We start from the raw sequence: 55,764 nt of genomic DNA on the forward strand, positions 1-55,764 counted from the left end.
TGGTGTGGAAGGTCGCCGCCCCCCTCCACGGCCGGGTCGCCGCGGCCGACGGCCGCAGCCGGTGGATCACCGGCGAGCAGGCGCGCGCCGCGGTCCACCGGCTCCGCGCCGGCTGCGACGCCGTCGTCGTCGGCTCGGGGACGGCCCTGGCCGACGACCCCCAGCTCACCGTCCGCGACGCCGACGGCCGCAACGCCGATCGCCAGCCGCTGCGCGTCGTCGTCGACCGCCGCGGCCGGGTGCCGCAGACCGCCCGGGTGTTCGACGCGGCCGCGCCCACGTTCGTCAGCCGGGCCGGCTCTCCGGCGGAGCTGCTGGCCGAGCTCCACGTCCGCGACGTGCGCCGGGTGCTGCTCGAGGGCGGCCCGACGCTGGCCGCCGCGTTCCTCCGTGCGGGGGTCGTGGACGAGATCGTGATCCATCTCGCACCCAAGCTGCTCGGTGCGGGACCCTCGCTGGTCAGCGACCTGGGAATTCACGGGATCGGTGACGCGCTGGACCTGGCGGTCGTCGACGTCACCCGCTTGGGCGGGGACGTGGAGGTCCGGCTGCGCCCGACCCGGCACACTGGGGACGGGCAGTCCGCGGACGGGAGGAGCTGAGGTGTTCACCGGGATCGTCGAAGAGGTGGGCACCGTCGTCGTCCGTGAGGAGCAGTCGGACGCGGCAGTGCTCCGCATCCGGGCCACCCGCGTGCTCGAGGACGTCACGCTCGGCGACTCCATCGCCGTCAACGGCGTGTGCCTGACGGTCACCGGCGTGGACGGGGACGTCTGGAGCACCGACGTCATGGCCGAGACGCTCAGCCGCAGCAGCCTGGGCGCTGCCGGCGCCGGCCAGCCGGTGAACCTCGAGCGCGCCGTCACCCCGCACACCCGCCTGGGCGGCCACATGATGCAGGGCCACGTCGACGGCGTCGGCCGCGTCCTCGCCCGCACTCCGGGGGAGCACTGGGAGGTCGTGCGCGTCGCGCTGCCCTCCGGGCTCGCCCGCTACGTCGTCGAGAAGGGCTCGATCGCCGTCGACGGCGTCTCGCTCACCGTGAGCGCCGTCAGCGCGGCCGACGTCCACGAGCCCTGGTTCGAGGTCAGCCTCATCCCCACCACCCTCCGCGAGACCACGCTGGGCACCCGCGCCCCGGGGGAGCCCGTCAACCTGGAGGTCGACGTGATCGCCAAGTACGTGGAGCGACTGCTGGGAGGCGCGCGATGAGCGGCCCCCTCGGTCGGCTCGACACCATCGAGACGGCGATCGCCGCGATCAAGAGCGGCAAGCCGGTCGTCGTCATCGACGACGAGGACCGCGAGAACGAGGGCGACCTGATCTTCGCCTCCGAGCTCGCCACCCCCGAGCTCGTCGCGTTCATGGTCCGGTACACCTCGGGCTACATCTGCGTGGCAGTCACCGAGGAGGACGCCGACCGGCTCGACCTCCCGCCGATGTTCCGGGTCAACCAGGACCGCCACGGCACCGCCTACACGGTCACCGTCGACGCCCGCGAGGGCGTCACCACCGGCATCTCGGCCGCCGACCGGGCCACCACCATCCGGACGCTGGCCGCCGCCGGGACCACAGCGCAGGACCTGAGCCGGCCGGGCCACATCGTGCCGCTGCGCGCCAAGGACGGTGGCGTGCTGCGCCGTCCCGGCCACACCGAGGCGGCCGTCGACCTCGCGGTCCTCGCCGGCCTGCGGCCGTCGGGCACCCTGTGCGAGATCGTCAGCGAGAAGGACCCGACCGGGATGGCCCGTGGCGAGGAGCTGCGCGTCTTCGCCGACGAGCACGACCTCGTGATGGTCTCCATCGCCGACCTGATCGCCTATCGGAAGCGCTTCGACAAGCTGGTCGAGCGGGTCGCCGAGGCCACCGTCCCGCTGGCCCCCGGTGTGTTCACCGCCGTCGGCTACTCGAGCTCCTACGACGAGCGCGAGCACGTCGCCTTCGTCTACGGCGACATCGGCGACGGCGAGGACGTCCTGGTCCGGGTGCACTCCGAGTGCCTCACCGGTGACGTCTTCGGCTCGCTGCGCTGCGACTGCGGCCCCCAGCTGCAGGCCGCCCTGGCCGCCGTGGCCCAGGAGGGGCGCGGGATCGTGCTCTACATCCGCGGGCACGAGGGCCGGGGGATCGGCCTGCTGCACAAGCTGCAGGCCTACCAGTTGCAGGACCTCGGCGTGGACACTGTGGACGCCAACCTCGACCTCGGCCTGCCCGCCGACGCCCGCGACTACGGCACCGGCGCACAGATCCTGGTCGACCTCGGCGTGCACACGATGCGGCTGCTGACCAACAACCCGGCCAAGCGGGCCGGGCTGGAGGGCTACGGCCTGAGCGTGCTCGGCCGGGTGCCGCTGCCCAGCACGGTCACCGCCGAGAACCTGGCCTACCTGCGCACCAAGCGCGACCGGATGGGGCACCTGCTCGACATCATCGAGCCCGAGACCGAAGCCGGTCCCGCGGACACCCCCGCCGAGCCCGCTGCGTCGGCCGATCCGATCCCGGCGAACGTGCCCCTGCGGGTCGACGAGCAGCCCTCGTGAGCGGGGCTGGAGCGCCCGTCGTCGAGCCGGTCGACGCCGCGGGCCTGACCCTCGGCATCGTGGCGACCACCTGGCACGCCGAGATCACCGACCAGCTGCTCGCCCGCGCCGTCGAGGCGGCCAGGGCCAGCGGCATCGCCGACCCCACCGTGGTCCGGGCGCCTGGCGCGGTGGAGCTCCCCGTGGTCGCCCAGGCGCTGACCGAGCGGCACGACGCCGTCGTGGCACTGGGCGTGGTCGTCCGCGGGGGGACGCCGCACTTCGAGTACGTGTGCGACGCCGTGACCGCGGGCCTCACCCGCGTCGCCCTCGACGCCGGCAAGCCGGTCGGCAACGGTGTGCTCACCTGCGACACCGAGGAACAGGCACGGGACAGGGCGGGGCTGCCCGGCTCCGCCGAGGACAAGGGCTGGGAGGCCGCGATCGCCGCGCTCGCCACCGCGCTGACGCTGCGCGGGCTGCGCGCGCCGTCGCGCGCGACCGGGTTCGGTGCGTCGGCCACCGGCGTCATGCGGGACGGGATGCTGTGAAGACCTTCGACGAGCTGTTCGCCGAGCTGTCGGCCAAGGTGGCGGCCGCCGACCCGGCGTCCGGGACCGTCCAGGCGGTCCGTGACGGCGTGCACGCCGCGGGCAAGAAGGTCGTCGAGGAGGCGTCCGAGTCCTGGATGGCCGCCGAGCACGAGACGAACGAGCGGACGGCGGAGGAGATCAGCCAGCTCCTCTACCGGGTGCAGGTCCTCATGCTGACCAGGGGCCTCACGCTCGAGGACGTCTACGCTCACCTCTGATCCCGCCCGTCCGCTGAAAGGTCCTCCCTCGTGCTGCGCATCGCCGTGCCCAACAAGGGCGTCCTGAGCGAGCCCGCGGCCGAGATGCTCGCCGAGAGCGGCTACCGCCAGCGGCGCAGCACCAAGGACCTCGCGGTCTACGACCCGGACAACGACACCGAGTTCTTCTACCTCCGCCCGCGCGACATCGCCGTCTACGTCGCGGCCGGCACCCTGGACGTGGGCATCACCGGCCGCGACATGCTGCTGGAGACCGCCCCGGCCGACGGCGAGGGCGCCGCGGCGGTGGAGGTCATGCCCCTGGGCTTCGGCCGGTCCTCCTTCCGCTTCGCCGCCCCGGTGGAGTCCGGCATCGAGGCGATCGACCAGCTCGCCGGCAAGCGGATCGCCACCGCGTACCCGGTGCTGCTCCAGCGCTACCTGGAGGAGTCGGGGATCAAGGCCGACGTCGTCAAGCTCGACGGCGCGGTGGAGACCGCCTGCCGCCTCGGTGTGGCCGAGGCCGTCTGCGACGTCGTGGAGACCGGGACGACGCTGCGTGCCGCCGGCCTGCAGATCATCGGCGAGCCGGTGCTCGCCAGCGAGGCGATCCTCGTCCGCCGCGAGGGCGCCGAGGAGATCCCGGCGGTGGCCCAGCTGCGCCGCCGCCTGCGCGGGGTCCTGGTGGCCCGGCAGTACGTGATGCTCGACTACGACTGCCCCAACGACATCCTCGAGCGGGCCACCGCCGTCACCCCGGGCATCGAGGGTCCGACGGTCAGCCCGCTGCAGACGCCCGGCTGGTCGGCGGTCCGGGCGATGGTCGCCAAGGCGGAGACCAACCGGGTCATGGACGAGCTGTGGGAGCTGGGCGCCCGCGCCATCCTGGTCACGAGCATCCACGCCTCGCGCATATAGGAGCCCGCCGTGCGCAGATCCCTCCTGCTCGCGCTGACCTCCTTCGCCGTGCTGACGGCCTGTGGCACGGGCTCCGGTGACGTCGCAGCGGGCGGTGACCCGTCCGGCTCCACCGCTCCCGGCGACATCGCGCAGGCCGACGACGACCTGCAGGTGACCCTGGACCCGGGCGACGGCTCGCCGGTCCAGCAGTGGACGCTCAGCTGCCGGGAGACCCCCGAGGGCAGCCACCCCGACGCGGGCGCGGCCTGCGAGCACCTGCGCGGCATGCAGGACCCGTTCGCCCCGCTGGATGCGGACGTGGTCTGCACCGAGCAGTTCGGCGGGCCGGAGACGGCCCGGGTGGTCGGCCGCTGGGAGGGCGAGCCGGTCGACCTGGAGCTGTCACGTTCCGACGGCTGCCGGATCGCCCAGTGGGACGCCCTCGGCCCGTTGCTGGCCGTCGACCTCGACTGAGGTCAGCGGGGGCGGGCGGTCCGCTCCACCAGGTCGATGGCCGTCGAGAGCCCCAGGGCCAGCGCGCGGCCGCTGGTGGCACCCGTGGCGAGCAGCCCGGCCACCGCGGGCCCGAGCGGGCGCTCGCCCACCAGGCCGTAGAGCACCGCCGCGTACTCGGCGCTGACCCGCCCGCACGCGGCGTGCCGCAGCAGGGCCCGGGAGAGCTCGGTCGTCCGGCCGGCGGCCAGGGCGTAGACGCCGGCGGCGAAGCGCTCTGCCGCCGGGTGGCCCAGGAGCACCAGCCCGGCGATGGTGCCGGCCATGACGTCGTCGCCGGCCGGGGTGAGGCCGGGGCCGAGGCCGATCAGGCGGGTGGCCGTCCGCAGTGCGGCGTCGAGGTCGGCGCGGCGCACGGCGCCGCGGAGGGCGGCGAGCGGGCCACCGGGCCCGACGGGCAGGCCGGGGAGGGTGAAGGCGCTGTGCGGCACGCCCTCGCCGTAGAGCGCGTTGCGCAGCTGGCGCACGCCCTCCGGGAGCAGCGCCGGGCGCAGGCTCGGCAGCTTGGGCCGCGGGTTCCACCAGGCGGCGGCGCTGACGGCGAGGTCGCCGACGACGATCCGGCCGCCCCCGACCTCGGCCGGAGCACCCGCCGGGAGGGCGACCAGCGGCCGGCCGTTGCTGGGCCGGAACAGGACGCAGCCCAGCGGCAGCCGCGCGGCGTCGCTGGTCATCACGCCGACGACGTCCCCGCCGCGGTCGTTGGGGACGTGCACGTACACGGCGGCCGGGAGGCTGATGAGGACGCGTGCCGGCCGGACCGGCCCGCGCAGCAGCTCGGCGATACCGGTGCTCGCCGACGCCGGCACCGCGGTGGCCGCGCGTGCGGGCCGGGCGGTGCGGGCGGTGGCCTGAGCCGACTCGCGGGGGAGGGGGATCGTGGGGAATCCGGCGCGCGCCGCGCGGCCGCGCGTCTGCGCGTCCGACTGCGAGTGGCGATCCGGAGCGGTGGTCTCGTCGATCGTGCGCATGGCGGACCCTTCGGCGTGGGGCGACGGGAGGCGCCCAGTACCCCCCGCCCGGCCCGGACCACGTCCGTCCGTCGAGGGAGGGTCGGTGGTCACCGGGATCCGGCGACGGCCTACCATCCAGGCGAACGGGGTGGACCGGGTCTCGAACCTATTCGGCGCGTCGCACGCCGTCTTATGGCGGAACTCGCCAAGAATGGGCCCTGGCGTCCAGGGACTCCTGACAGGCACGAGCGGTATGGCAACCTGGACCGCGACAAGAGGGGGATGTGTCGTGACCCAGGGTGATGCTTCGCTGGTGGCGCCAACGCACCGTAACGGGTCGATCCCTTTCCGGCGTAACTGGGCCGTCGACGAGTCGCGGGTCGAGGTGACGCGCGACGACCGCACCAGCTGGCAGGAGCGGATGGGCCTCACCGTCGAGGAGGCGCTGCAGCTCCCTGGCCTGGCCGGCACGTCGGTGGCCGCCGGTGGCGCGGGGCTCGGCCGGGTGGTCCGGCACATGGTCGTCGACGACCCGGCGGACCCGCTCGCCGCGGCCGGCCCGGACGTGCTCGTCGTCCTCGGTGCCCGGCTGCCTCCTGCCGACCCGGCCAACTGCCGCGCGCTCGTGGAGCGGCTGGACTCGATGGGCACGGCCGCGCTGGCGTTCCGCAGGACCGAGGGCCCCGCCCCGGTGCCGGGCGAGGTGCTGGCCGAGGCCGAGCGCCGCGGGCTGCCGGTGCTCGCGCTGCCGGCGACCGTCCGGCTCGACGAGATCGTCTCCGAGGTGCTCGGGGCCGTCGTCACCAAGCAGGGCCAGGCGCTCGCGCTGTCCTCGCGCATGGACGACGAGTTCATGGAGGTCGCCCTCACCGGGGGCGGACTCGCCGAGGTCACCCAGCGGCTGGCCGTGATGCTCGAGGGCACCGCCGTCCTCGGCCTGGGACCCGACCGCGAGGTGGTCACCAGCGCCGGCCCCCGCGGCGACGTCGAGGAGATCAGCGACTGGCTGTGGCTGCTCGACGCCGCCGCCGACGACGCCCTCGCCGAGCTGACGCCGTCCCGGCGGCTCTCCGGCGTCCGCGCCGACCAGACGGTCGTCACCCCGGCGGACGTGCTCGCCGACGCCGACCTCTCACCGGCCGACGGCATCCTGCTCGTCCCCGGCCACCACGAGCTCCCCGGCGGCGTGGGCGAATACGCCGTCGCGCCGATCATGGCCGGTGACCAGCGGCACGGCTGGCTGGTGGCCGTCCACCGCAGCGGCGCGATGATGCTCGGCGCCGGCGGTGTCCTGGAGCGCGCCGCGGTCATCGCCGCCCTGTCGGTCATCCGGCTGCAGGCGGTCCACTCCGTCGAGCTGCGCTTCCAGGGCGACCTGGTCCGCCGGCTGGTCGGCGGCTCCGTCGGGCACACCGAGCGGACGCTGGCCTACACGCGCTCGTTCGGCTGGCGGCTCGACGGGCCGGTCGCGGTGCTCGTCACCGCCACCGAGACCGTCGCGGACGCCGCGGCCGACCCGACCAAGGCGCTCGACGTCCTGGAACGGCTGCCGACGGCTGGCGCGCCGCCCTGGAGCCGGAGGTCGCCGGCGCGGCGGTCGCGGGTCTGGCGACGGAGATCGTCACCCTGCTGCCGCTCGACGGCCGGACCATGGAGGAGCTGTCGGGGCTCGTCTCCGCCGTCACCTCGCGGGTGAACGGCCGGCTCCGCCGGGTCGGCCGGGTGCTCGGCACCGGTATCGGCCGGCCGGCGGACTCGCTGTCGGCCCTGGCGGAGGCCCACCGGCAGGCGCAGCGGGCACTGGGCGTCGGCCAGGAGATCCACGGCGGCTCGGCGGTGACGCACTTCGACCAGCTCGGGGTGTTCCGGCTGCTGTCGCTGATCCCCGACAGCACCGAGCTGCGGACCTACGTCGACGAGGTGCTCGGCCCGCTGGCCGACGCGACGGACCCCGATTCGGCCGACCTGCGGGAGACGCTCCGGGTGCTGCTGGAGACCAACCTGAACGTCGCGGAGTCCGCGCGCCGGCTGCACTTCCACTACAACACGATGCGCTACCGGATCGGGAAGCTGGAGCGGCTCCTCGGCCCGTTCACCACCGATCCGACCCTGCGGCTGAACCTCCTGCTGGCCCTGCACGCCGCGCGCATGCGCGGGCTGGACCAGCCGCACCGGCCGCCGATCGAGAGCGGGCTCGCCCTGCCGGCCGACGACGGCCTCGACTCGCTGCTCTGACGCCGCGACGAACCATCTGGGGACCGCGGCCGTGCCAGGGGACGTGGACGCGCTCGTCCTCCGCATGGAGCAGCTGCTGCGATCGCTGGAGGCCGCCGGCGACCCGGCGCGCTTCTTCCTCGGCACCTACCTGCGCACCACCCGGGCGGTCGGCGCCGCGCTGACGGCCGGGCGGTTCGAGGATCCCGCGTGGGTCGTGCGGTGGGACGTCGACTTCGCGGGCTTCTACCTCGACGCGCTCGAGCTGCACGGCAAACGCCCGGAGGCGGTCCCGGCGCCGTGGCGCCGCGCCCTCGGCGCCGACCCCGGGCTGCCCCCGGAGGCGCACGTGCTGCTCGGCATGAACGCGCACATCAACTTCGACCTGCCGCAGTCGCTGATCGCCGTCATCCCGCCGGAGGACTTCGCGTCGTCGTCCCTGCTCGACCGCCGCCGGCGCGACCACGAGCGGATCGACGACGTCCTGGCCGCCCGGGTGGGGGAGGAGGATCTCGCGCTGCAGCGCGCAGGAGGCCGCCGCACCCCGCTGGACCGGCTCCTCGCGCCGGTCAACCGGCAGGCCAGCCGGCTGTTCCTGCGCGAGGCGCGCCGGAAGGTCTGGGCGAACACCGCGGCGCTGCACGCCGCGCGGCTGCAGGGCGAGGCGGCCTACGTCGTCCGGCTGTCCGACCTGGAGGCGGTCAGCGCGGAGCGGGTCGCCGACCTGCTCCGGCCGGGGCCCGTGCTGGTGCGGCTGGCGATGCACGGCTTCGGCGTCACGCTCGACTAGCAGTACGACCAGCCGGGCGGAAAGTGCCTGGACCGGACGCGGCAGGGGCTCGTAGCCTGCCGTCGGCCGTCGAACCGAGGAGGTGGGACCCGTGACCGCAGAACCGATGCGGGCGCTCCCCGTCCCCGTCCCGGCCGGGCGATCGACGTAGGTGTCGCTCGGGAGCGCCTCCCCTCCGAGGTCTCCCGAGAGGCACGCCCGTGCACCCACCGCAGTCCACCGCCGCGCCGTACCCGTTCGACGTGATCATCGCCGGGTGCGGGCCGACCGGCGCCGTGCTGGCCGCCGAGCTCCGGCTCCACGACGTCCGCGTCCTCCTCCTCGAGAAGGACACCGAGCCCCCGTCCGCCGCCCGCATCGTGGGGCTGCACGTCCGCACCCTCGAGCTGATGGCGATGCGCGGGCTGCTGGACCGTCTGCTCGAGCACGGCAGGCGTCGTCCGGCCGCCGGGTTCTACGCCGCCATCCCGGCGCCCCCGCCGGAGGGGCTCGATCCCCGGTACGGCTTCCTGCTGGGCATCCCGCAACCCGTCGTCGTCCGTCTGCTGGAGGAGCACGCGGTCGCCCTGGGCGCCCGGACACGGCGCGGCCGGGCGGTGGTCGCCGTGGAGCAGGACGCCGACGGCGTGACCGTGCAGCTGACCGGCGGCGGACGGCTGCGTGCGCGCTACCTCGTCGGCTGCGACGGCGGCCGCAGCACCGTGCGGAAGCTGCTCGGCGTCGGCTTCCCCGGCGAGCCCGCCCGCACCGAGACGCTGATGGGCGAGATGGAGGTGGGTGTGCCGCAGGAGGAGGTCGCCGCCGGGGTGGCTGCCGTCCGCGAACCGCACCGGCCGTTCTGGCTCCGGCCCGCCGGCGGGGGCACCTACAGCGTCGTGGTCCCCGCCGCGGGGGTCGGCGACCGCGCGGGACCGCCGACCCTCGAGGACTTCCGGCACCGGTTGCGCGCCGTCGCGGGGACCGATTTCGGCGTGCACTCGCCGCGGTGGCTGTCCCGCTTCGGGGACGCCACCCGCCTGGCCGACCGCTACCGCGTGGGGCGGGTGCTGCTGGCCGGCGACGCGGCGCACATCCACCCACCCCTCGGCGGTCAGGGGCTGAACCTGGGTGTCCAGGACGCGGTCAACCTCGGCTGGAAGCTGGCGGCGCAGGTCCGCGGGTGGGCACCGGAGGCGCTGCTCGACACCTACGAGGCAGAACGCCGCCCCGTCGCCGCGGACGTGCTCGACAACACCCGGGCCCAGGCGCAGCTGCTCGCCCCGGAGCCGGGCCCGCAGGCCGTCCGCCGGCTGCTCACCGAGCTCGTGGACATCGAGGAGGTGAACCGCCGCCTGAGCGAGAAGATCACCGGGACCGGTATCCGCTACGAGCTCGGCGACGGTCCCGACCTGGTCGGCCGCCGCATGCCCGACATCCGCGTCTCGGGGGGCGACCTCTACGGGCTGCTGCGCCGCGGCCGCGGGCTGCTCCTGGACCGCACCGGACGCCTGACCGCCGCAGCCTGGTCGGACCGGGTGGACCAGCTCACCGATCAGACGGCCGAGATCGACCTGCCGTGCGTCCTGCTGCGCCCCGACGGCCACGTCGCCTGGGCCGGCGACGACCAGCGGGACCTCGACGGCCGGCTCGCCCGCTGGTTCGGCGCCCCGACCTGACGGGGCGCGGGCGGATCAGTCGTGGAAGACCTCGATGTGGGCGCCCATCTCCACCAGCCGCTCGTAGAGGTGCTCGTAGCCCCGGGCGATGATGTCGACGTTCCGCAGCACCGACGTGCCCTTCGCCGCGAGCATGGCCAGCAGGATGACCACCGCGGGGCGCAGCGCCGGCGGGCAGACGACCTCGGCGCTCGACCAGCGGGTCGGGCCGTTCACCAGGACGCGGTGCGGGTCCATGAGCCGCACGTCGGCACCGAGCCGGGTCAGGTCCGAGAGGTGGATGGCGCGGTTGTCGTACACCCAGTCGTGGATCAGCGTCGAGCCGCTCGCCTGCGCCGCGATCACGGCGAAGAACGGCAGGTTGTCGATGTTGAGCCCCGGGAACGGCATCGGGTGGATCTTGTCGATCGGCGCGTGGAGGACCGACGGCCGGATCGTGATGTCGGACAGCCGGGTGTGGCCGTTGTCGGCCAGGTACTCGGGGGAGAGGTCGTACTGCAGGCCCATCTCGGCCAGGACCGCCAGCTCGATCTCCAGGAAGTCGATCGGCGTCCGCTGGACCGTCAGCTCCGAGCCGGTGACGATCCCGGCGGTCAGCAGGCTCATCGCCTCGACCGGGTCCTCGCTGATCGTGTAGTCGACGTCGGCGTCGAGCACGGGCTTCCCGTGGACGACGAGCGTCGTCGTCCCGAGGCCCTCGATGCCGACGCCGAGCAGCTGCAGGTACAGGCACAGGTCCTGGACCATGTAGTTCGAGCTGGCGTTGCGGATGACCGTGGTGCCGTCGGTGCGCGCCGCGGCCAGCAGCGCGTTCTCGGTGACGGTGTCCCCGCGCTCGGTCAGCACGATCGCCCTCGCGGGGGCGCCGGAGTGCCGCACCGTCGCGTGGTACTCGCCGGCCCGTGCCTCGACCTCCAGCCCGAAGGGGCGCAGGGCGATCATGTGCGGCTGGACGGTGCGGGTGCCCAGGTCGCAGCCGCCGGCGTAGGGCAGCTCGAAGGTGTCCGCCCGGTGCAGCAGCGGGCCCAGGAACATGATGATGCTCCGGGTGCGCCGCGCGGCGTCGGCGTCGATGGCGGCCAGGTCCAGCTCGTCGGGGACGACGAGGGTGAGGTCGTGGCCCGAGGCGTCCCAGACGGCCGAGACGCCGATGGAGCGCAGCACGTCGAGGATGCGCTCGACCTCGACGATGCGGGCCACGTTGCGCAGCGTCGTCCGGCCGCGGTTGAGCAGGGAGGCGCAGAGCAGGGCGACGGCGGCATTCTTGGACGACTTCACCGCGACGCTGCCGCGCAGCGGGTGACCGCCGGCGACCCGCAGGTGGGTGGGCCCGGTCGGACCGAGGCTGATCAGCTCGCTCTCCAGCGCCGCCGACAGCCGACCGAGCAGCTCCAGGGTGAGGTTCTGGTTGCCCTGCTCGATCCGGGCGACCGCGCTCTGGCTCGTGCCCAGGCGCTCGGCGAGCTGCTGCTGGGTGAGGCCGTGGTGGCGGCGGGCGTCGCGGACCAGCGATCCGATGCGCCGCATGGCGGTGTCGGTCGTGGGATCGGTGAGCGTCACGGTCACAGACGTTATCTCTTGTGTGAGATAAGGCTGGGTCGCGACCCGCCGCGCCACCCGATCGGGCCAGACTGCTCGCCATGGACGTACTGGTGACCGGCGGGACGGGACGGCTCGGGCAGCGGCTGGCCGGACCGCTCCAGCAGGCGGGCCACGCGGTGAGGCTGATGTCGCGCCGGGGCACCGGACCGGGCGGGGTCCGCGGTGACCTCGCCACGGGCCAGGACCTCGACCTGGCGCTGGCCGGGGCCGAGGTCGTCGTGCACGCGGCGAGCGACCCGCAGGGCGACCCCTGGCAGGTCGACGTCGCCGGCACCCGCCGGCTCGTGCAGGCCGTCGACCGCGACCTGCTCCGGCACCTGGTGTACGTGTCCATCGTGGGCGTGGACCGCATCCCGTACGGCTACTACCGCGCGAAGTTCGCCGCCGAGCAGGTGCTCCTGGCCTCCGGGCTGCCCGTCACGCTGCTGCGGGTCACCCAGTTCCACGACTTCGTCGACTTCCTGCTCGACACCGCCCGTCGCGGCCCCGTGCTGCCCGTGCCCATGGGGTGGCGCGTGCAGCCGGTCGACGTGGGTGAGGTGGCGCAGCACATCGCCGACGTCGTGGGGCGCCCGCCGTCCGGCGGTGTGGTCGAGTACGGCGGTCCCGAGGACCTCTCCGCCGCCGACCTCGCCCGGGCCTGGGCCGCGGCACGCGCGCCCGGCGCGCACGTCGTGGCGACCCCGGTGCCCGGGAAGCTGGGGGCGGCGTTCCGCGACGGTGCGGCGGTGCCGAGCGGCGGCGAGCGGGGCACCCGGACCTACGGGCAGCACCTGCACGGCTGACGCCGCGACCGCGCCGTCCCTGCCAGTTCGCGCAACGGGACGGACGGGGGCACGCGGCGTCCGAAAACCGCCGGAGAACCGTCGTACCCAGGACCTACTGTCCCTCCGTGAGCATCCAGAGCCCCGTCCGTGCCGTGCCCGCGGCCACACCCGACGGCCGCACGATCGCCGCGGTCGTCGTCACCGTGCTGGCGTGGGCCTCGGCCTTCGTCGCGATCCGCGGGGTGGGGGAGGACCTCTCACCCGGAGCGCTCGCGCTCGGCCGTCTGCTGGTCGGCACGGCGGTGCTGGGTCTGCTGCTCCTCGGCCGCGGCTGGGTCCGCCCGCAGGGGCGCGAGTGGGTGCTGCTCGCCGTCTGCGGCATCGGCTGGTTCGGCATCTACAACGTCGCTCTCAACGCGGCCGAGCAGCACCTCGACGCCGGGACGACCGCGATGCTGGTCAACATCGGCCCGATCCTCATCGCCGTCTTCGCGGGCCTGCTGCTCGGTGAGGGGTTCCCCCGCTGGCTGGTCGCCGGCATCACGGTCGCCTTCGCCGGGGTGGTGCTCATCGGCCTGGCCACGCGCAGCGCGGAGACCGACCTGGTGGGTGTGGTGCTGTGCGTGGTGGCCGCGGTCACCTATGCCGCCGGCGTCGTCGCGCAGAAGCCGCTGCTGCGCCGGCTGCCCGGGCTGCAGGTGACCTTCATGGCCTGCGCGACCGGTGCCGTCTGCACGCTGCCCTGGGCGGGCGCCCTGGTCGACGACCTCGGGTCGGCGCCGGCCGGCTCCGTCCTCGGCATGGTCTACCTCGGCGCGGTTCCCACGGCCCTGGCGTTCAGCACGTGGGCCTACGCGCTCCGCCGGATGGACGCCGGGAAGCTCGGCGTCACCACCTACCTCGTCCCGCCTCTGGTGATCGTGCTGGGCTGGCTGCTGCTCGACGAGGTGCCGCCGGCGCTCGCGCTGGTCGGCGGAGCGGTCTGCCTCGCCGGCGTCGCCCTGTCGCGCCGCCGCGACCGGGTCCGCCCGCCGGTGCCGGTGGCCCACGAGGCCGGACCGACCGTCTGAGTCAGAGGTAGGCCCGGGGGTCGACGGCCGGCGGCAGCTCGCCGGGCACGATGCGGCGTCCGGAGACGTCGTGGGCGATCAACCGCAGCCAGCTGCCGTGCTCGCCGGGCGCCCACGGCTGCACCCCGGTCGCACGGGTGCGCTCGACCAGTTCCGCGCGGTGCTCGTCGCCGACCTCCTCGGCCTGCCCCCGCACGAGCACGCTCCAGCCACTGCGTGTCTCGCGGTCGATCTCGTCCACCTCGAACGTGACGTTGGCATGCGTGGCGGCGCGCAGGATCGTGCCCGGCCGCGTCCGGATGACCAGGGTCGTGCCGTCGACGGCGTAGTTGACCGGCAGGATCAGCGGATAGTGCTCGGCGTTGACGCCGATCCGCCCGATCTCGTGCGTGGCCAGGAGCCGGTAGCACTCGTCGGTCGGGATGGACTGCATCGTCGCGCCGGGCTGCCCGGGAGAGCTGCTCATGCCCCCATCCTGGCCAGGAGCCGCGATGTGCGCAGCGTCTCGGGCGCGGAACGGGACCGCGGTGCGTCCCGCACGGCGAGGATGGGGTAGGCAGGGACCACGTTCCGAACCGTGCAACGGGCACGGGCCGAGCCGGGAGGTCAGCGTGCAGGAGCAGGACTGGGCGCAGGTGGTCGCCGCCGCCACGCGGGCGCCGTCGATCCACAACACGCAGCCGTGGCGGTTCGTGGCGACGCCGGACCGGCTGGACGTCTTCCTGGACCCCGAGCGCGCCCTGCCGGTGCTCGACCCCACTCGCCGCCAGCAGGTGATCAGCTGCGGGAGCGCGGTCGAGTTCGCGGTCGTGGCGCTGTCGGCAGCCGGCTACGACGGCGAGGTCGACCTGCTCACCGACGACGCCGACCCCGACCACCTGGCCACCGTCACGGTGACCGGCACCCGCGAGCCGACGGCGGAGGACGGGGAGCTGGCGGGCGCGATCGAGCGGCGGCACACCGTGCGGGCCGCCTTCGAGCCCCGGGCCGTGCCTCCCGAGCTGGTGGACCGGCTGCAGCAGGAGGCCGAGTCCTACGACACCTGGGTCAAGCCCATCACCCGCTCCGAGGAGGAGGTGGCCACCGTCTTCCTCATCTCCCGCGCAGAGGAGATGGAGCAGGGGGACCCGGCCTACCGCGAGGAGCTGGATCGCTGGCTGCGCACCGACCCCGGGGCGGTCGACGGCGTGCCCGTCGAGGCGGTGCCCAGCGGCGACCCGCACGCGCGCCCCTCGAACTGGCTCATCCGCGACTTCGTCGTCGGCCAGCGCGAGCAGCACGACTTCCTCGAGCCGGGTGACCCGGACGCGCCGCCGCCGGACGTGGAGCGGCCCACCGTCGTCCTGCTCGGGACCGGCGGCGACGACCGCTACGCGTGGCTGCAGTCCGGGCGGGCGCTGGGGCGGCTGCTGCTGATCGCGACCGCCGGCGGCGTGGCGGCCTCCCCGCTGACCCAGGCGCTGGACTGGCCGGCCACCCGGAGGCGGCTGCAGTCCCGGCTCTCCCTGGTCGGGCACCCGCAGATGCTGCTCCGGATGGGTTTCCCGCCGGAGAGCGCGTCGACGGCGGTCAGCGGCCGCCGCCCGGTGGAGGACGTGCTCCGGTTCGAGCCGGCGGGCTGAGCGGGCGGGTCAGTCCCGACGGCCGTTGCCGGCCCAGGGGTCGTCGAGCTCGTCGTCCTGGGTCGAGGCCTGCCGGCGGGCGGCTGCCTCCAGAGCCGCGTCGCGCTCGGCGGCGCGCGCCGCCTTGTCGGCCCGGGCCAGCTCGCGCTCCTCGCGGCGGGAGAGCCGCTCCTCCTCGTCTGCGCCTTCGACGGCGCTCGGCGGCCCCATGCGCCAGAGGAGGGCGCCGGCCAGCGCCAGCCCCAGGGGCAGGGGGTAGGCGGCCACCCGTTCCGTACCGCCCTCGCCGAGGTACTGCGTGACACCGGTCGTGAAGAAGATCGTCGCGGCGGTGGCCACCACGCCCAGCAGGGCCAGCACCGTCCCGAGCGCCTCCGAGCGCGGCCGCACGGCGTAGGCCAGCGCGATCAGCCCTAGGCCGCCGCCGACCAGGTACAGGACGGCACCGATCGCGTGCAGGGTCGAGTCGCCGTCGGTGGGGAAGACGCCGACCAGCAGCACTCCGGCCGCGGCGGCTCCGAGCAGGGCGGGCGCCACCTGCGCGGCGCCCCGCACCAGTGCCGGTCGGAGCAGCACCGCGCCCGCCAGGACGAGGGCCGCCTGGACGACGAACGAGGTGTTCATCAGCGTGCGACCGGCGGAGTCGGCGGCTCCCAGTGCGCTGATGGTGTCGTCGACGCGGCTGTAGGCACCCTCGAAGCGGGCCTGCGCCAGCGCCTCCAGGACGAAGAACTGCAGGGTCAGCAGCCAGGCGATCGCGCCCCAGCGCAGGCGGTTCCGGTTCACGGCACCCATCGTCCCAGGCGCTCCCGACCCGTCCGGTCGAGGACGGCGGCGAACTGGGTCGCCGACAGCCACGAGGGGTTGCTCCCCGCCGGCATCCGCAGCACCTCGGCGTCGCGCATGCGGGCGTCGGCGAGCAGCTCCGCCCTCGGGACCGGCTGCGGCAGGAGGGCCAGCCGGACGTGGACGACGGGCCCGTCCGCCCGCTCCTCGACCCCGTCGGCGATCTCGCCCAGGGCGTGCACGCCGGGCCGGTCGGGGCCGCTGAGCCACAGCAGGCAGGGCTGGCCGGGAGCCACGAGCGTCAGCCGGTACGAACGGCGGACGCACCGGTCCAGCAGCCGCGCTTCCGGAGCGGCCCAGCCGGGCGCGATCCGCTCCGGCGGGCGGCTGGTCTTGAGCACCCAGCAGGCGACGTCACCGGCGGTCAGCCGCGCGCCGCGCCTGCTGGGCCGGTCCCGCGTCAGTCGGTCGCGGAGTGGAACTCGGCGCCGGCGGGGTCGGCGTCGTCGGAACCGACGGCCTGCCGCTCCTGCTCGGTGCGGTGCTCGAGCACCTCGTCGCTGGGGTGCGGGTCCTTGGCGTGCTGGGTGCGGTCCCGGGTCACGCTCTCCTCGGGCGTGATGACGTCGTCGAGGTTCGGGGTGTCGTGCGGGCCGGTCATCGGGTCTGCTCCATCCGGGAGGGATCGTCTGCCCCCGACCCATAGCCCCTCCCTGCGGCGGTTAACCCCGGTCAGCGCGGTTCGAGCCGGGCCGCGGGCAGCCAGGTCTCCACCAGAGCGGGGCCGTGCGGGCCGGTGACGGTGTAGGCGACGCGGCCCTGCCAGCCGCCGCCGCGCTGCCGCCACTCGACCAGCAGCCCCGGCCAGATGCCCGGGGTGTCGGGTGGGTCGTGGACCCAGCAGTGCCGGCCCTCGCCGCCGTCCCCGGCCGCGGCGTACGAGGCCGACGGCTCGGACGCGGGGGCGTCGGCGCGGACGCCGGAGGCCGCCGCCCGCTCGCCGAGCGAGCGCCCGCCGCGTCCTGGAGTCATGCCGCCGGCCACGTCGGAAGTCTCGCACGGACATCGAACGCATGTTCGATCACCGGCGTGTCGCCGCATGTCGTCACTGCGTGTCGCCCGCCATCACGGGCCATCCCAGATCGAGGCTTTTCTGTGACGTCCCCGTCACATACCGTCGCGCCGTCGTTCATCCGGCGCACCTAGCGTCGCCGCGTCCTCACTGTCCGTCCGAAAGGACCCCTGTGCTCGTACCACTCGGCGGCACGCGCGTTCTCGCGCGCCGCACTGCTCTCGGCACCCTCGCCGCCTCCGTGGCGGTCGTGGGCCTGCCCGCCCTCGCGCACGCCGACCCGCCGACCGCGCCGTTCATCTCCGAGATCCACTACGACGACGACGGCGCGGATGCCGGCGAGTTCGTCGAGGTGACGCTGCCGGCCGGGACGAGTTCCGCCGGGCTCTCGGTCGTCCTCTACAACGGGAACGGCGGCGGGACCTACACGCCTCTGGTCACGTTCCCGACGGTCACGGCTCCGGCCGACGCCCCGGTCGCGGTGTCGGGGACCGCGGTCGGCATGCAGAACGGCGCACCGGACGGGCTGGCGCTGGTCCAGGACGGCACGGTCCTGCAGTTCCTCTCCTACGAGGGCACGATCACCGCCACCAGCGGTCCCGCCGCCGGTCGGACCAGTGCCGACATCGGCGTCTCGGAGGCCGGCACCGAGCCGGACGGGCTCTCCCTGTCCCTCCGCTTCGACGCAGCCGGCAACGGGGCGTGGTACCCACCGGCACCGAACACCCGCGATCAGGTCAACCCGCTCTTCGAGGCCCCCGACTCCTGCGACGTCGAGCCGACGCACGAGATCGGCGACGTGCAGGGCAGCGGCTCGTCCACGCCCCTGGAGGGCGAGCAGGTGACCGTCCGCGGTGTCGTCGTCGGTGACACCCCCGGGTTGTCCGGGTTCTACCTGCAGGACCCGGACGGTGACGGGGATGCCGCGACGTCCGACGGCATCTTCGTGGAGTCCGGCATCGCCGTGGACCTCGGGGACACCGTCGCGGTCATCGGCGGCGTCCGGGAGAACTTCGGTCAGACGCAGATCACCTCGCGCGAGGACGTCGCGGTGTGCGAGGACGGTGACGCCGGCGACCTGCCCGAGCCGCTCCTCCTCGACCTCCCCGCCACCGCCGCCGAGCGGGAGCCGTTCGAGGGGATGCTCGTCACGCCCGACAGCAACCTCGTCGTCAGCGAGGTCTTCACGCTGACCCGGTTCGGCGAGCTGATGCTCGCCGCCGACCGTGTGCTGGTCCAGCCCACCGAGCTGGCGCGTCCGGGCACCGCTGAGGCGGCCGCGGTCGCGGAGGACAACGCCCTGCGGCAGATCGTCCTGGACGACGCGTCGAACGCCACCCTCTCGGTCACCAACCGTCCGTACCTGTCGCCGGCCACGCCCGTCCGGGTCGGTGACACCCTGACGTTCACCGAGCCGACGGTGCTGGGATTCGGCTACGGCGACTGGCGGCTGCAGCCGGCCGACGGCACCGCCGATGGCACCTTCGCGCCGCAGAACACCCGCCCCGAGGTCGCCGAGCCCGACGAGGTCGGGGGCGACGTCCAGCTCGCTGCCTTCAACGTGCTGAACTACTTCGTCTCGTTCGGCCCGGAGAGCCGGGGCGCGGCGAACCCGGCGGAGCTCGACCAGCAGGCGGCCAAGATCGTCCCGGCCATCCGGGCGCTGGACGCCGATGTCGTCACGCTCATGGAGATCGAGGACACCGACTCGACCGGTCACTCGCCCGGCGATGCCGACGGTGCGCTGGCCGACCTCGTGACGCGGCTCAACACCGCGGAGGGCTCGGACGTCTGGAGCTACGTGCCGCTCCCCGACGAGCTGTACGCAGTCGACCGGGACGTGATCCGCAGCGCGATCATCTACCGCGACGACGCCGTGCAGCCCGTCGGCGAGCCGGTGGGGCTGGCGGACGAGTCCGTCTGGTTCAACGCCCGCGAGCCGCAGGCGCAGACGTTCGTGAAAGACGGCGACGCCTTCACGGTCGTGGCCAACCACTTCAAGTCGAAGGGCAGCCCGCCGGAGGACGAGAACGGTGACCCGATCGAGGGTGACCCGAACAACGACTACGGCCAGGGCAACTGGAACGTCGCCCGAATCGCGCAGGCCGAGTCGCTCGCCGCTTTCGCCGACGAACTGCAGGACTCGACCGGCGACGACGACGTGGTGCTGATGGGCGACTTCAACGCCTACACGCAGGAGGACCCGATCGTCGAGCTGGCCGAAGCCGGCTACGGCGACCTGGGTGAAGAGTTCGACCCGGGCCGCTACAGCTACGTCTTCGACGCGCTGTCCGGCTCCCTCGACCACGCGCTCGCCACGCCGGAGCTCGAGGCCAAGGTGACCGGGCTGGCGCACTGGAACATCAACGCTGTCGAGTCCTCCGCCTACCAGTACGACGGCGACGAGTCGCTCTACGCGCCGGACCCGTACCGGTCCAGCGACCACGACCCGCTGGTGCTGGGCCTCGACCTCGACGAGCCGGCCCCGCCGGTGGCCACCTGCGGCGGTCAGGTCGTGACCGTCACCGGCACGCCCGGGAACGACGTGATCCTCACCGGTCTCGGCCGGGACGTCGTCGCGGCCGGGGACGGCAACGACCTGGTCATCGACCTGTTCGGCAACGACGTCATCTGCGGCAACGGGGGCAACGACACGCTGTTCGGGGGCCTCGGCGACGACACGCTCTACGGCGGCGCCGGCGACGACGTCCTCTCGGGCGACTTCGGCAAGGACACCCTCATCGGTGGCACCGGGCGGGACAGGCTCTACCAGGGCTTCGGCCGCGGCACGGAGCAGCAGGAGGGCGCCGACTCGTGATCTGAGTCCGCCGTGAACCGCACCGGCGCGGGCACCTCCTCACGAGGTGCCCGCGCCGGTCGCGTTCCGGGTCAGCCGCGCCCGGTCACACCCGCGGCGAGGGTGGCGGCGACCTTCTGCAGCAGCGGGTGACCGGCCAGCTCCTCCACCGGCACCGGCAGTGGCAGCGACCAGTTCGGCCGGTCCGTCGTCCCCGGCATGTTCGGCCGGCGGATCTCACCGAGCGCGTCGTCGAGGGTGGCCGAGAGCAGGGTCGACGGCGCCCGGGACAGCAGCTCGTGCGCTCGGGTGACGGCGTCCTCGGGTGACGCGCCGTCCGCCAGGCCCGGCAGGTGCTCCAGCAGCGAGGTCCGGCCCCGCTCCAGCTCCTCGTCGGTGCCCGTGCCGTGCTCGCGCTGCTCCTCGACGTCCTCGCCGGTCCACAGGCCCGCCACCGTCGGCAGGTCGTGCGTGGTGATCGCGGCCATCGCCTCGGCGGGCCACTCGGCGGGGTCGTCGTCCTCGAACCAGAGCAGCCGGTAGGAGAGGACGCCGTGCTCGGCCATGGCCTCCCGGACGCCGTCCTCGACCGTGCCGAGGTCCTCACCCACGACCAGGGCCTGCGCCCGGTGGCTCTCCAGCGCGACGATGTCGAGCAGGTCCTCGGCCGGGTAGCGCACGTAGGCGCCGTCGGCCGCGCTGCCGTCCGACGGCACCCACCACAGCCGGAACAGGCCCATCACGTGATCGATGCGCAGGCCACCGGCGCCGGCCATCGTCGCCCGGATGGACTGGATGAACGGCTCGTAGTCGGCGTCGCGCAACCGCCACGGGATCAGCGGCGGCGACCCCCAGTCCTGGCCCTGGCTGTTGAACGCGTCCGGCGGCGCGCCCACGCTGACGCCCTCGGCGAGCGCGTCCTGCCAGACCCACGCGTCGGCGCCGCCGCCGGCGAACCCGATCGGCAGGTCCTGGATGACGGTCATGTCGCCGGTCGCGGCGGTGAGCTGGAGGTCCAGCGCCCACTGCAGCCAGGCGTGGAAGGCGACGACGGCGCCGTGCTGCTGGACGTACTCGGCCAGCTCCGGGCTCTCCGGGCTGCGCAGCTCCTCGGGCCAGGTGTGCCAGTCGCCGCCGTGCTCCTCGACGATCGCCGCCCAGGTGGCCCAGTCCTGCAGCGTCCGCCCCTGCTCCTCCCGCCACCGGGCGAACGCCTCGCCGCCGCCGTGGGCGAAGAAGATCCGCATGAGGACCTCGCGCTTGCGCGCCCAGATCGCGTCGCGGTCGATGAGCGGGCCGTCGGACAGCGCGCGGCCCGCGTCCTCCTCGAGGTCGACGCCGTCGGCGCCCGGGACCTCGTCGACCCGGAGGTACAGCGGGTTGCGGAAGCGGCGCGTGGCCGGCAGGTAGGGGCTCGCCTCTTGGCCGGGCGTCGGTGCGACGGCGTGCAGCGGGTTGACCAGCAGGAAGCCGGCGCCCTGCTCGGCCGCCATCCGGCGGAGCGCCCGCAGGTCGGCCAGGTCGCCGATGCCCCAGCTGTCCCGGCTGCGCGTGGCGTACAGCTGCACCGCCCACCCCCAGCGGCGGTCCGCCGGCACCCAGCAGCGGCCGGGGGAGACGATGAGCCGGCGACGGCGCCCGTCCGGGGCGTGCAGCCAGTGGTAGCCGAGCGGGAAGTCCTCGGGCAGCTCGCCGTCCACGTGCCGCACCTCGCCGTCCTCGCAGACGACGTCGGCCTCGTCGACCTCCAGCACGTCGCCGGGCCGGGCGACGATGGGGGCGCGCTCCTCGAGGTCGGCCGGCGGCCGGCCGATGACCTCCCGCAGCCGGTCGATGGTCGCCTGCGCGACCTCGTGCTCCTCGTCCAGCGCGTCCAGCCAGCTGGCGTCGATGCCCCACTCGTCGGTGGTCGGTGTCGGTGTCACTTCGTGATCCTCGCCGGGCCGGGGGAACGCCGCAGTCTCAGGGGCGCGGCCGAGCCCGCTTCGTGGCCGATGCCACTGCCGGGTTCTCGGGCCAGGGATGACGGGGATAGCGGCCACGCATCTCGCTGCGCACCGCGGGATAGCCGGTGACCCAGAAGCCGGCGAGGTCCGCGGTGGTGGCCACGACCCGCTGGGCGGGGGAGAGGAGCTGGAGTCGGAGCGGCCGGCCCGCGACCTGCGGCGCCTGCGACCAGCCGAACACCTCCTGCACCCGCACCGAGGCGGTCGGCACGTCCGGGTCGCTGTAGTCGATCCGGATCTGCGAGCCGGTGGGGACGACGACCCGCTCGGGGACGACGTCGTCGAGCCGGCCGGCGACCTGCCACGGGATCGACGCCCGCAGGGCCGCGACGACGTCCAGGCGGGTGAGGTCGGCACGGCTGCGGGCGCCGGACACGTCGATCGCGGCGAGCAGCGCCTCGTCGTCCACGGCCGGCCACGGGGCGCCGAACCCGGAGTGCGCGGCGGCCATCCGGGCGCGCAGCTGCCGTGCCGCAGGCGTCCAGTTCAGCAGCCCGAGCCCTTCCTGGCGCAGACCTTCGGCGACCGCCGCGGCCAGATCCGCGGGAGCGGGATCGGGCAGCGGGCGCTCTGCCAGCACGATGGCCCCCAGCCGCTCCACGCGGGCGGCGTGCACGTCGCCGTCGCGCCAGGTCACCTCGTCGCGCTCGGTGTGCAGGGCCGCGCCCGCCTCCAGGGCGGTCGCCTCGTCGATCGGAGCCGCCACCCGCACGCGCGCGTCCCGGCGCCCGGCAGCGCGGTCGGCGACGGCGATCGCGAGCCAGGGGGCGCCGCTCAACCCGGTCCCCGCGGGCAGCTCGGCACCGGTACCGACGGCCATGAGGTAGGTGCCGGTCGTGCCCTCCCGGCGCCGGGCGAGCCGTTCGGGGTGCGCCAGGCCGACCACCAGGCCGGCTGCGGTGTCGTCCGGCAGGCGCGGTGGGGCGGCGTCGTCGACGGTGCGCTCCAGCCGGGCCACCTCGTCGCGCCACCGCGCGGTGGCACCGGGATCGGCGCCGGAGCGCAGGTTCCGCCAGGCGGCCCCGAGGTCGTCGCCGCGGAAGGAGGTGTCACCGGAGAGGAGCGCGACGACCTCGGCCGCCCGGCGCCGCCCGACCAGCGGCGAGCCGTCGAGCAGGGCGCGGGCGAGGCGGGGATGCACGCCGACCGCGGTCAGGGCACGGCCCCGGGGGGTGGCGCGCCCCAGGTCGTCCACCGCACCCAGCCCGTGCAGCGTCTGCTCAGCGATGGACAGGGCCGCCGACGGGGGAGCGTCGAGGAGAGCGAGGCCACGCCCGCCCGGCGCCCCCCAGCAGGCCAGTTCCAGCGCGAAGGCGGTGAGGTCGGCGGTCGACACCTCTGCCTCGTCGTGCTGGGGGAGGCGGTCCCCCTCGGCGGCGGTCCAGCAGTGGTAGACCACGCCCGGCCCCTCCCGTCCGGCCCGGCCGGCGCGCTGGGTGACGGCCGCGCGCGAGGCCCGGACGGTGACCAGGGTGCCCAGACCCCGGGCGAGGTCGGCCCGCGGCACCCGGGAGAGTCCCGCGTCGACGACGATCCGCACACCCGGCACGGTCAGGCTGCTCTCCGCGAGTGCGGTGGAGAGCACGACCCGGCGGCGGGGGCCGGTCCGCAGTGCGGCGTCCTGCGCGGCGGCCGGCAGCCGGCCGTGCAGCGGCAGGACGTCGGCGTCGACCCCGCTCAGCTGCCCGGCGACGGCGCCGATCTCGGCGGCACCGGGCAGGAAGACCAGCACGTCGCCCGCCCGCTCGGCCAGCGCCCGGCGCACCGTCGCGGCGACGTGCGCGAGCAGCCGCGGATCGACCCGGAGGCCGTGCGGTGGGTCCACCGGGACCGGTGGCGGAGCCCGGACGACGTCGACCTGGTGCAGGGCAGCGGCGGCCTCGACGACCGGGGCCGGCTCCGCGTCCGCCCCCATCAGCGCGGCCAGGCGTTGCGCCTGGGCCGTGGCCGACATGGCCAGGAGCCGCAGGTCGGGGCGCAGGGCGGCGCGGACGTCGAGGAGGAAGGCCAGCGCCAGGTCGGTGTCGAGGTGCCGTTCGTGGCACTCGTCGAGGACGACGACGTCCACGCCGCGCAGCTCCGGGTCGGTCTGCAACCGCCGGACGAGCAGGCCGGTCGTGACCACCTCGATGCGGGTGGCGGCGCTGCGCCGGCTGTCCCCGCGGACGCTGTAGCCGACCCGGCCGCCGACCTCCTCGCGGAGCAGGGCCGCCATGCGGCGTGCGGCCGCGCGGGCCGCGACCCGGCGGGGCTCGGCGACGAGGACCCGGCCGGGGACCCCGCCGGACAGGGCGAGCGGGACCAGCGTGGTCTTGCCGGTACCCGGCGGGGCCACCAGCACGGCGGCGCCCCGGGCCGACAGCGCGGCGGCGAGCTCCTGCAGCGCCGAGCGGACCGGGAGGTCGGTTCCCGGTGTCCCGGTCGGTGGCAGCACGCGACCAGTCTCCCGGAGGCCGGCCGGCCGCCTGCGCCAGAATGGCGAAGTGACCGTTCCCTCGGCGGTGCTGGGCTTCGCCGTCGTCGCGGGCGGGCTCACCGTGACGCCCGGGCTCGACACCGCGCTGGTGCTGCGTGCCGCGCTCACCCGCAGCCGGCGCGAGGCAGCCGCCACGGCAGCCGGGATCGTCGCCGGGCTGTTCGTCTGGGGCGCGGCCGCAGCGGTCGGCGTCTCCGCGCTCCTCACCGACATCCGAGCTCGCCTACGACGTCCTGCGCTGGGCGGGGGCCGCGTACCTGGTCTGGTTCGGCCTCCGGCTGCTCGCCCGCGCCGCGCGGTCGGTACCGGCCGCGGACGGGCGACCCGCCGGCGATGGCGGATCGACGTGGAGGGCCGTGCGCCTCGGGCTCACGACGAACCTGCTCAACCCCAAGGTCGGCGTGTTCTACGCGGCGCTGCTGCCGCAGTTCCTCCCGTACGGCAGCGACGCCCTCCTGGTCGGCCTGCTGCTCGCCACCGTCCACGCGGTGCTGTCGGTGGTCTGATTCGGGGTGCTGATCGGTCTCGCGTCGGCGTCCAGCCGGTGGCTCCGGCGCCGCTGGACGGTCCGCGCCATCGACGGGATCACCGGGACGGCGCTCGTCGGGTTCGGGCTGGAGCTGGCCGCCTCCGCCCGCTGACGGTCCGGGAGCCGAGGAGGCGGGTGGTGTCGTCGACACGCGCGGACACGCCGGGGCGGGCTCCCACGAACGCCTTCTCGACGCGGATCCGGCCCTCCGCGGTCCGCGTGGCCCGGAGCTCCCCTCCCCGGTAGGCATGGCGCATGCCGGTGATCGGATTCCACAACTCCCACGAGCAGGTCCACCCCGCGGCGCTCCTCACGGCCGTCCAGCACGCGGAGGACGTGGGCTTCACCGCGGCCATGTGCTCCGACCACCTGACGCCGTGGAACCCGCGGCAGGGCGAGTCGGGGTTCGCGTGGTCGTGGCTGGGCGCCGCGATGGCCACCACCGGCCTGCCCTTCGGCGCGGTCAACGCCCCGGGCCAGCGCTACCACCCGGTCATCGTCGCCCAGGCGGTCGCCACGCTCGGGGCGATGTTCCCCGGCCGGTTCTGGGTGGCGCTGGGCAGCGGCGAGGCGATGAACGAGCACGTGACCGGGGACAAGTGGCCGCCCAAGCAGGCCCGCGACGCGCGGCTGCGCGAGTGCGTCGACGTCATCCGGGCGCTGCTGGCCGGCGAGGAGGTCACCCACGACGGCCTGGTCCGGGTGGAGCGGGCGAAGATCTACACGCTCCCGGAGGTGCAGCCGGCCTTGATCGCGCCGGCGGTGAGCGTGGCCACCGCCCGCAACGGCGCCGACTGGGCCGACGGGCTGGTCACCATCAACCAGCCGCACGACAAGCTCCGCGAGATGATCGCCGCCTACCGGGACGCCGGGGGACAGGGCAAGCTCGTGCTGCAGGTGCACGTCTCCTGGGACCCCGACCCCGACCGGGCGCTCGGCATCGCGCACGACCAGTGGCGCAGCAACGTCTTCCCGCCGCCGCTGTGCTGGGACCTCGACAGCCCCGAGGCGTTCGAGCAGGCCAGCGCGCACGTCGCCCCCGAGCACGTGACCGACGCCGTCCGGGTGTCCGCGGACCTCGGGCAGCACACCGCCTGGCTGCAGGAGTACCTGGACCTCGGCTTCGACGAGATCTACCTGCACCACGTCGGCAAGGAGCAGCGGCCCTTCCTGGACGCGTTCGGCGAGCACGTGCTGCCCCAGCTCGGCGTGACGGCTGCGGCACCGGTCGCGGCGATCGACCCACCGGGCCCGGCGGAGAATCTCCGGCCCCGCGTCGACCCGGTTCCCGCGCCGTGAAGATCACCGACACGGCGGACCTGTGGTGGAAGAACGCCGTCGTCTACTGCCTCGACGTCGAGACGTTCATGGACTGGAACGGCGACGGGATCGGCGACTTCGCCGGCCTCGCGCAGCGGATCGACCACCTCGCCGACCTCGGCGTCACCTGCCTGTGGCTGATGCCCTTCTACCCGACCGCCGAGCGCGACGACGGCTACGACATCACCGACTTCTACGGCGTCGACCCGCGGCTGGGCACCCACGGCGACCTGGTGGAGGTCATCCGGACGGCGAAGGACCGCGGCATGCGGGTCATCGCCGACCTCGTGGTCAACCACACCTCGCGCAAGCACCCCTGGTTCCGGTCGGCCGAGCAGTCGAAGGACTCACCGTTCCGCGACTTCTACGTCTGGCGCTCCGACCCGCCCCCGGACACCTCCGACCAGGTCGTCTTCCCCGACCAGGAGGACAGCATCTGGACGCTGTCGGAGAAGACGGGGGAGTGGTATCTGCACCGCTTCTACAAGGAGCAGCCCGACCTCGACGTCACCAACCCGCGGGTGCGCGACGAGGTCGCCAAGATCATGGGCTTCTGGCTGCAGCTGGGCCTCGACGGCTTCCGCGTCGACGCCGTCCCGTTCTTCCTCGAGACCGCCGGCGGCGACGACGGTGCGTTCCCGGAGCCGCACGAGTACCTGCGCGCCCTGCGCTCGCTCGTCGGCCGGCGGTCGGGCAGCGGCGTCCTGCTCGGCGAGGTGAACCTGCCCTACGAGCAGCAGCTCGAGTTCTTCGGCGGCACCGACGGCGACGAGCTCACGATGCAGTTCGACTTCATCGGCATGCAGGCGCTCTACCTGTCCCTCGCCCGCGCCGACGCCGGGCCCCTGACGACGGCGCTCGAGGGCCGGCCGGCGCTGGACCCGGACTCGCAGTGGGCGACCTTCGTGCGCAACCACGACGAGCTCACGCTGGATAAGCTCGGCGACGAGGAGCGGCAGGAGGTGTTCGCCGCCTTCGGGCCCGAGGAGCGGATGCAGGTCTACGGTCGCGGGCTGCGGCGGCGGCTGCCACCGATGCTGGACGGCGACCCGCGGCGGGTGCGCATGGTCTACAGCCTGCTGTTCTCGCTGCCGGGCACGCCGGTCCTCTTCTACGGCGAGGAGATCGGGATGGGGGAGGACCTCGACGCCGAGGGCAGGCTCGCCGTCCGGACGCCGATGCAGTGGACGTCGGGCCGCAACGGTGGCTTCTCGCCCGCCGAGCCGCGCAGGCTCCCGGGTCCCGTCGTCAGCGGCGGCTTCGCCCCCGAGCACGTGAACGTCGCCGACCAGCGCAACGACCCCGACTCGCTGCTGTCGTTCATGAAGCTGCTGATCCGCCGCTACCGCGAGTCGCCGGAGCTGGGCTGGGGCGGTTTCCAGGTCCTCGACCAGCCGCACGCCGAGGTGCTGGCCCACCTGTGCACCTGGGACGACGGCGCGCTGGTGGCCCTGCACAACCTCGGGCCCGAACCGCGGACGGTGCCCATCTCCCTCGAGGGCTGCGACTCCTCGCACCGGCTGGTCGACCTGCTGGAGACCGCGAGCACCACGGTGTCCGACGCGGGCACCGTGCAGATCCCGCTGGGCGGCTACGGCTACCGGTGGCTGCGCGTCGTCGCCCAGGACAGCCGCCGCCTCGTCTGAGCGAGCGGCCTTCGTGGCCACAAAGGCCCTCCCGGGGGCCTGTCGGAGCGTGGATCCGTCGGTGGTCGCTCGTAGCGTCGGGGGGTGCGTCGTCCCGTCGTCCCCGTCCTGCTCGCGGTGCTGCTCGCGCTGACCGGGTGCCAGTTCGAGTGGCAGATCGAGTCCGGGCCGCCCTCGCCCGCGGCGTCCGTGGGCCAGGGCGACGTCCCCGCGGGAACGCTCGACCCGGCCGCCGCGGGGGCGGCGCTGGCCGCCCTCCCGGTCGCGGAGAAGACCTCGCTCGACGGCTACGAGCGCGGGTGCGGCGACGGGGAGGGCTGCGTGTTCGGGCCGGCGTGGTCCGACGTCGACCGCAACGGCTGCGACCAGCGCAACGACGTGCTGCACCGCGACCTGACCCGGATCGAGGTCCGCGAGGGGACGCAGGAGTGCGTCGTGGTCGCCGGCGTGCTCGACGATCCGTACACCGGTGAGGTCGTGCAGTTCCAGAAGGCGACAGCGGCCGAGGTGCCGATCGACCACGTCGTCCCGCTCGCCGCCGCCTGGGTTCAGGGTGCGGCCGCGTGGACCGACGAGCAGCGCGAGGCCTTCGCCAACGACCTCGCCAACCTGATCGCGACGACGCGCTCGGAGAACTCGTCGAAGGGCGACTCGACCGCCGACGAGTGGGCGCCCAGCGACCCGGCCTACGGCTGCTCCTACGCGACGGTAGTGGTGACGGTGAAGTCCACGTACGCCCTGTCGGTCACGCCCGCGGAGGCCGACGCGCTGGAGCAGCTGCTCGCTACCTGCTGAGGTCGCGCGCCATGAGGACGTCGTCGACGTAGCGCCCGCCCAGGAAGAACTCCTCGCGCAGCACCCCCTCGACGACGAAGCCGCAGGAGGCGTACAGCGCCCGCGCCCGCTCGTTCCCGCCGAGGACGCGCAGCCCGAGCTTGCGGGCGCCGCGCCGCCGGGCCTCGGCGACCGCGGCCTCGACCAGCTTCCTGGCCACTCCCTGGCGGTGGCAGGCGGGGTCGACGGCCAGCCCCTGGACGTGCAGCACGTGCCGGTTGCACTCCAGCGGCGTCGGGTGCCCGAGCCCGGCGTAGCCGACCGGCCGGCCGTCCCGCTCGGCGACGAGCACGTCGTCGGGGGAGCGGCGCTCGAAGAAGTCGGTGTCCTCCGCCCACCGCGGCACGACGGCGTTCTCCACCGACCAGGTGGCCCGGTCGAGGGCGACCAGGCGCGGTCCGTCGGCGGGCACTGCGGGCCGGATGCTGATCACCGGGCCAGTCTGCCCGGGTCGGTCGGCGGACGGCCCGCGTGGTACCCGGCGTGGCATCACGCAGCGTGCTCGGGCCGCCTGGGCGCCGTCCGGGGCGCGGGCGGTGGCTGCGCCTAGCGTGGCGGACGAGGTGATCAGCGATGAGTGAACGCAACGCAAGCACGTCCGTCGGGACCGGCACGGCCGAGATCCCGGTCGTCCGGCCGGCCGCCGAGGTGCCCCCGCCGCCGGCGGCAGAGCCCGGCCCGGCCCCGGAGACGCGTGAGGAGGAGGTCGTCCCGGGCCTGCAGCCGACCGCACCCGTGACGGTCCGGCCCCGGCCGCGGATGCCGCGTCGCGGCCCGCTCACGGTGATGGGCCCGTGGGCCCCCGTCGCCGGCGGCCTGCTCGGTCTGCTGCTCGGGGCGGTCGTCGTCCTGCTGCTCGCCGGGACGGCGGAGAGCTTCGAGGACCGCCTCGCGCTCGCGTTCGTGGTGCTGGGGCTCGGCATGCTGGGCAGCGCCGGTGTCCTGCTCGCCGACGAGGTGCGGATGATGCGCCAGCGCGCCCGCGACGCCACCGTCCGGCCGCAGTGGGTGGAGGCGACGGCGGGGCTGCTCAACGGGGCCACCCCCGCCCGGCTGCTGCTGCTCGCCAGCGGGTTCGTGCTCTTCCTGGCGGCCTACGTCACCCGCTGAACGCCTGGATCGCCAGGTGCACGGCGAGCCCCAGGCCGGCGATCGCGATCACCCGTCGCAGGCCGGCCTGGGGCGCCCGCCGCACCACCGCCGGCCCGATGCGGCCGCCCACCAGGCAGCCGATCGCGAGCGGGATGACCGCCGACCAGGCCACGGACGTGAACAGCACGTAGCCGGCCGCGGCGACGGCGTTGGCCACCCCGAGGATGACGTTCTTCATCGCGTTGCCGCGGGGGAGACCCTCGCCGGTGGCCAGCAGGTAGAGGGCCAGGAGCAGCACCCCCGCTGCCGCCCCGAAGTAGCCGCCGTAGATGGCCACGACGAACGTCCCGACCGGGAGCCACCGGGGGTCGTGGGCGCCGGGCCGGTGGTGCTGCGCACCCCGCGCGGCCAGGTCCCGCGGTGGCCGCTGCACGAGGATGGCCGCCGACGCCCCGGCGATGAGGAACGGGACGATCCGCTCGAACGCCTCCGACGGCGTGAGCAGCAGCAGGACGGCGCCGGCGATCCCCCCGAGGACGGCGGCGACCGCCAGGGGGAGCAGTCGTCGTGCCTGGCCCTTCAGCTCCGGCCGCGAGGCGCTGACCGAACCGACGCTGTTGAGGACGAGCGCCACGGTGTTGGAGACGTTCGCGGTGACCGGGGGGATACCGGTCGCCAGCAGCGCCGGGTAGCTGATCAGCGAGGCCAGGCCGGCGATGCTGCCGGTGAGGCCCGCGCCGATGCCCGCGAGGACGAGGAAGCCGAACTCCCAGACGCTCATCGGCGCACCAGCACCACGATGGCGACGACGCCCAGGACGACGATCGCTGTCCGGAGGACGCTTGCCGGCAGGCGGCGGCCGTAGCGGGAGCTGACCGCGCCCCCGGCGAGCGAGCCGGCGGCCAGCAGACCGGCGGCCGCCCAGTCGATCCGGTCGGTGGCGACGACGACGTAGGCGCCGGCCGCCACGGTGTTCACGGTGAGGGTCAGCACGTTCTTCAGCGCGTTGAGCCGCTGCAGCGACTCGCGCAGCAGGAAGCCGAAGATGCCGATCTGCAGCACTCCCTGGCTGGCGGCGAAGTAGCCGCCGTAGGTGCCCGTCGCGTACGCACCGGCGAAGAGGGCAGCGAGCCGGCCACCGCGCACGGGGGCGCCGTCCCCCTCGGGAACCCTGCGCTGCAGCACCGGCTGCACGGCGACCAGCACGACGGCGATCCCGATGAGCACCGGCACGACGGCCTCGAAGGTCGACGCGGGCAGGTGGAGCAGCAGGAAGGCGCCGGTCAGCGCGCCGAGGACCGACGCGGGCACGAGCCGCAGGAGCAGCCCCCGCTGGCCGCGCAGCTCGCGGCGGTAGCCGATCGAGCCGCTCACGTTGCCGGCGACCAGGCCCAGCGAGTTGCTGATGGTGGCCGGCACGGGGGGCAGGCCGACGGCCAGGAGCACCGGGAAGCTGACCAGCGTCCCCGAGCCGACGACGGCGTTGATGCCACCGGCTGCCACCCCGGCGGCCGCCACCGCGAGCATCTCCCAGCCGGTCATGCGGACATCGCCGTCGAGCCTGTCACGGCGGGCGTGGCAGCCGCCCGCGCTCGGCCGGTCGATCAGCTCACAGTCGCACCACCGGCCACCGTCACGTGCGGTGGCGTGAGCATGGCCTTGAGCGCCCCGAGCAGGCCGAGCACCGGGACGGCGACGGCACACCACATGCCCGGGCCGAAGCGGTCCGCCCGCCAGCCGGCCTCGGAGGCCAGGAGCAGCGCCGCCGCGGTCGCGGCGAGCGCGACGGCCAGGGCCAGCACCCCGAGCAGCCGGTGGGCGCGGGCGGGGACGAGCAGCGCGAACCCGAGCAGGACGAGCAGCCCGCCGCACAGCACGACGGTCAAGGGCTCCCACACGCCCCTGCGGGCGGACTCGGCGAGCCCCGCGTCGAGGGCCGCGCCGCCGCGCTGGACCAGCGTCAGCCCGGTCGAGCCCGCGCCGCGGGACCACGGGAGCAGGAGGCTGACGTTGGCCGCGACCCCGGCGAGCACCAGCGCCGCGGCGCCGAACGGCTCCGACCGGCGGACGACGGTGAGGCTCGGGATCCCGACGTCCCTCGGGACGTCCGGCGCGGCCTGGGTCGGTGCGGTGTCGCCTGCGCGCTCGGCCGGGAAGCCCAGGATCGTCGGCTCGCTGACGGGGGCCTCGACCCGTGGTGCCCGCCTGCGCGGCGCGCGCCGGCCGGAGCCGCTGGGCTGCTGCAGGCGCTGGGTCATCGGGTCCTCCGACGGCGCGACGCGGCGCGGGGAGACGGCCGCAGGAGCGAGACTAGAGCCGCCGCACCCCACCCGGTACGACACCGGACGCAATCGAGCGCGACACGCCGGACCGGTGTCCCCGCCGCCGCCCGCCGGTCGGGTCCCGGGAACGGGGAGCACCCGTTCGAGTCGAGGTGAGGATTCTCCGTCACCGGCCGTGTACGTTTCGCGACCGGCGCCACGGGGGCGCCCACTTCCTCGCCCGGGAGCCTGGACATGCCGTCCGTCCGTCGACCCTTCCGCCGTCCGGCGGTCGTCGCTCTCGCCGTCCTGGTGACCTCGGTCGCGCTGCTGCCGCGGTCCGCCGTCGCCGACGAGGTCCCCGAGTCGGTCGTCGGGGAGCTGGCGCGGACGTGGAGCGACCAGGATCCGGCTGGGGGAGGTGACTCCGGCCCGCTGAGCTGGGTGCGCACCGATGACGGCCGGACCGTGCGGATCCCCACGGAGGACGTCGTACGGCTCGAGGTGGGGTCGCGCGTGCAGGTGACGCTCGGCGGGGAGGTCGCGGACGAGCCGACCGTCTCGCAGGGCGTCGCGCCGGCCCGCGACGTCGTGGCGGCGGCGTCCCTGACCGCCCCCGTCGCCGCTGCGGCCACGGCCACCAACGAGGTCACGGTCGTCCGGGTCGTCCCTCGGGGCGGGCGGGCCGACGGTGCCCAGATCGCCGACGTCGTCGCCCAGGTGAACGGGCCGGTGCACGACTACTGGGCGGAGCAGACCGGCGGCGGGATCGAGCTGTCGGCCACCGGCTGGCCGGACTGGGTCACGGTCCCCGCGGGCTGCGACGACCCGTACGGGATCCTCGACCAGGCAGCGGCAGCGGTGGGCTTCTCGCCCGGACCAGGCCGTCACCTGCTGGTCTACCTGCCGTACTACTTCGCCGAGCTGACGAACTGCGGCCAGGGCCTCGGCGAGCAGGGCGAGGGTCCCGGCGCAGGTGGGATGGCCTACGTCAAGGGCAGCGAGACCGGCCGCATCGCGCACGAGCTCGGCCACAACTTCGGCCTCGGCGACTCGACGATCCTCAAGTGCACGACCTCGCCGTCGGTGCCCTCGGTCGACGAGGGGAACTGCTTCGCCGCCCGCAACCCGGTGACCGACTTCTACGACGTCATGGGTGGCAACCCCACCGAGGTGGGCTCGCTGGGTGCGGTTCACGCCCAGCTCCTGGGGTTCGTCGATCCCGACTCGGAGCGGGTCGTGGTCGCCGGGCGCGATCCGCTCGGGACCTACCGCCTCTCACCGCTCGGCGGTGGGACGGGGGTGCGCACGCTGCAGATCGCCGTGCCCGGCGGTGCGGGCCCCGACGTGTACTGGCTGGAGTACCGGGCGGCGACCGGCCAGGACGCCTGGCTCGGCGACGCCAGGAACTACTACGGCCTCGACGCCGGCGTCCTCCTGCGGCACGCGGGGCCGGACCTGGACCACACCTCGGTCCTGCTGGACGGGACACCTTCGACCGCCGGGGGTGTGGGCGACCTGCAGGTGGCGCTGCCCGTCGGTGCCCCGGTCCACCTGGCGCGGGCCGGGCTCTCGATCACCGTGCAGTCGCTCACCGCGGGGCAGGCCACCGTCCGGGTCGCCGCGGACCCGCCCGGGTCGCTCCCCCGGGACCGGACCGAGGACCTCGTCGCCGACGTGCTCGCCGCCGATCCGGCCGGTGGGCTCCAGCTCTACCCCGGTTCCGGGGGCGGCGGGTTCGCCCCACGGCGCACGGTCGGGTCGGGCTGGACCGGCCGCGACCAGCTGATGACGACGGGGGACTGGAACGGCGACGGCCACGACGACGTGCTGGCCCGGAACCCGGGCAACGGCGACCTGTGGCTCTACACGGGCGACGGCAGGGGCGGATTCTTCTTCGGGCGGGTCGTCGGGATCGGCTGGGGCGGTTTCGACGCCGTCTTCTCGCCCGGCGACTGGAACGGGGACGGCCCGGTCGACCTCCTGGCACGCCGGCGCGGCGACGGCGCGCTGCTGCTCTACCCGGGCAACGGGACGGGCGCCTTCGGCAGCCCCTCGGTCGTCGGCACCGGCTGGGGCGGCATGACCGACCTGTCCGCCGGGGGTGACTGGAACCGCGACGGCCTGCCCGACCTCGTAGCCCGGGACTGGGCCGGTTACCTGCACCTGTACTCCGGCAACGGGACAGGTGGCTTCTCCGGTCAGCGCACCATCGGTGTCGGCTGGCAGGGCTTCGCGCAGATCGTCGGACCCGGCGACTGGGACGGCGACGGGCGATCGGACCTGCTCGCCCAGGCGGGCAACGGGGCCCTGGTGCTCTACCCGGGCGACGGCGAGGGCGGTTTCCTGGCGAGCAGGCCGATCGGCAGCGGTTGGACGGGTTTCCGCCTGTTCGACTGACCGCTCCCGACGTCAGTCCTTGCGGCCCGCCTCGACGACGCGGAGCACCGCGGCGCCCTCCTCGTCCGAGGCCTCCAGGTCGACCTCGACGTCGATGCCCCAGTCGTGGTTGCCCTCGGGGTCGTCGAGGATCTGGCGCACCCGCCAGACGCCCGGCTCGTCCTCGTCGACGATGAGCAGCGCCGGGCCGCGGGCGTCGGCGCCGGTCAGCAGCTCGTCGTGCTCCTCGAAGTACCCCCGCACGACCTGCTCCCACCGGTCGGCGTCCCAGCCGGAGGAGGAGTCGAGCTCCCCGAGGTCGTACCAGCGACGGCGGGCGAACAGCTCGACGCGGCGGAACAGCGCATTGCGGACCATCGCGGTGAACGCCCGCCGGTTGCCGGTGAGCGGGCGGGGCCGCGCCGGGACGGCGACCTCGGCCACCGGCCCGTCGTCCGGATTGGTCAGCGCCTCCCACTCGTCGAGCAGCGAGGAGTCCACCTGGCGCACCAGCTCGCCGAGCCACTCGACCAGGTCGGTGACCTCCTCGGTCCGGGCGGAGGCAGGCACTCCCGACCGCAGCGCCTTGAAGGCGTCGGAGAGGTAGCGCAGCACCGCCCCCTCGGACCGCGTCAGCCCGTAGGTGTTCACGAACTCGCGGAAGGTGGACGCCTGCTCCCAGATCTCGCGCACGACCGACTTGGGCGACAGCTGCGCGTCGGCGGCCCACGGGTTGGTCTGGCGGTAGACGTCGTAGGCGTGGCCCAGCAGCTCCTCGAGCGGCTTGGGGTAGCTGACCTCCTCGAGCAGCTCCATCCGCTCCTCGTACTCGATGCCCTCGGCCTTCATCTGCGCGACGGCCTCGCCCTTGGCCTTGTTCAGCTGCGCCGCGAGGATCTGCCGCGGGTCGTCGAGGGTCGCCTCGATGACGCTCACGACGTCCATGGCGTACGTGTCCGACGCCGGGTCGAGCAGGTCGATGGCGGCCAGCGCGAAGGTCGACAGCGGCTGGTTGAGCGCGAAGTCCTCGGGCAGGTCGAGGGTCAGGTCGTAGCGGCGGCCGTCCGGCTCCGGCTCCGGCAACCGTTCCAGGACGCCGGCCTGCAGCAGCGACCGGGCGATGCCGATGGCCTCGCGGATGAGCCGCAGCTGCCGCTTGCGCGGCTCGTGGTTGTCGGTCAGCAGCCGGCGCATGGCCGCGACCGGGTCGCCCGGCCGGTCGACGACGTCGAGCAGCATCGCCGTCGTCACCCGCATGTGGCTGGTCAGCTTCTCCGGCTCGGACTCGATCAGCCGGTTCATGGTGGCCTCGCTCCAGGGCACCATGCCCTCGGGCGCCTTCTTGCGGACCAGTTTGCGGCGCTTCTTCGGGTCGTCCTCGACCTTCGCGAACATCTTGAGGTTCTCGACCTCGTGCTCGGGCGCCTGGACGACGACGGTGCCCGCCGTGTCGTAGCCGGCCCGCCCGGCCCGCCCGGCGATCTGGTGGAACTCGCGCACCTGCAGCAGCCGCATGCGGGTGCCGTCGTACTTGGACAGGGCCGAGAAGACGACGGTCCGGATGGGCACGTTGATGCCGACGCCGAGGGTGTCGGTGCCGCAGATGACCTTGAGCAGGCCGGCCTGGGCCAGCTGCTCCACCAGCCGCCGGTACTTGGGCAGCATCCCGGCGTGGTGGACGCCGATGCCGTGCCGGACCAGCCTGCTGAGCGTGGTGCCGAACGCCGAGGAGAACCGGAAGCCGCCGATCATCTCGGCGATCGCGGCCTTCTCCTCCTTCGTCGACACGTTGACGCTCATCAGTGCCTGCGCCCGCTCGAGTGCCGACGCCTGGGTGAAGTGCACGACGTAGACCGGCGCCTGCTTCGTGTCGAGCAGCTCCTGGATCGTCTCGTGCATCGGCGTCGTCGCGTAGTAGTGGTGCAGCGGCACCGGGCGCTCGGCATTGGCCACCAGCGCGGTGGGCCGGCCGGTGCGCCGGGTGAGGTCCTCGCGCAGGGACGTGACGTCGCCGAGCGTGGCGCTCATCAGCAGGAACTGCGCCCTCGGCAGCTCCAGCAGCGGCACCTGCCACGCCCAGCCGCGGTCGGGGTCGCCGTAGAAGTGGAACTCGTCCATGACGACGAGCCCGATGTCGGCGTCCGCGCCCTCGCGCAGCGCGATGTTGGCCAGCACCTCGGCGGTGCAGGCGATGATCGGGGCGCCGGGGTTCACGCTCGCGTCGCCGGTCAGCATCCCGACGTTCGCGGCGCCGAAGACCCCGCAGAGGGCGAAGAACTTCTCGCTGACCAGCGCCTTGATCGGCGCGGTGTAGTAGCTGCGCCGCCCACCCGCGAGTGCCGCGTACTGGGCGCCCGTCGCCACCAGCGACTTGCCCGACCCGGTGGGCGTGGCCAGGACGACGTTCGCGCCGCTGACCAGCTCGATCAGCGCCTCCTCCTGGGCGGGGTAGAGCACGGTGCCGCCCGCTTCGGCCCACGCGGCGAAGGTGGCGAACAGCTCGTCGGCGTCGCCGCCCTTCGCTCGGAGGGCGGTCAGGTCGGCGGCGTCGTCGAGCAGGGGAGGGGCGGTGGTCGTCATCAGGGGCACCAGCGTGCCCGATGCCCCGGGGCTTCCCGCGCAGCCGCCCGATCGGGGCGGGTTCGGTCACGAAGTGGTAACGGAACCTGAAGAGGGGCGTAGTGGACGCCGAAGTGGAGAGAAGGTGAACAACAGGTGAACGGAAGGTGGATGGACGATGCGTGATCTGGGATGCCCGGAGTGCCGGTGGGTTCCCGTCGTGGACGCCGACGGCAGGCGGCGGCTGGAGATGCGCTGGCAGCTGTCCGGCCCGGTCACGGCCGTGCGTGCCGCGGAGGTGTCGCGGGCGGCCTGAGCCGCCGGCGCAGGTTCCCCCTCGTCCTCGTCGGGTAGCGCGCGGGACAGTTCCGGGCCGCAGGGGTCCGGGCACCCGTGCACCCACCGGAGGACGCCCATGTCATCGCCCCGCCCCGAGAGCCAGCCCGCGCAGAAGCAGGACGTGCCGGGGGTGCTCGGGAAGATGGATCCCCGGCCGGACCACGGCGAGGAGAGCTACCGCGGGTCCGGGAAGCTGAGCGGCAAGGCCGCGGTGATCACCGGCGGCGACAGCGGCATCGGTCGCGCGGTCGCCATCGCCTTCGCCCGCGAGGGCGCCGACGTCCTGATCTCGTACCTGGACGAGCACGAGGACGCGCAGGACACCGCGAGGTACGTCGAGGAGGCGGGGCGGAAGTGCGTGCTGGTGCCCGGTGACCTCTCCGACCGCGCGCACTGCAGGACGATCATCCCGAAGGCGGTCGAGGAGTTCGGCAAGGTCGACATCCTGGTGAACAACGCCGCCTTCCAGATGAGCCACGACACCCTCGACGAGGTGTCGGACGACGAGTGGGACCACACCGTCGCCACCAACCTCACCGCCATGTTCGTCCTGACCAGGGACGCGATCCCGCACATGCCGGCCGGCGGAGCGATCATCAACTCGTCATCGGTCAACTCCGACATGCCGAGCCCGAACCTGGCGCCCTACGCGATGACCAAGGCCGGCATCGCCAACTTCACGGCGAGCATGGCGCAGATGTACGCCGACAAGGGCATCCGCGCCAACAGCGTCGCCCCGGGCCCGATCTGGACGCCGCTGATCCCGGCCACCATGCCCGAGGAGAAGGTGGAGAGCTTCGGCGAGCAGGTGCCGATGGGTCGTGCCGGGCAGCCGGCCGAGCTCGCGCCGGTCTACGTCCTGCTCGCCAGCGACGAGGCGTCCTACGTCTCGGGCGCGCGCGTGGCCGTCACCGGCGGCAACCCGATCCTCTGAGGGGCTCGAGAGGAGCCATTGTGGCCACGTCGGCCGCTCAGGCGCGCAGCGCTGCCGCGATCCGCCCGACGCCGGCCGGGCGGACGCGGCAGCAGCCGCCGACCAGCCGGGCCCCCGCGGCGGTCCACCCGGGGACGTCCTCCGGCGAGACCCCGGGGGGCCCGGTCCACCGCCGGCCGGCGGCGTCCCACGTCTCGCCGCTGTTCGGGTAGACGACGACCGGGCGGCCGGCGGTCGTGGCGGCGGCGAGCGCCGGCCCGACGGCCGCCGGCGCCGTGCAGTTGACCCCCACCGCGACCACGGCATCGACGTCGGCCGCCATCGCGAAGACGTCCGCGGCCCGCTCGCCGCGGCGGGTCCGGGCGACGCCGTCTCCGTCGACCACGGTGGTCAGCGACAGCCACACCGGGACGCCGAGGGCGTCGGCCTCGGCGAGCAGCGCCTCCGCCTCGGCCGCCGCGGGCACGGTCTCGCAGGCCAGCACGTCGGCGCCGGCGTCGGCGAGCAGGTGCATCCGCGGGCGGTGGAACGCGCGCAGGCCGGGCACTCCCACCTCGGCGACGTAGCCGCCGGTGTACTCCGATCCGTCGGCCAGCATCGCGCCGTAGGGCCCCACCGACCCGGCGACCCAGCCGGTTCCGCCCTGCCCCTCGCGGGCCAGCGCCACCGACGACGCGATCAGCCGCCGGGCCTCGTCCGCGTCCACCCCCGCCGCGCCGAAGCCCTCGACCGTCGCCTGGTAGCTCGCCGTCGTCGCCACCTGGGCGCCGGCAGCCGCGAACGCGGCGTGCGCGGCCACGACGGCCGCCGGGTCGTCGCGGAGCAGCCGGGCCGACCACAGGGCGGACGAGACGTCGTGCCCGCGTGCATCGAGCTCCGTGGACAGCCCGCCGTCGAGGACGAGCGGCCCGGTGGCGAGCGCAGCACGCAGCGAAGGCATGCCCGCGATCATCCCGCGGTACCGCCGCCCCGGCGCGACCCGCGGTGCCGAGCCCGTACCGGCGGGCGGTCCGCCGGAAACCGCGTGCGCGGGGACCGGTGGCCACCTACCGTCTCCCGGTGCGCACGGGGCAGGGAGGGACGACGGGGGCCGCCACCTGGCGCGACCCCGCGTGGCGCGCCGCGGCCCTGGACTGGGCGTCCGCGCACCTGGCCCGGGCGGGGCTCGTGCCGGCCGGCGAGGTGGAGCAGCCGCACGTGCGCGCCTGGTCGACGGCCTTCCGCCTGCCCGTCCGCGGCGGCGGATCGGTGTGGCTCAAGGCGGTGGGGCCCGGCTCCGCGCAGGAACCGGTCCTGGCCGAGGCGCTGGGGCGCTGGGTCCCCGACCGGGTGCTGGTGCCGCTGGCCGTCGACCCCGAGCGCCGCCTCGTCCTGCTGCCCGACGGTGGCCGCACGCTCCGGCAGAGCGGACCCGACCTCTCCTCGTGGGCGCGGATGCTCCAGGCGTACGCCGACCTGCAGGTCCGCCTCGTGCCGCACGCCGAGGCGATGGTCCACGCAGGGGTCCCCGACTGCCGGGCCGAGCGCCTCCCCGACCTGGTCGACGACCTGCTCGCCGACGACGAGGCGCTGCTCGCCGGCCGCCCGGACGGGTTGCGGGCCGCCGACCGGGCGGCCGTGCGCGCCTCGTCCGGCCGCTTCGCCGACGACTGCCGCAGGCTGGACGGCGGCGGCGTCCCGGCCACGCTGCAGCACGACGACCTGCACGACGCGAATGTGTTCGCCGACGGTGGGGCCTACCGCTTCTTCGACTGGGGCGACGCCTCGGTCGCGCACCCCTTCCTGAGCCTGCTCGTGACCCTCCGGATGGCCGCCCGGGCCCTGGACCTGCCCGACGGCGACCCCGCGCTGCGCCGGTTGCGCGACGCCTACCTCGAGCCCTGGTCCTCGTTCGGCACGCCCGCGCAGCTGCTCGAGCAGTGCGGTGCGGCGCTGCGGGTGGCTCCGCTGGCCCGCGCGCTGTCCTGGCGCCGGATCCTGCGCGGCGTGCACCCCGGGGAGCGCGCCGAGTGGGCCGCCAGCGTGCCGGGGTGGACGGCGGAGCACCTGCGCCCGGGGCCGCTCTCGGCGGTACCGGCGTGAGGGTCGGCCACACTGTGCGCATGCCGGTCACGGACGACGCCTCGGGGGACCTCCCCGTCACCGGCTCCCTCGTGGTGCCGGCCGGGTCGCTGAGCTGGCGGTTCTCGCGGTCGTCGGGTCCCGGCGGCCAGGGCGTGAACACCGCCGATTCCCGCGTGGAGCTGTCGGTCGTCCCGCTGGAGCTGCCGGGGCTGAGCGATCCGCAGCGCGCCCGGCTGGCGTCCCGCCTCGCCGCCCGGCTGGTCGACGGCGTGCTCACCGTCACCGCCAGCGAGCACCGGCAGCAGCTGCGCAACCGGCAGGCGGCCCGGGACCGGCTGGCCGCGGTGCTGCGTGCCGCGCTCGCGCCACCCCCGCCCAGCCGCCGGCGCACCAAGCCGACCCGGGGCTCGCAGGAACGTCGCATCGAGGCGAAGAAGCAGCGCGGGCAGCTGAAGAAGCAGCGCCGTTCCTGGGACTAGCCCAGCTCCGCCAGCCGACGGCGCAGGAACCGGCGCTCCGTCTCGTTCCCGCTCCGCGCGATCGCCGTCGTGTACGCCTCGGCCGCCTCCGGGGACCGCCCGAGCCTGCGGAGCAGGTCGGCGCGCACCGCGTGGAACACGTCGAGCCGGTCGAGGTCGAGGGCGTCGACCAGCGACAGCGCCGCCGCGGGGCCCCGCACCTCCGCGACGGCCACCGCCCGGTTGAGCGCGACCACGGGGCTCGGCGCCACGACCAGCAGCTGGTCGTAGAGCGCGAGGACCTGCCGCCAGTCGGTGGGCCCGGGGTCGCTGTGGACGGCGTTGATGGCGGCCTGCAGCTGGTACGGGCCGGGACGGTTGCGGCGCAGGCAGGCGCGCACGAGGTCCTGGCCCTCGGCGATCAGGGACCTGTCCCACAGCCCGCGGTCCTGGTCGGCCAGCAGCACGAGCTCGCCGTCCGGGCCGACGCGCGCGGGGCGCCGGGCGTCGGTGAGCAGCATCAGGGCGAGCAGCCCGGTGACCTCGGGCTCGTCGGGCATCAGCTCGGTCAGGAGGCGCCCGAGCCGGATGGCCTCGGCGCACAGGTCCTCGCGCACCAGACGGTCCCCGGACGAGGCGCTGTGCCCTTCGGTGAAGACCAGGTAGACCACGGCGAGCACCGGCGGCAGCCGGTCGGGCAGCTCCGCCTCGCGCGGCACCCGGTAGGGGATGCGGGCGTCGCGGATCTTCGCCTTCGCCCGGACCAGCCGCTGAGCCATCGTGGCCTCCGGCACGAGGAACGCGGCGGCGATCTCGGCGGTCGTCAGCCCGCCGAGCAGGCGCAGGGTGAGGGCGACCTGCGCGGGCGTGGACAGCGCCGGGTGGCAGCAGGTGAAGACCATCCGCAGCCGGTCGTCGGGCACGGGACCCTCCTCGTCGGCCGTCGGGGTGTCGTCGTGCAGCAGCGCCGCCTGGCGGTACCGGTCGGTGCGGGTGCTCTCCCGGCGGAGCCGGTCGACCGCCCGGTTGCGGGCGGTCGTCACGATCCAGCCGGCCGGGGACGGCGGCACGCCATTGGTGGGCCAGCGCGCGACGGCGGTCAGGAACGCGTCCTGCACCGCCTCCTCGGCGGCGTCGATGTCGCCGAGGAGGCGGGTGAGGACCGCGACCGCCCTGCCGTAGCTCTCACGGAAGGTCCGCTCGATCCCCGGTGCGTCCGGAGGACCCACCCGGTCAGCTCTCGGAGTCGTAGAACGGCCGGACCTCGATGGGGATCGTGGTCGCGGCGACCAGCTTGCGGCCCCATGCGAGCGCGGCGTCCAGGTCCGGCACGTCGATGATCGAGAAGCCCCCGGCGTGCTCCTTGCCCTCGGCGAACGGTCCGTCGACCACGAGGACGTCGTCGTCGGCGGGGCGGAGGGTGGTGGCGGTGTGCGGCGGGCGCAGCCCACCGCCGAACACCCAGACGCCGGCCTCGTGCATCTCGTGGTGGAGGGCGTCGACGTCCTTCATGATCTGCTCGAGCTGTCCCGGCTCCAGGCCGGGGCCGGTGCTCGGCTCGACCACGGTCATCAGGTACTGCGGCATGGCGTTCCTCCTCGGGTCGGCGCCGGCGTCCTGCCGTCGCTCACCCCCTGTACGAACGGCCCGGCCCGATCTCGACAGGGTCAGCCGGGAAATCGCCGCTGAGGTTGCCGGACGAGCACCCAGAGCGGAAGTTCGTCGTCCGTGGTCCGCAGCTCGGCGGTGACCTCGAACCCGAAGCCGCGCAGGAAGCGCACGTTCGCCCAGCCGAACACCGCGGTCGCGGCGAGCGTCCGGTCGGTGTCGCAGCGGACAAGCACCGGGGCGAGGACCGCCGCAGCCAGGCCGCGCCGGCGCGAGCTGGGGCGCACGCCCAGGTGCAGCAGCCACCAGTGCGGCTGCTCGGGGCGGTGGCTCGCGATGAGCGCCGCGGTGTCCCGGACGGCGCTGATGCGGTGCGCCGAGAGGTAGGGCAGCTCGCTCGCCAGAGCCGCCCGGACGTCGGCCGGGAGCGGGGTGGTGCCCTCGGCGCCCGGCGGGGGTTCCCACACGGCGACGGCGTCGACGTCCTCGGTCACCCAGGCGGTCCGCGTGCCGACGCCGCGGTGGCCGGCGTCGAGCTCGTGCAGCCGGGTCAGCCGCTGCATCCGGCCGTCGTCGGGCAGCGCCCAGCGCGTCCAGCGCGAGTCGGCGAGCGCGACGGTCAGGGTGGCCGCGATGCGCGGGACGTCGCGCTGCTCGGCGGGCCGGACGTCGGGCCCCTCGTCGTCCGGGGAGTCGATCCGCCGGATGGTGGGCCCCTGGGTCACCCCGGCATCCCACCACGTCCGCGGACGCGGACGGGGACCGCCCCGGGTGGGGCGGCCCCCGTGCGGTCAGGCCCCGTTCAGAGGCTCGCTGCGAGCTTGCGAGCGGTGAGGAGAACGGGGTCCTTCATCAGGCGTCGAAGCCCGCGCGGTCGACCTTGCGGTGGTACCTGTCGCCCAGCGTGCCGCCGAGGACGGCCCCTAGCAGCGTGACCAGCAGGACGGCGACCAGCGCGATGATGCCGCCGGTCGTCGCCGTGCCCTCGTCGATGGGGATGCGCGGCAGGTCGAGCTCCTGCAGCACGTTGTACTGCGAGCCGAAGACCAGCCCGAGCACCGCGAGCAGGACGACCACGAGCAGCCCGATGACCCAGACGGCGATGCCCTGCCGGGCGCCGTCGAACCGCGCCATCCGGCCGGCCACGTAGCCGCCGGCCAGGTAGGCGAGGAACAGGATCACCAGCAGCACGATGCCGCCGACGATGCTGATCGTGTCCGCCTGCTGGACCGCCTCGTCGGTCGAGGGCACGCCCTGCGTCAGCCCGATCGCGACGCCCGCCGCGCTGAGCAGCGCGACGAGCAGGACCGCCAGGCCGTTCGCCGACAGCCAGCCGAAGAACGCCGCGCCCCACGTGATCCCGCCGTAGCGGGACCGCTGGGCGTCGACCGCGTCGCGGGCCGCGCCCTTGGTGGAATGGGCGCCCTCGGACATCAGGACCGCCGGACGTCGGTGTCGGCGTCGAGCTCGACCTGCTCCTTGCGGACGGTGTCGGTCACCGTCTCCTGCGAGGTCACCGTCTCGGTGTCCAGACGTACGCGCTCGACCGGCACGGCCTCCTTGGCCACGACCGGCCGCTCGGCGTGCAGCACCACCTCGTGCTCCTCCTCCGAGATGGCGGGGCCGTCGAGGGCGGCGCCCGCGTCGGCGTCGGTGATCGGCTCGCGCTCGAGGCGGACCTCCTCGTGCGACACCGGCACCGTCTGCGTCACGTTCTCGGTGACGACGTACTTGCGCAGCCGGGCACGGCCGGCCTCCACCCGCCGGGTGCCGACGTTCAGGTGCTCCTCCGAGCGGGTCATCGCGTCGTCGGTGGTGGGGCCGCTGGTGTCGTGCCCGACGGTGCCCGTGGTGGTCGTCGTGCCGGTGAACTGCTCGCCGGTGCCCGACCCGACGCCGTAGTAGCGGTAGAGCTCGGCCTCCTCGGCGGGGGAGAGGTGGCCGTCGGTGTCGATCTTCGGCGCGTGCGACACCGTGTCCTTGTCGCAGGGCAGGCGGAGGTCGCTGCCGGACAGGTCGGCGTCGGCCAGCGGCACGAAGGACTCCTTCGTGCCGAACATGCCGGTGCGGACGGTGGCCCACTCGGGGCGGCCGGTCTCGTCGTCGAGGTAGACCTCGCCGACCGTGCCGAGCTTGCCGTCCGCGCCGTGGGCGGTGCTGCCGATGACGCTGCTGAGCTGCTGTTCGGTGATCACGTGCGCTCCTCGCGGGTTCAGGGCCGGGGTTGCGGTCTCGCCTCGGGGGTACGTGCTCCGCCGAGGGCCGGTCCAGGCCGTGCCCCTCGATTTACGTTGTAAACGAGACGCCCGCGTGTCGCGCCGGATCAGTCCCGCGGATCACCGCGGCGCGGCGTCCGTCCCTCCCGCAGCACCACCTCGAGGCGCTCGAGCAGGTTCTCGAGCGCCTCCTCGAACTCCGCGGCCGACTCGTCCAGGGAGAGCAGCGGCTCCAACCGGACGACGGTGGGGTACTCGCTCAGGTCGGTGCTCGCCGCCGCCTCCGGCACGCCGTCGGGCTGGTCCTCCGGGCTGATCTTCACGCCCTTCTGCGAGACCTCCAGCAGCAGGTGACCGAGCAGGAAGCTGGAGTACGCCCGGTACGCCGCCACCGCCGACTCCTGGGTGAAGCCGCTGCCGATGAGCGCGTCGAGGAAGGACTCCACCCACCGCAGGCTGCGCAGCGGCGGCCGAACCCACGGAGCAGCGGGCGGGCGGGTGGCGACCAGCGGGAACACCTCGGGGTGGGCGAGGGCGATTCGCCGCACGCCGTGCGCCAGCCGCTGCAGGTAGTCCTGCCAGCCGTGGGAGGCGGCCAGGTGCACGTCCGGATCGCCGTAGAGCTCGTCGATCACCGACTCGACCACGCCGTCGAGGAGGTTCTCCCGACCGGGCACGTAGCGGTACAGCGCCATCGCCTCGACCCCGAGGTGGGCGCCGAGGCGACGCATCGTCAGCGCGTCGAGGCCCTGCTGGTCGATGAACTCGATCGCCGCACCCAGGACGCGCCGGCGGTCGAGCCCGCCGCGGGCGGTGCCGGGCGAGGCGGCGGGGATGACCGCGGCAGCGCCGCCGCGGCCCTCGGGGGTGTCGGGATCGGCGCTCTCGTCGGGCAGCGTGCCCGGCGTCGTGTCCGGCCCGGTCATGACCAGCTCCCTCGTCTCGCGTTCGCCCCCTCGGCCCCATCCTGCGCCGGTGCGCAGCGCACACCGCGCCCCGCCCCCGTGTGAGGGAGCCGGAACGCAGCGTTGACGCCGGTGTCCACGGGGGGAAACGACGGCCACCCACGCTGGGGTCCATGCCCGCCGCCGCCTCGCCGTTCCCGTCGGCGGCCCGCCCGGGCACCGCGCGGACGACGCTCACGCACTGCCCGTACTGCTCCCTGCAGTGCGGGATGCAGGTGACCGCGGGCGACCGCCCGGCCACGCTGGTGCCCGCCGACTTCCCGACCAACCGGGGCGGTCTCTGCTCGAAGGGCTGGTCGTCCACCGAGCTCCTCGACCACCCCGAGCGGCTGCTCCGGCCGCTCGTCCGCAGCACCCCGGGCGACCGCACCAGCCCCCTGGTCGAGAGCACCTGGGACGACGCCCTCGGGCGGCTGGTCGCGGCGATCGAGCGCACGCAGGAGCAGCACGGCCGCGACGCCGTCGGCTGCTTCGGCGGTGGGTCGCTCACCAACGAGCAGGCCTACCAGTTCGGCAAGTTCGCCCGGGTCGCCCTGCGCACGAGCGCCGTCGACTACAACGGCCGCTTCTGCATGTCGTCGGCGGCGGGCGCCGCGAACCGGGCCTTCGGCATCGACCGGGGGCTGCCCTTCCCGCTCTCCGACATCGCCGAGGCCGACGTCGTGGTGCTGGTCGGCAGCAACCCGGCCGACACCATGCCGCCGGCGATGCAGTGGTTCGACGCCGGCCGCGAGCGCGGTGCCGAGCACGTCGTCGTCGACCCCCGGCGGACGGCGACCGCGCGCAACGCCGCCCTGCACCTCCAGCCGTTGCCCGGCACGGACCTGGCGCTGGCGAACGGGCTGCTGCACATCGCTGTGGCCGAGGGGCTGGTCGACGAGGAGTACGTCGCTGCGCGCACCACGGGCTTCGACGACGTCAGGGCCGGCGTCGCCGCCTACTGGCCCGACCGGGTGGAGCGGATCACCGGCGTGCCGGTCGCCGACCAGCGGCGCACGGTCTTCGCGCTGGCCCGGGCGGAGAAGGCGATCGTGCTGACCGCCCGCGGGGCCGAGCAGCACCGCAGCGGCACCGACACCGCGCAGGCGTGGATCAACCTCGCGCTCGCCCTCGGGCTGCCGGGCCGACCGGGCAGTGGGTGGGGGACCGTCACCGGCCAGGGGAACGGGCAGGGCGGCCGCGAGCACGGGCAGAAGGCCGACCAGCTGCCCGGGTACCGGAGGCTCGACGACCCCGCCGCGCGAGCCCACGTCGCCGCCGTCTGGGGCGTGGACCCCGACGACCTGCCGGCGCCCGGGCGGAGCGCCTTCGAGCTGCTCGACGCGCTCGGCACCGAGGGGGGAGTGCGCACACTGCTCGTCCTCGCCTCCAACGTCGCCGTCTCCGCGCCCGATGCGCGCCGGGTGGTGAGCCGGCTCGGCGACCTCGACTTCCTCGCCGTCAGCGACTTCTTCCTCTCCGAGACCGCCGAGCTCGCCGACGTCGTCCTGCCCAGCGCCATGTGGGCCGAGGAGGACGGCACGATGACCAACGTCGAGGGGCGGGTCATCCGGCGGCGGAAGTCGCTCGACCCGCCCGCCGGGGTGCCCGACGACCTCCAGCTGCTGGCCACGCTGGCCGACCGGCTCGGCGCGGGGCGGCACTTCAGCGGCGACCCCGAGACGGTCTTCGAGGAGCTCCGCCGGGCCAGCGCCGGGGGAGCGGCCGACTACGCCGGCATCAGCTACCGGCGGATCGACGACGAGCAGGGCGTCTTCTGGCCGTGCCCGTCGGAGACCCACCCGGGCACCCCGCGGCTGTTCACCGAGCGCTTCGCCACCCCGGACGGCCGGGCCCGGTTCGTGCGGGTCGAGCACGTCGACGCGCACGAGCGGCCGGACGCCGACCATCCCTACGTCCTCACCACCGGACGGGTGCTCGCCCAGTACCAGTCCGGCACGCAGACCCGCCGCACCCGCAGCCTCCAGCTGGTCGCGCCGACACCCCGCGCGGAGCTGCACCCCGACCTCGCCCGCCGGCTCGGGATCGCGCAGGACGACGTGGTCGAGCTGACCACCCGCCGGGGCCGGGCCCGCTTCCACGCGCTGGTCACCGACGCCGTGCGCCCCGACGTCGTCTTCGCGCCCTTCCACTGGGGCGGTGGCTCCAGTGCCAACGCCCTGACCGACGCCGACGCGCTCGACCCCACGTCGAAGATGCCCGCCTTCAAGGTGTGCGCCGTCGCCGTCGCCCGCGTCGGCGGGCCCGAGGAGCTCATCCCGCCGCCGCCCGCCGCGACCCAGCCGCAGCCGCAGCCCCATTCCGTCCCGACCGCCCCCCAGCCGCGCCACCCCACCCGGAAGAGGAGCACCCGCGTGAAGAGCACCCCACGCTTCCTGCAAGGCGTCTTCCCGATCAGCGGCGAGGGCCTGGCCAAGCCAGGTCCGGTCGACCCCGCCCTGCGCTACACGGTCCCGCAGGGCCGGTCCGCCCAGGCCCTGTACTTCCGCGGCGGCAACTCCACGGGGGAGCTGGTCTACGTGCTGCTCGTCCGCGACGGCGAGCCGATGCGCTGGTTCCCGGTCGGCGCCAAGGGCGAGGTGCACGTGCCGCTGCGCGTGGTCGAGGACCTCGTCGGCGGCACCGTCGTCGAGCTGCACGCGGCAGCGCCCGAGGGCGTCACCGGCGAGCTCGTGGTCGACCTCGGGCTGGTGGAGGTCTGATGACCACCGCCCCGACCCGTGGAGTCCTGGGTGGCCGCCCACGAGGCGTGACCGCGCTGCACGTGGACGACGAGCTGGACACCCGCGGCCGGCTGGTCGTCGTTGGCAACGGCATGGCCGGCGCCCGCTTCGTCGAGGAGGTGCTCGAGCGCGGCGGTGGCGACCAGTTCCGCATCACCGTCTTCGGCGACGAGCCGCACGGCAACTACAACCGGATCATGCTCTCGCCGGTGCTGGCCGGCGAGGAGCACGAGGACGACATCGTCCTCAACAGCCACGAGTGGTACGCCGACAACGGCGTCGACCTCCGTGCCGGTGTCCGCGTCACGCGGATCGACACGGCGGCGAAACTGGTGCACGCCGAGGACGGGTCGAGCACGCCCTACGACCACCTCGTGCTCGCGACGGGCAGCTACTCGTTCGTCCCGCCGATGACCGGCGTGCGCACCGACGCCGGTGACCTGCTGCCCGGCGTGTACGGCTTCCGCACCATCGACGAGACGCGGGCGCTCCTGGCCGAGGCGGGCAGCTGCCGCCGCGCCGTCGTCATGGGTGGGGGCCTGCTCGGCCTGGAGGCGGCCCGCGCGCTCCAGGGGCACGGTCTGCAGGTCGACCTCCTGCACGCGATGCCGCACCTGATGAACGCCCAGCTCGACCCCGAGGCGGGCGCCATCCTGAAGAAGAGCGTCGAGCAGCTCGGGATCACCGTGCACCTCGACGTCCTGGCCGCGGAGGTCGTGGGCACCGACCGGGTCGAGGCCGTCGTCCTCAAGGACGGCCGGCGCATCGACACCGACCTGCTCGTGGTCGCCGCCGGCGTGCGCCCGCACACCGACGTCGCCGTCCGCTCCGGGCTGGAGGTGGAGCGGGCGATCGTCGTCGACGACCAGCTGCGCACCGACGACCCCGACGTCTACGCGATCGGGGAGTGCGCCCAGCACCGCGGCGAGGTCTACGGCCTGGTGGCCCCGGCCTGGGAGCACGCGAAGGTCCTCGCCGACGTGCTCACCGGCACCGACCCGGACGCCGAGTACCACGGCAGCCGGACGGCGACGAAGCTCAAGGTCGCCGGCGTCGACGTCGCCGTCATGGGGATCAGCACGCCGGAACGGGACGACGACGAGTTCCTGGTGATCTCCGAGCCGAGGCGCGGTGTGCACCTGTCGGTGGTCATCCGCGACGACACGCTGGTGGGCGCGACCCTGCTCGGCGACACCCGCAAGGTCGCCTTCCTGACCCAGGCGTTCGACCGCGGCGCCCCGCTGCCGGAGGAGCGCATCCGCCTGCTGGTCGACCTCTCCGACGGCGCGGAGGAGGTAGGCGTCGCCGAGATGCCGGCCGACTCGCAGGTCTGCAACTGCAACGGGGTCTCGAAGGGCGACATCTGCGGGGCGGTGTCGGGCGGCTGCTCGAGCGTCGGCGAGGTCATGGACCGCACCCGCGCCGGCAAGGGCTGCGGCTCCTGCAAGTCGCTGGTCAAGCAGATCGTCGAGTGGGCCGCGGACGGCGACCTGGCGGAGGACCCTGCCGCGTCCTGGTACGTGCCCGGCATCCGGATGGCGAAGCCGGAGCTCATGGCCGCCATCCGGGAGCAGGACCTGCGCAGCGTCTCCGCCGTGTTCGCCGCCCTGGCGCCCGGCGGCAAGGAGGACGCGAAGTCGAAGATGGGCCTGACCTCGCTGCTGAAGATGCTCTGGGGGCACGACTTCGTCCCCGAGAAGGACGGCGAGTTCATCAACGACCGCGTGCACGGCAACATCCAGCGCGACGGCACGTTCTCCGTCGTCCCGCAGATGAAGGGCGGGGTGACCACCCCCGCCCAGCTGCGGAGGATCGCCGACGTCGCCGAGAAGTACGAGGTCCCGATGGTCAAGGTGACCGGCGGCCAGCGGATCGACCTGCTCGGCGTCCGCAAGGAGGACCTGCCGGCCATGTGGGACGACCTGGGCATGCCGTCCGGGTACGCCTACGGCAAGAGCTTCCGCACGGTGAAGACCTGCGTCGGCAGCGACTTCTGCCGGTTCGGCCTGGGCGACTCGACCCAGCTGGGCATCGACCTGGAGACCCGGTTCCAGGGCATCGAGAGCCCGGCGAAGATGAAGCTCGCCGTCGTCGGCTGCCCGCGCAACTGCGCCGAGGCCTACGTCAAGGACGTCGGCGTGGTCGCGATCGGCGGCGGGAAGTGGGAGGTCTACGTCGGCGGCGCCGCCGGTGCCTCGGTGCGCAAGGGCGACCTGCTGGCCACCGTCGACTCACCCGAGGCCGTGATCACCCTGGCCGGCCGGTTCATGCAGTACTACCGCGAGAACGCCAACTGGCTCGAGCGGACCTACGACTTCGTGCCGCGCATCGGTCTGGAGAAGATCCGGCACGTCCTCCTCGAGGACGGCGAGGGCATCTGCGCCGACCTCGACGCCGGGATCCAGCGGTCGATCGACGCCTACCGCGATCCCTGGGGCCAGGACGCGAAGGAACCGGCCACACCGGGCCAGTTCCGCTCCTCGCTGCCCCTGATCCCGCTCCCGAAGGTGCCCGTGCGATGAGCCTGACCGACGTCCGCACCACCACCGAGCACGTCCTCGGCCCGGTGGCGGAGATCCCGCCGGGGGAGGGGCGGGCCTTCGTCGCCGACGGCGTCCAGATCGCCGTGTTCCGGCTGCGGGACGGCTCGCTGCACGCGACGCAGGCCGCCTGCCCCCACGCAGGCGGCCCGCTGGCCGACGGGCAGACCGACGTCGACGTGCTGGTCTGCCCGCTGCACCTCTACGCGTACCGGTGGTCCGACGGCGCCGCGACGTCCGGAGCCCCGCCGATCCGGCTGTTCCCGGTGCGCGAGGTGGACGGGATGGTCGTCGTCGAGCTGTAGCGGCTCAGGCGAACTCGTAGGAGACGGCGCCGTCCTCGTCCACCGTCGCCACGACCTCGGCGGTGTCCGAGGCGTCGGCGGCGTTGTCGACGAAGCAGGGGATCGGCGTGCCGACCGCGTCGACGAGCACCGACCGACCGTCGGTGTCGCAGCTGCTGATGACGACCACGCCGGTCAGCTCACCCAGCTGCTCGTCCAGGGACGCCTCGACCGTCCCGACGTCGACGAAGGTGTTGTCGCTCTCGATCTGCACGTTGCCCTCGTCGTCGGTCTGCGTGACGGTGAAGGAGATCGGCTGCCCCTCCAGGGACGCGGTGCAGGTGAACGCGGCTCCCGACTCCGCCTCGACGTCGGCGGGGCAGGCGACGTCCTCGGGCGCGACGCCGGTCTGCTCGGCGGTCAGGCGCTGCACCTGGGTCTCGACGTCGGCGGTGTCCAGGGTCTTCGCGCCGAACAGGAGCAGCGCGCCGACGACGAGCCCGCCGATGACCACCACCGCCCCGACGACCGCGGCGACGACGGCCCCGGTGCGCCGGCGTCGCGGCGTCGGCGCGGGCGCGTAGCCGCCGGGCGGCGGGCCGTACTGCGGCACCGGCGAGCCGGAGGGCGGGGTGGGGTAGGTCTGCGAAGCCATCGGGGTTCTCCTCGTCGGGGGCGGTCGGGGGCGACCATGACGGGAGTCGCTTACGGGCGGCTTGGATGCACTTGCGCCGCACTTGAGGCGGCAGCGCGTCAGCCGGCGAGGTCGGCGTTGACGAACGGGACGGCCTCCACGGTCCCGCCGTCCGCCGTGGTCACCGCCACCCGGCCGACGTCCCCGGGCGAGCGGACGACGACCACCCCGTCCGCCAACGGGTGCTCGCCGATCGCGGCCCCGGAGCCGTCGAGCACCTGCACCGACGTCGCCGTCCGCGGCGCGACGACGACCAGGAACCGGGAGATCTCCGCCCGCATGGAGAGGTCCCTGAAGTCGCAGCGCAGGACGACGACGCGCTCCCCCGGCGGCGGCCCGGCGGGCAGCACACCCGTGCCGCACCACGAGGTCACCGCCGGCCCGCCCGGGTCCGCCTCGTAGCCGTAGGGCGCGGTCACCACGAAGGCGCCGGACGGCTGCGCGACCGCCAGGACGCTCAGCCGGGTGGGGCTGCCCTCGGGCCCGGGCAGGTCCCCGGACCAGAGCTCCGTCACCGGGGTGTCGTCGGCGGGGAGGCCCAGCTGTCCGAGCACCGAGCGGAGCCGCGACCCCACGGCGACCTCCTGGACGGCAGGCGCCGGGGCCGGCCGCAGCCGGGTCAGCCGGACGTCGAGGTCGGGCTCGCCGGGGTCGGCGAGGACGGTCGGGGGGAGGAGGGGGAGGGGGCGGCCGTCCCGGACCACCCGGACGCGGACGGCGCCGATGCCGGTGCCGGGCAGCGGTGGGAGGCCGACGACGGCCAGGCCCTCCGGCGAGGGGACGCGGCGGTGGTCGCGGGTGACCGCGCCGTCGGCGGTCACCACCGGCCGCTCCGACACCTCGACGCGGTCGCCGGGGGCGCCGACCACGACCAGGGCGCCCGTCGCCGGGTCGGACGCCGAGACGGGGAGGGCCGGGTCGGGAGCCGTCCGGACCGAGCGCAGCACCATCCGGTCCGCAGCGCCACCGGCCGGACCGGTGAACCACGCGACGGCCGCCGGGCGTGACGGGGTACCGCCGGCGGCCACCAGCGCCCAGCGCCCGGCGGGGACGTCGCCCGCGAACACGACCCCCCGGTCCGGCGGTGCCCCCGGCCAGGACGCCTCCCGCATCCCCTGGAGGAATCCGTCGTCGCCGGCCAGCGAGCCGATCGTCGGTCCACCGAAGACCGCCGGCGGTGCGCCGGGCCCCCGGGGCAGCAGCGGCGTCAGCGCGAGGAGCAGGACGGCGGTGACCACGGCCGCGGCGGCTGCGCGCCGGCGGCGGCGACGGCTGCGCGCGGCGTCGCGGACCGCCGTGGTGATCGTGTCCAGGGCGGTCGGGGGCAGCGCGCGTCCCGCGGCGAGCCGGGAGAGCCGCTCGCGGAGCTCCGGACGTGGTCCTCCGGGCGACTGCGTCGTCCCCGGAGGTCGGAACGGCGCAGCAGCGAGGTCGCGTGCGCGCCGGTCGTCGTCGTCACGGCCCACCAGATCGGCACGCAGCAGCGCCACCGCCCGATCGCCCTCGCCGGCCGGCAGCGGGTCCGCGACCAGGTGCAGGACGGCCATCGCCCGGTCCCGGCCGGGGAGAGCGCGCAGGGCGGACGCCAGGGCGCCGTCCTCGTCGTCCGGCGGCGTGGTCGCCGACTCGACGACCTGCACCACCCGGCCCGGTGCCCGGGGCCCGGTCCGGACCAGTGCCCGGCGCGCGCTGTCCGGGTCGTCGAGGGCGCCGGGCGTGGCCAGCGCCGCGGCCAGGAGCGCGACCGCCTCGTCGGGGGAGTCGGTGAGGAGCACCGCGACCGGGACCAGCGGGGGCAGCAGTGCAGCCAGGGCGTCCCGCTGGTCCATCCGACGCTCCCTCCGCCGCCGCCACTGTCCTCCTGGAACCCCGGGGCAGCACCCGGGGCCCGGTCAGGGTGCTGGACGACGACCGTGGCAGCCTGCGGGCCCGCATTCTCCGTGCCACCCACCCGTCCGCCCCGAGCACCGTGACCGGCACCGACCCGGGTGGACATGTCGAGCCGAGGCTCTCCGGATCGCCGTGCCGGGTCCCCTGAAGGCCGCAGGAGATCGGGCAGACGGACCGTGCTCTCCGCCGGGAAGGCGGCGAGCGCCAGGCCGGTGGCCGGCAGGCATCCGCCGCGGCGGCTCCCATGCGGCCGGTTCAGCCGGCGGTGGAGTCCGGGCCGGGCCGGGCGGCCGGGAGCGGCGGCACGACCAGCGGACGGCGACGACGGCGCTTGAGGTCGGACAGCACACGGCGCCGGTGGGCGTCCTCGGCCAGCTGACGCGCGGCGATCACCGATGCGGTGTCCGCGGTGGTGCCGTGGTGCTCGAGCAACGCTGGCTCCCCTCGGTGGCCCCCTGGTACGTAAGACGCTCCGAGGGGGCGGAAAGGATGACACCCGGCGGCAACGAATCGGTAACGATTCGTGCCGCTGCTCAGCTGCGGGGGAGACCGAGGTCGGCCAAGGCGGTGGCGACGGCGTCGTCGTGCAGCAGGTCGAGCACCAGCAGCCGGTGCACGAGCACGCCCCGGCGGGTGAGCCGCAGGTCGGCCGCCCGGAGGCGGGGCAGCGTGGCGACCGGCCGCGCGGTGACGGGCGGCGGGTCGAGCAGTCCGGCCGACTGCAGGCCGGTGACGTCCTCGCGGGCGCCCCACGCCGACCATGCGCGCGGCTCGTCCTCGAGGGGGGCCATGGGCAGCGGCACGCGCTCCCGTCGGCCGACCCCGGCCAGCAGGGCGAGCTGCCGCCAGCTCAGCGACTCCACCAGCCGCAGCGCCCGCCCGGCGAGCGCGAGGTCGACGTCCGCGGACACGGCCACCTCCGCGAGCAGGTAGCCCAGGTGACGGACCCGGCGCTCGTCGGTCGAGCGGCGGGCCGCGCCGACCACCGCCTCGGCCAGTTCCTGGGCGGGCGGGCGACCGCCAGGGCGCTCGCCGAACCAGTCGTCTCGCGTCGGCCGGCCGTTGCGGCGCAGCGTCGCGGCGTACTCGACGGCGAAGGCGAGGGCGGCTCCGGCGCGCACCCGCTCCCGGGGGACCGGCACGCCGGCCGCCTCACCGGCGACGTCCCGCAGGCACGCGGCGAACCGGTCGTCGACCTGCACCACCGCGGCAGCCGGCTCGAAGACCACGGTCGCCGCGGCCCGGCACATCGACCCCGCCACGGGGCTGCCGGCCTCGATGAGGGCCCGGCCGGTCAGCCCGTCCTCGGCGTGGGTCTGCTCGGATGCGGTCACCCGGTGATCTTCGTCGGTTCCCCGGCCTGGCTGCACACCGGGAAGGGCGGCCCTCACCACAGCGGGTCAGCCGTGGTGAGCAGAACGGAACACGGGTTCAGCCTCGGGGCGACGCCCGGGAAACGCGCCGCTGCGACGGTCCTCGCATGGCCGCTCCCACCCGCCCTGCCCAGCCGACGCAGCACCCGGTCGCCGAGCCCCGCTCCGGCCGCAGGGGGAACTGGATCGATGACTGGCGGCCGGAGGATCCGCACTTCTGGGAGAGCACCGGGAGGAAGGTCGCCCGCCGCAACCTGTTCTTCTCCATCTTCTCCGAGCACGTCGGGTTCTCCGTCTGGAGCCTGTGGTCGGTGCTGGTGCTCTTCCTGCCCGAGCCGGTGTTCGGCATCGACCCCGCCGGCAAGTTCCTGCTCACCACCCTGCCGACTGCGCTGGGCGCCTTCGTGCGGCTGCCCTACACCTTCGCCGTGGCCCGGTTCGGCGGCCGCAACTGGACGATCGTGAGCGCGGCCCTCCTGCTGGTCCCGACGATCGCGACCGCGGTGGTGCTGGAGCCCGGCGTC

55 protein-coding genes and 1 pseudogene (1 of these 56 only partly in view) are annotated in these 55,764 nt (G+C 74.6%); 31 read left to right on the forward strand and 25 right to left on the reverse strand.

Going from position 1 to position 55,764, the window contains the following annotated elements; all coding sequences use genetic code 11:
- The 7 genes from DCS98_RS21225 to DCS98_RS21255 all read left to right on the forward strand — a co-directional run.
- Nucleotides 1-602 (forward strand): RibD family protein (locus DCS98_RS21225; RefSeq protein WP_164704703.1); only part of this gene is annotated, 602 nt, incomplete at its 5' end.
- A 1-nt stretch (nucleotide 603) separates the two neighbouring features.
- The gene (locus DCS98_RS21230) at nucleotides 604-1,212 is read left to right on the forward strand and encodes a riboflavin synthase (RefSeq protein WP_116453482.1); all 609 of its coding nucleotides are present in this window, start codon (nucleotides 604-606) and stop codon (nucleotides 1,210-1,212) included.
- On the forward strand, nucleotides 1,209-2,540 hold the full coding sequence (locus DCS98_RS21235) for a bifunctional 3,4-dihydroxy-2-butanone-4-phosphate synthase/GTP cyclohydrolase II (RefSeq protein ID WP_116453483.1): 1,332 nt from the start codon (nucleotides 1,209-1,211) through the stop codon (nucleotides 2,538-2,540). The genes DCS98_RS21230 and DCS98_RS21235 overlap by 4 nt, the downstream gene beginning before the upstream one ends.
- Nucleotides 2,537-3,070: a 6,7-dimethyl-8-ribityllumazine synthase gene (gene ribH, locus DCS98_RS21240; protein WP_116453484.1), complete on the forward strand. Its 534-nt coding sequence runs from the start codon at nucleotides 2,537-2,539 to the stop codon at nucleotides 3,068-3,070. The genes DCS98_RS21235 and ribH overlap by 4 nt, the downstream gene beginning before the upstream one ends.
- A complete protein-coding gene (locus DCS98_RS21245) occupies nucleotides 3,067-3,330 on the forward strand; it encodes a phosphoribosyl-ATP diphosphatase (protein WP_116453485.1) in 264 nt (87 codons plus the stop codon). The genes ribH and DCS98_RS21245 overlap by 4 nt, the downstream gene beginning before the upstream one ends.
- A gap of 30 nt (nucleotides 3,331-3,360) precedes the next feature.
- The gene (gene hisG, locus DCS98_RS21250; protein ID WP_116453486.1) at nucleotides 3,361-4,227 is read left to right on the forward strand and encodes an ATP phosphoribosyltransferase; all 867 of its coding nucleotides are present in this window, start codon (nucleotides 3,361-3,363) and stop codon (nucleotides 4,225-4,227) included.
- A gap of 9 nt (nucleotides 4,228-4,236) precedes the next feature.
- Nucleotides 4,237-4,683 (forward strand): SSI family serine proteinase inhibitor, encoded by a 447-nt coding sequence (locus tag DCS98_RS21255; RefSeq protein WP_206340382.1) that lies wholly within the window; start codon nucleotides 4,237-4,239, stop codon nucleotides 4,681-4,683.
- A 2-nt stretch (nucleotides 4,684-4,685) separates the two neighbouring features.
- On the opposite strand, the gene DCS98_RS21260 is transcribed toward DCS98_RS21255, so the two are convergent.
- Nucleotides 4,686-5,693, reverse strand: a complete 1,008-nt coding sequence (locus tag DCS98_RS21260) for an oxamate carbamoyltransferase subunit AllH family protein (protein WP_116453487.1) — start codon at nucleotides 5,691-5,693, stop codon at nucleotides 4,686-4,688.
- 367 nt (nucleotides 5,694-6,060) lie between these two features.
- Here DCS98_RS21260 and DCS98_RS24040 point away from each other — a divergent pair, with 367 nt between their 5' ends.
- From DCS98_RS24040 to DCS98_RS21275, 4 genes are all read left to right on the forward strand, one after another.
- Complete coding sequence (locus tag DCS98_RS24040) at nucleotides 6,061-7,371, forward strand: PucR family transcriptional regulator ligand-binding domain-containing protein (protein ID WP_338070216.1); 1,311 nt, start codon at nucleotides 6,061-6,063, stop codon at nucleotides 7,369-7,371.
- Nucleotides 7,326-7,910: a PucR family transcriptional regulator gene (locus tag DCS98_RS23775; RefSeq protein ID WP_338070217.1), complete on the forward strand. Its 585-nt coding sequence runs from the start codon at nucleotides 7,326-7,328 to the stop codon at nucleotides 7,908-7,910. The genes DCS98_RS24040 and DCS98_RS23775 overlap by 46 nt, the downstream gene beginning before the upstream one ends.
- Nucleotides 7,911-7,941: 31 nt before the next feature.
- The gene (locus DCS98_RS21270; RefSeq protein WP_116453488.1) at nucleotides 7,942-8,679 is read left to right on the forward strand and encodes a DUF5995 family protein; all 738 of its coding nucleotides are present in this window, start codon (nucleotides 7,942-7,944) and stop codon (nucleotides 8,677-8,679) included.
- Nucleotides 8,680-8,879: 200 nt separating this feature from the next.
- A complete protein-coding gene (locus DCS98_RS21275) occupies nucleotides 8,880-10,334 on the forward strand; it encodes an FAD-dependent monooxygenase (protein ID WP_116453489.1) in 1,455 nt (484 codons plus the stop codon).
- A 15-nt stretch (nucleotides 10,335-10,349) separates the two neighbouring features.
- On the opposite strand, the gene DCS98_RS21280 is transcribed toward DCS98_RS21275, so the two are convergent.
- Entirely contained in the window at nucleotides 10,350-11,894 is a 1,545-nt protein-coding gene (locus tag DCS98_RS21280) for a helix-turn-helix domain-containing protein (protein WP_206340383.1), read from the reverse strand.
- Nucleotides 11,895-11,974: 80 nt separating this feature from the next.
- Here DCS98_RS21280 and DCS98_RS21285 point away from each other — a divergent pair, with 80 nt between their 5' ends.
- Nucleotides 11,975-12,721 (forward strand): SDR family oxidoreductase, encoded by a 747-nt coding sequence (locus tag DCS98_RS21285; RefSeq protein ID WP_116453490.1) that lies wholly within the window; start codon nucleotides 11,975-11,977, stop codon nucleotides 12,719-12,721.
- Nucleotides 12,722-12,828: 107 nt separating this feature from the next.
- Complete coding sequence (locus DCS98_RS21290; RefSeq protein WP_241038553.1) at nucleotides 12,829-13,773, forward strand: DMT family transporter; 945 nt, start codon at nucleotides 12,829-12,831, stop codon at nucleotides 13,771-13,773.
- 1 nt (nucleotide 13,774) lies between these two features.
- Here DCS98_RS21290 and DCS98_RS21295 read toward each other — a convergent pair whose 3' ends face one another.
- Nucleotides 13,775-14,239 carry a pyridoxamine 5'-phosphate oxidase family protein gene (locus DCS98_RS21295; protein WP_116453491.1) on the reverse strand — a complete coding sequence of 155 codons (465 nt, stop codon included), beginning with the start codon at nucleotides 14,237-14,239 and terminating at the stop codon, nucleotides 13,775-13,777.
- Nucleotides 14,240-14,384: 145 nt separating this feature from the next.
- Between DCS98_RS21295 and DCS98_RS21300 the strand changes: the two genes are divergently transcribed.
- Nucleotides 14,385-15,395: an Acg family FMN-binding oxidoreductase gene (locus DCS98_RS21300; protein ID WP_116453492.1), complete on the forward strand. Its 1,011-nt coding sequence runs from the start codon at nucleotides 14,385-14,387 to the stop codon at nucleotides 15,393-15,395.
- Nucleotides 15,396-15,404: 9 nt separating this feature from the next.
- Here DCS98_RS21300 and DCS98_RS21305 read toward each other — a convergent pair whose 3' ends face one another.
- From DCS98_RS21305 to DCS98_RS21320, 4 genes are all read right to left on the reverse strand, one after another.
- Nucleotides 15,405-16,190: a DUF998 domain-containing protein gene (locus DCS98_RS21305; protein WP_420837359.1), complete on the reverse strand. Its 786-nt coding sequence runs from the start codon at nucleotides 16,188-16,190 to the stop codon at nucleotides 15,405-15,407.
- On the reverse strand, nucleotides 16,178-16,582 hold the full coding sequence (locus DCS98_RS21310) for a hypothetical protein (protein WP_241038554.1): 405 nt from the start codon (nucleotides 16,580-16,582) through the stop codon (nucleotides 16,178-16,180). Before DCS98_RS21310 ends, DCS98_RS21305 begins: the two co-directional genes overlap by 13 nt.
- A gap of 59 nt (nucleotides 16,583-16,641) precedes the next feature.
- Nucleotides 16,642-16,842 carry a hypothetical protein gene (locus DCS98_RS21315; RefSeq protein ID WP_116453493.1) on the reverse strand — a complete coding sequence of 67 codons (201 nt, stop codon included), beginning with the start codon at nucleotides 16,840-16,842 and terminating at the stop codon, nucleotides 16,642-16,644.
- A gap of 71 nt (nucleotides 16,843-16,913) precedes the next feature.
- On the reverse strand, nucleotides 16,914-17,213 hold the full coding sequence (locus tag DCS98_RS21320) for a hypothetical protein (RefSeq protein ID WP_164704704.1): 300 nt from the start codon (nucleotides 17,211-17,213) through the stop codon (nucleotides 16,914-16,916).
- Between the two features lie 212 nt (nucleotides 17,214-17,425).
- Here DCS98_RS21320 and DCS98_RS21325 point away from each other — a divergent pair, with 212 nt between their 5' ends.
- A complete protein-coding gene (locus DCS98_RS21325; protein WP_277394631.1) occupies nucleotides 17,426-20,071 on the forward strand; it encodes an ExeM/NucH family extracellular endonuclease in 2,646 nt (881 codons plus the stop codon).
- A gap of 71 nt (nucleotides 20,072-20,142) precedes the next feature.
- On the opposite strand, the gene malQ is transcribed toward DCS98_RS21325, so the two are convergent.
- Together malQ and hrpB are read right to left on the reverse strand one after the other, a co-directional pair.
- On the reverse strand, nucleotides 20,143-21,975 hold the full coding sequence (gene malQ, locus DCS98_RS21330; RefSeq protein ID WP_116453496.1) for a 4-alpha-glucanotransferase: 1,833 nt from the start codon (nucleotides 21,973-21,975) through the stop codon (nucleotides 20,143-20,145).
- Between the two features lie 37 nt (nucleotides 21,976-22,012).
- Nucleotides 22,013-24,490, reverse strand: a complete 2,478-nt coding sequence (gene hrpB, locus DCS98_RS21335; protein ID WP_116453497.1) for an ATP-dependent helicase HrpB — start codon at nucleotides 24,488-24,490, stop codon at nucleotides 22,013-22,015.
- A 31-nt stretch (nucleotides 24,491-24,521) separates the two neighbouring features.
- On the opposite strand from hrpB, the pseudogene DCS98_RS24140 reads away from it, so the two are divergent.
- The 6 genes and pseudogenes from DCS98_RS24140 to DCS98_RS21355 all read left to right on the forward strand — a co-directional run.
- Nucleotides 24,522-24,731 (forward strand): annotated as a pseudogene (locus DCS98_RS24140) (LysE family transporter); the annotation flags it as partial.
- The gene (locus tag DCS98_RS23790) at nucleotides 24,628-25,038 is read left to right on the forward strand and encodes a LysE family translocator (RefSeq protein ID WP_277394632.1); all 411 of its coding nucleotides are present in this window, start codon (nucleotides 24,628-24,630) and stop codon (nucleotides 25,036-25,038) included. The pseudogene DCS98_RS24140 and the gene DCS98_RS23790, both read left to right, overlap by 104 nt.
- Nucleotides 25,039-25,044: 6 nt before the next feature.
- Nucleotides 25,045-25,173, forward strand: a complete 129-nt coding sequence (locus DCS98_RS23975; protein WP_277394633.1) for a hypothetical protein — start codon at nucleotides 25,045-25,047, stop codon at nucleotides 25,171-25,173.
- Between the two features lie 143 nt (nucleotides 25,174-25,316).
- Complete coding sequence (locus DCS98_RS21345) at nucleotides 25,317-26,360, forward strand: TIGR03885 family FMN-dependent LLM class oxidoreductase (RefSeq protein ID WP_116453498.1); 1,044 nt, start codon at nucleotides 25,317-25,319, stop codon at nucleotides 26,358-26,360.
- Nucleotides 26,357-28,027 (forward strand): alpha-amylase family protein, encoded by a 1,671-nt coding sequence (locus DCS98_RS21350; RefSeq protein ID WP_116453499.1) that lies wholly within the window; start codon nucleotides 26,357-26,359, stop codon nucleotides 28,025-28,027. The genes DCS98_RS21345 and DCS98_RS21350 overlap by 4 nt, the downstream gene beginning before the upstream one ends.
- Nucleotides 28,028-28,111: 84 nt before the next feature.
- On the forward strand, nucleotides 28,112-28,822 hold the full coding sequence (locus DCS98_RS21355) for an HNH endonuclease family protein (protein ID WP_206340384.1): 711 nt from the start codon (nucleotides 28,112-28,114) through the stop codon (nucleotides 28,820-28,822).
- Here the strand turns inward: DCS98_RS21355 and DCS98_RS21360 are convergent.
- Nucleotides 28,812-29,294 carry a GNAT family N-acetyltransferase gene (locus DCS98_RS21360; RefSeq protein ID WP_206340385.1) on the reverse strand — a complete coding sequence of 161 codons (483 nt, stop codon included), beginning with the start codon at nucleotides 29,292-29,294 and terminating at the stop codon, nucleotides 28,812-28,814. The genes DCS98_RS21355 and DCS98_RS21360 overlap by 11 nt on opposite strands.
- A 140-nt stretch (nucleotides 29,295-29,434) precedes the next feature.
- Between DCS98_RS21360 and DCS98_RS21365 the strand changes: the two genes are divergently transcribed.
- A complete protein-coding gene (locus DCS98_RS21365) occupies nucleotides 29,435-29,971 on the forward strand; it encodes a hypothetical protein (RefSeq protein ID WP_116453500.1) in 537 nt (178 codons plus the stop codon).
- Here the strand turns inward: DCS98_RS21365 and DCS98_RS21370 are convergent.
- The 3 genes from DCS98_RS21370 to DCS98_RS23185 all read right to left on the reverse strand — a co-directional run bounded on the left by DCS98_RS21370 (nucleotide 29,961) and on the right by DCS98_RS23185 (nucleotide 32,211).
- Nucleotides 29,961-30,734, reverse strand: a complete 774-nt coding sequence (locus DCS98_RS21370) for a sulfite exporter TauE/SafE family protein (protein WP_116453501.1) — start codon at nucleotides 30,732-30,734, stop codon at nucleotides 29,961-29,963. The two genes, DCS98_RS21365 and DCS98_RS21370, sit on opposite strands and share 11 nt — an antisense overlap.
- The gene (locus tag DCS98_RS21375; RefSeq protein ID WP_116453539.1) at nucleotides 30,731-31,495 is read right to left on the reverse strand and encodes a sulfite exporter TauE/SafE family protein; all 765 of its coding nucleotides are present in this window, start codon (nucleotides 31,493-31,495) and stop codon (nucleotides 30,731-30,733) included. The genes DCS98_RS21370 and DCS98_RS21375 overlap by 4 nt, the downstream gene beginning before the upstream one ends.
- A 62-nt stretch (nucleotides 31,496-31,557) precedes the next feature.
- Nucleotides 31,558-32,211 (reverse strand): hypothetical protein, encoded by a 654-nt coding sequence (locus tag DCS98_RS23185; RefSeq protein WP_164704705.1) that lies wholly within the window; start codon nucleotides 32,209-32,211, stop codon nucleotides 31,558-31,560.
- A 258-nt stretch (nucleotides 32,212-32,469) separates the two neighbouring features.
- Here DCS98_RS23185 and DCS98_RS21380 point away from each other — a divergent pair, with 258 nt between their 5' ends.
- On the forward strand, nucleotides 32,470-34,614 hold the full coding sequence (locus tag DCS98_RS21380) for an FG-GAP repeat domain-containing protein (protein WP_116453502.1): 2,145 nt from the start codon (nucleotides 32,470-32,472) through the stop codon (nucleotides 34,612-34,614).
- A gap of 12 nt (nucleotides 34,615-34,626) precedes the next feature.
- On the opposite strand, the gene DCS98_RS21385 is transcribed toward DCS98_RS21380, so the two are convergent.
- Nucleotides 34,627-37,173, reverse strand: a complete 2,547-nt coding sequence (locus DCS98_RS21385) for a DEAD/DEAH box helicase (protein ID WP_116453503.1) — start codon at nucleotides 37,171-37,173, stop codon at nucleotides 34,627-34,629.
- 157 nt (nucleotides 37,174-37,330) lie between these two features.
- Between DCS98_RS21385 and DCS98_RS23190 the strand changes: the two genes are divergently transcribed.
- The gene (locus DCS98_RS23190; RefSeq protein ID WP_164704706.1) at nucleotides 37,331-37,468 is read left to right on the forward strand and encodes a hypothetical protein; all 138 of its coding nucleotides are present in this window, start codon (nucleotides 37,331-37,333) and stop codon (nucleotides 37,466-37,468) included.
- A 99-nt stretch (nucleotides 37,469-37,567) separates the two neighbouring features.
- Entirely contained in the window at nucleotides 37,568-38,425 is an 858-nt protein-coding gene (locus DCS98_RS21390) for a glucose 1-dehydrogenase (RefSeq protein WP_116453504.1), read from the forward strand.
- Nucleotides 38,426-38,462: 37 nt separating this feature from the next.
- Here the strand turns inward: DCS98_RS21390 and mmuM are convergent, their stop codons facing one another.
- Nucleotides 38,463-39,365 (reverse strand): homocysteine S-methyltransferase, encoded by a 903-nt coding sequence (gene mmuM, locus DCS98_RS21395; protein ID WP_241038555.1) that lies wholly within the window; start codon nucleotides 39,363-39,365, stop codon nucleotides 38,463-38,465.
- A 119-nt stretch (nucleotides 39,366-39,484) separates the two neighbouring features.
- On the opposite strand from mmuM, the gene DCS98_RS21400 reads away from it, so the two are divergent.
- Together DCS98_RS21400 and arfB are read left to right on the forward strand one after the other, a co-directional pair.
- Nucleotides 39,485-40,507 carry an aminoglycoside phosphotransferase family protein gene (locus DCS98_RS21400; RefSeq protein WP_116453541.1) on the forward strand — a complete coding sequence of 341 codons (1,023 nt, stop codon included), beginning with the start codon at nucleotides 39,485-39,487 and terminating at the stop codon, nucleotides 40,505-40,507.
- 20 nt (nucleotides 40,508-40,527) lie between these two features.
- Complete coding sequence (gene arfB, locus DCS98_RS21405; RefSeq protein WP_116453505.1) at nucleotides 40,528-40,968, forward strand: alternative ribosome rescue aminoacyl-tRNA hydrolase ArfB; 441 nt, start codon at nucleotides 40,528-40,530, stop codon at nucleotides 40,966-40,968.
- Here the strand turns inward: arfB and DCS98_RS21410 are convergent.
- From DCS98_RS21410 to DCS98_RS21435, 6 genes are all read right to left on the reverse strand, one after another.
- Entirely contained in the window at nucleotides 40,965-42,176 is a 1,212-nt protein-coding gene (locus tag DCS98_RS21410; protein ID WP_116453506.1) for an RNA polymerase sigma factor, read from the reverse strand. The two genes, arfB and DCS98_RS21410, sit on opposite strands and share 4 nt — an antisense overlap.
- A gap of 4 nt (nucleotides 42,177-42,180) precedes the next feature.
- Nucleotides 42,181-42,534 carry a YciI family protein gene (locus DCS98_RS21415; protein WP_116453507.1) on the reverse strand — a complete coding sequence of 118 codons (354 nt, stop codon included), beginning with the start codon at nucleotides 42,532-42,534 and terminating at the stop codon, nucleotides 42,181-42,183.
- Between the two features lie 80 nt (nucleotides 42,535-42,614).
- Entirely contained in the window at nucleotides 42,615-43,280 is a 666-nt protein-coding gene (locus DCS98_RS21420; protein ID WP_116453508.1) for an N-acetyltransferase, read from the reverse strand.
- 127 nt (nucleotides 43,281-43,407) lie between these two features.
- Nucleotides 43,408-43,989: a hypothetical protein gene (locus DCS98_RS21425; protein ID WP_116453509.1), complete on the reverse strand. Its 582-nt coding sequence runs from the start codon at nucleotides 43,987-43,989 to the stop codon at nucleotides 43,408-43,410.
- Nucleotides 43,989-44,750, reverse strand: coding sequence for a DUF2382 domain-containing protein (locus DCS98_RS21430; RefSeq protein ID WP_116453510.1), 762 nt, complete (start codon nucleotides 44,748-44,750; stop codon nucleotides 43,989-43,991). Before DCS98_RS21430 ends, DCS98_RS21425 begins: the two co-directional genes overlap by 1 nt.
- A 128-nt stretch (nucleotides 44,751-44,878) precedes the next feature.
- Nucleotides 44,879-45,697, reverse strand: coding sequence for a TetR/AcrR family transcriptional regulator C-terminal domain-containing protein (locus tag DCS98_RS21435; RefSeq protein WP_116453511.1), 819 nt, complete (start codon nucleotides 45,695-45,697; stop codon nucleotides 44,879-44,881).
- Between the two features lie 152 nt (nucleotides 45,698-45,849).
- Between DCS98_RS21435 and DCS98_RS21440 the strand changes: the two genes are divergently transcribed.
- Genes DCS98_RS21440 through DCS98_RS21450 form a run of 3 tightly spaced genes read left to right on the forward strand, consistent with a single transcriptional unit; the run spans nucleotide 45,850 to nucleotide 51,304 of the window.
- Nucleotides 45,850-48,438: a molybdopterin oxidoreductase family protein gene (locus tag DCS98_RS21440; protein ID WP_116453512.1), complete on the forward strand. Its 2,589-nt coding sequence runs from the start codon at nucleotides 45,850-45,852 to the stop codon at nucleotides 48,436-48,438.
- Nucleotides 48,438-50,981 (forward strand): nitrite reductase large subunit NirB, encoded by a 2,544-nt coding sequence (nirB, locus tag DCS98_RS21445; protein WP_116453513.1) that lies wholly within the window; start codon nucleotides 48,438-48,440, stop codon nucleotides 50,979-50,981. Before DCS98_RS21440 ends, nirB begins: the two co-directional genes overlap by 1 nt.
- The gene (locus DCS98_RS21450) at nucleotides 50,978-51,304 is read left to right on the forward strand and encodes a Rieske (2Fe-2S) protein (RefSeq protein ID WP_116453514.1); all 327 of its coding nucleotides are present in this window, start codon (nucleotides 50,978-50,980) and stop codon (nucleotides 51,302-51,304) included. Before nirB ends, DCS98_RS21450 begins: the two co-directional genes overlap by 4 nt.
- A gap of 4 nt (nucleotides 51,305-51,308) precedes the next feature.
- Here the strand turns inward: DCS98_RS21450 and DCS98_RS21455 are convergent, their stop codons facing one another.
- From DCS98_RS21455 to DCS98_RS21465, 4 genes are all read right to left on the reverse strand, one after another.
- Nucleotides 51,309-51,938, reverse strand: a complete 630-nt coding sequence (locus DCS98_RS21455; RefSeq protein ID WP_116453515.1) for a DUF4333 domain-containing protein — start codon at nucleotides 51,936-51,938, stop codon at nucleotides 51,309-51,311.
- Nucleotides 51,939-52,036: 98 nt separating this feature from the next.
- Entirely contained in the window at nucleotides 52,037-53,806 is a 1,770-nt protein-coding gene (locus tag DCS98_RS21460) for a hypothetical protein (protein ID WP_116453516.1), read from the reverse strand.
- 316 nt (nucleotides 53,807-54,122) lie between these two features.
- Complete coding sequence (locus tag DCS98_RS23195) at nucleotides 54,123-54,299, reverse strand: hypothetical protein (RefSeq protein ID WP_164704707.1); 177 nt, start codon at nucleotides 54,297-54,299, stop codon at nucleotides 54,123-54,125.
- A gap of 101 nt (nucleotides 54,300-54,400) precedes the next feature.
- Complete coding sequence (locus DCS98_RS21465) at nucleotides 54,401-55,201, reverse strand: hypothetical protein (protein WP_116453517.1); 801 nt, start codon at nucleotides 55,199-55,201, stop codon at nucleotides 54,401-54,403.
- A gap of 146 nt (nucleotides 55,202-55,347) precedes the next feature.
- Here DCS98_RS21465 and DCS98_RS21470 point away from each other — a divergent pair, with 146 nt between their 5' ends.
- Nucleotides 55,348-55,764, forward strand: the 5' end (the start) of a protein-coding gene (locus DCS98_RS21470) for a nitrate/nitrite transporter (RefSeq protein WP_116453518.1). It continues 975 nt past the right edge of the window; the window shows 417 of its 1,392 coding nt (coding positions 1-417); its start codon is at nucleotides 55,348-55,350; the stop codon falls past the right edge of the window.

This window comes from Blastococcus litoris, from assembly GCF_003075095.1.
Classification (GTDB): domain Bacteria; phylum Actinomycetota; class Actinomycetes; order Mycobacteriales; family Geodermatophilaceae; genus Blastococcus_B; species Blastococcus_B litoris.

Bases quoted from the DNA above. Each gene is read 5' to 3' on its own strand.
- DCS98_RS21415 (WP_116453507.1), bottom strand. From the start codon at position 42,534: ATGCCGCAGTACCTGATGACCGTGGTCGAGCCGAGCACCGGCCCCGGC.
- DCS98_RS23190 (WP_164704706.1), top strand. From the start codon at position 37,331: ATGCGTGATCTGGGATGCCCGGAGTGCCGGTGGGTTCCCGTCGTGGAC.
- nirB (WP_116453513.1), top strand. From the start codon at position 48,438: ATGACCACCGCCCCGACCCGTGGAGTCCTGGGTGGCCGCCCACGAGGC.
- DCS98_RS21375 (WP_116453539.1), bottom strand. From the start codon at position 31,495: ATGACCGGCTGGGAGATGCTCGCGGTGGCGGCCGCCGGGGTGGCAGCC.
- DCS98_RS21365 (WP_116453500.1), top strand. From the start codon at position 29,435: ATGAGTGAACGCAACGCAAGCACGTCCGTCGGGACCGGCACGGCCGAG.
- DCS98_RS21305 (WP_420837359.1), bottom strand. From the start codon at position 16,190: ATGGGTGCCGTGAACCGGAACCGCCTGCGCTGGGGCGCGATCGCCTGG.
- DCS98_RS21440 (WP_116453512.1), top strand. From the start codon at position 45,850: ATGCCCGCCGCCGCCTCGCCGTTCCCGTCGGCGGCCCGCCCGGGCACC.
- DCS98_RS21460 (WP_116453516.1), bottom strand. From the start codon at position 53,806: ATGGACCAGCGGGACGCCCTGGCTGCACTGCTGCCCCCGCTGGTCCCG.
- DCS98_RS21385 (WP_116453503.1), bottom strand. From the start codon at position 37,173: ATGACGACCACCGCCCCTCCCCTGCTCGACGACGCCGCCGACCTGACC.
- DCS98_RS21425 (WP_116453509.1), bottom strand. From the start codon at position 43,989: ATGTCCGAGGGCGCCCATTCCACCAAGGGCGCGGCCCGCGACGCGGTC.
- DCS98_RS21345 (WP_116453498.1), top strand. From the start codon at position 25,317: ATGCCGGTGATCGGATTCCACAACTCCCACGAGCAGGTCCACCCCGCG.
- DCS98_RS21315 (WP_116453493.1), bottom strand. From the start codon at position 16,842: ATGACCGGCCCGCACGACACCCCGAACCTCGACGACGTCATCACGCCC.
- DCS98_RS23775 (WP_338070217.1), top strand. From the start codon at position 7,326: ATGGAGGAGCTGTCGGGGCTCGTCTCCGCCGTCACCTCGCGGGTGAAC.
- DCS98_RS21260 (WP_116453487.1), bottom strand. From the start codon at position 5,693: ATGCGCACGATCGACGAGACCACCGCTCCGGATCGCCACTCGCAGTCG.
- DCS98_RS21450 (WP_116453514.1), top strand. From the start codon at position 50,978: ATGAGCCTGACCGACGTCCGCACCACCACCGAGCACGTCCTCGGCCCG.
- DCS98_RS21380 (WP_116453502.1), top strand. From the start codon at position 32,470: ATGCCGTCCGTCCGTCGACCCTTCCGCCGTCCGGCGGTCGTCGCTCTC.
- DCS98_RS23185 (WP_164704705.1), bottom strand. From the start codon at position 32,211: ATGACCCAGCGCCTGCAGCAGCCCAGCGGCTCCGGCCGGCGCGCGCCG.
- DCS98_RS21390 (WP_116453504.1), top strand. From the start codon at position 37,568: ATGTCATCGCCCCGCCCCGAGAGCCAGCCCGCGCAGAAGCAGGACGTG.
- mmuM (WP_241038555.1), bottom strand. From the start codon at position 39,365: ATGCCTTCGCTGCGTGCTGCGCTCGCCACCGGGCCGCTCGTCCTCGAC.
- DCS98_RS21455 (WP_116453515.1), bottom strand. From the start codon at position 51,938: ATGGCTTCGCAGACCTACCCCACCCCGCCCTCCGGCTCGCCGGTGCCG.
- arfB (WP_116453505.1), top strand. From the start codon at position 40,528: ATGCCGGTCACGGACGACGCCTCGGGGGACCTCCCCGTCACCGGCTCC.
- DCS98_RS21320 (WP_164704704.1), bottom strand. From the start codon at position 17,213: ATGACTCCAGGACGCGGCGGGCGCTCGCTCGGCGAGCGGGCGGCGGCC.
- DCS98_RS21235 (WP_116453483.1), top strand. From the start codon at position 1,209: ATGAGCGGCCCCCTCGGTCGGCTCGACACCATCGAGACGGCGATCGCC.
- DCS98_RS21295 (WP_116453491.1), bottom strand. From the start codon at position 14,239: ATGAGCAGCTCTCCCGGGCAGCCCGGCGCGACGATGCAGTCCATCCCG.
- DCS98_RS21285 (WP_116453490.1), top strand. From the start codon at position 11,975: ATGGACGTACTGGTGACCGGCGGGACGGGACGGCTCGGGCAGCGGCTG.
- DCS98_RS21370 (WP_116453501.1), bottom strand. From the start codon at position 30,734: ATGAGCGTCTGGGAGTTCGGCTTCCTCGTCCTCGCGGGCATCGGCGCG.
- DCS98_RS21435 (WP_116453511.1), bottom strand. From the start codon at position 45,697: ATGACCGGGCCGGACACGACGCCGGGCACGCTGCCCGACGAGAGCGCC.